Below are 57671 nucleotides of genomic sequence, written 5' to 3'. Positions count from 1 at the left end.
CCCGTAGCGTGAACCCCATACCGTAGCCACCGATCAGCAAGCGCGGGGCATCGCCGGCAAGTTTATCGAGCGTCATCTGCGCCAGTGCTTCTTCCGACCCGCTCATCCGGCTGTTCATCAGTTCGTTGCGCTCGAGCACGATCATGAAATCCGCACCGCGCCGGAACAGTCGCAGATCTTCTCCACCCGGCACCTGGGCCACGTCGATCAGCTCACGCGCTATCATTCGCAACTTCCTTTCGAGCCGCCATAAGCCCTTTGGCTCCGCGGTTGATCTATGCCGTCTGAACGAAGGGCCGCGTGTAGCATGACCCAGGCTCGAGGATTTAAAGAGTTTTGCCGACGCCGTTCAACCAAACGGTACCGAGGCCCCCGCATAGCGATCGTACCCGGCGGATGGCGTCGGAGTTGATGTCGGCACAAGGGCCGGTGCCAGCGTGGCGACCGGATGAACCCTATCGTCCGTATCCATGTCAGGCAGCGCTCCTCGCAGGCCTGCCACGATACCCGGCGCGCCAAATAGCACAAAGCATCCAAGGATCACGGTCACCCCGCGCCTGATGTCCAGACTGATCCTGCCGGGTCGGCGAGAGACGGGTAATTAGACTAGGCCGCGCCACCTCGTTTTATGCCGCACACCCAAATCAGGCGGTGGCCCTGCCTAGCGTTTCGGTGGAGCATTTCGGTGACATGTGCAACAACCCCTCAATTCTAGTCATCAGTGAATTCCGTGGCCCGGCCGAGAAAAGGGGTTGTTGCGCGTGTCACCGAAACCGCCCGGATCGCCACCATTCAGGATGCAAATCTACCCTTCGGACATCTAGCGGCGAACGCCATTCTTCGCCTATCGGGGAGCCAAGATGATCGCCCCCCTGCCTTGGACGCGCTATTGGATCATCGCGAGGCCCGGGGATCGGTCCGCTACGGCAGGTACGAATCCACCCGTCCGACGTACAACTGTCGAATTGAGCCAGACGCCCTGCGTTGTGATGCTGGGGCTGCCCGGCATGGGCAAAACAACCGAAATGATGGTTCTAGCCAGGCTGGCGCGGGAGCTCGGCGAATATTCGGACTTTATATCGCTGGGGCTCGTGCCGGCGCGAGCTGAACTGGAGCGGCGCCTTCAAGAAAGTCCCGGCCGAAAGGCTTGGGCCGGTGGCAGCGAATGGGCGATCCATCTCGACGGGCTGGACGAGGCGGTCATCGAGCAGGGCGATCTCATCGCGGCGCTGGACGAGTCGTTTCGCGTCGTCTTGGCCGATCTCACGCCGATGCCCGCGGTTGAAAAGCAGGACCGTCTCGACCGTCTGAAAGTCAGGATCAGTTGCCGCGCCGCCGAGTGGCCGGACAGCCGGTCCACGGTGCTGAGGTCGCTGTTCGGCGACGGGGTCGAGATCGTCCAGCTCGAAGAACTCGAGCCCGAGGACGCCGAACAGGCTGCCGAGCAGGCCGGGATTTCATCGCCGGACTGGCAGGATATTCTGGAAAAGCTCGACAATGCAGATGCGCTGACGCGGCGGCCGATCACGCTCCGCCTCCTGCTCAGCATCTACGAGCAGTCGGGCGACGTGCCGACCGGGCAGGTCCCGCTCTATCATCGCGGTATATTGGCGCTGCTCGAGGAAGCAAACGAGCTGCGGCGGCGCAACGGGCTGGTCGGGCGCCTCGACACCGGTTCCCGGCTGCTCGTAGCGGCCAGGATCGCCGCGGCGACAACCTTCTCCGGTTCGGTCTCGGTCGGCATCAGTGCGGGTTCCAGCGACCCCGACTCGGTTCTCGTCGCCGAGATCGCGGGGGGTGTCGAGGCGATCGCGGGCGAAGGCTTCAGGGTCGGCGAACCCGAGATCGTCGAGCTGCTCAGGACAGCGCTGTTCGTGCCGGTGAGCGATACGAAGTTCACCTGGGTGCATCGCACATTCTCGGAATTCCTCGCTGCTTACTACCTTGTGGAGCGTGGCCTCTCGTCCGATCAACTGCTCGAATTCCTCGGCAGCGCGCAGGATCCCGACCAACGTATCCCACCGCAGCTCCACGAAGTCGCGGCGTGGGTCGCGAGCATGCGGGGGGATTTCTTCAAGGCGCTGCTATCCCGGCAGCCCATCATCCTCTTGGGCAGCGACATCGCGGCCGCGAGCGACGGGGACCGCTCGAACCTCGTCAGGCAGCTTCTTGACGACTTCGATCACGGCCGGCTTTTCGATAACGACTGGAATCTGCGCCGCAAATATTCGAAGCTGCGCCACCCCGGGCTTCGCGACGACCTGCTCCCCTATCTGGTGGATAAAGACCATTCGCCGATAGCGCGCCGGGTTGCCATCCGGATCGCCGACGAGTGCGACGAGAAGTCGCTGGCCGACGACCTGGTGTCGATGGCGCTCGATCCCGACGAACAGGTTCATCTGCGCGCCCAGGCCGTGATCGCGCTGGGGGACTTGGGCACGGCCGAGACGAGAGCGAAGCTGAAGCCGCTCGCGTTTCCCGGCGATCCCGCCGATGAGGACGACGAACTCAGGGGCTGGTCGCTTGCCGCCCTCTGGCCGGGCCTGATCAGCTTCGGGGAATTGCTTCAGGCCCTGACGCCGCGGAAACGATCGAACCTGATCGGCGGTTATTGGCGGTTCCAGCACTATCTCGAGCTGACCTTGTCACCCGAGGAATCGGTGAAGGCGGTCCAATGGGTCAGGGACCGGGTGTCCCGGGAAGATGACGACGACGATCTTCTCAGCCGTAAGCTGCTTGCCACCATGCTTTCGGCGGCTTGGCGGAACGCGGCGGACAGTCGGGTGATCGAGGTGTTCGCGGCATTTAGCGTTGCCGCCAATGGCTATGAAGCCCCCCGGCTCGTCCATTCGAGCGAGTTCGGTGCGTTCGTCGATACCTTCCGGTCCGGAAACGCCGCGTACCGACGACGGCTGGCGGAAATCGTCCTCGGGCGACAGGGAGAGGAAGGCAGGGCCGCCCAGCTGTCGATCTATGGTCGCTGGCCGTTGCTCGTACCGGGCGACATGCCCTGGCTGCTGCAGCAATTGCATGCCGACGACCGGACCCTGCCGGTCGGAAGACTTATCGAGGCGATCGTCGCGCTCGTTCATGTCGACGGGATCGCGGGTCACGACGATGTCTGGCTGGCGGCGGAGACGAACAAGGAGCTCGCCGACGCCCTGACGCTCCGGTTCACCACGGATCTTGAAAGCTCGCTCGCGCGGTTTAGCCGGCGCGAGCGGCAGGAACCCGCTGCCCAGGACCAGCCCGCCTTCGACCTCAAGGACGAAGCGGCAAAGCGCCTGGCGCGGGCGCATGTCGACGAATGGTGGGAATTCAACCTGCTCTTCTTCGCGAACGACCATGGCCGTTTCCGGGGAGACGAGTTCTCGACCGACTTGGCCGACCAAGAGCTATGGCGGTTGCTGACCCCGGCCCAGCACCTGGCCGTGATCGACTGGGCCGAAGCCTATCTGACCCAGGACAAGCCGCCCCAGCGTGACTGGCTGGGCACCAATACGCTGCATCGACCCGCCATGGCGGCGTATCGCGCCTTCCGCCTATTGCTGCTCCAAGCGCCCGATCGCTTCGAGGCGCTCGATCCGGTGGTCTGGGGGCGTTGGGCGCACGCCATCCTGGCTACCCCGGCCAATGACGACCAGCTGGGCAGCAGGATCCGGGCCGAACTGGTCGTCCGGGCCTATCAAATGGCCCAGCGCCCGTTCCTCGCCATGCTGGCACGCCTGCTGATCCGGTCAGCAGCGGAGAAGTCCCTTAGCGAGACGCTGGACCGGCTGGAGCGCGCTTATGATGAGCGTATCGCGACCCTGCTCTGGAAGGTTACGATACGCCCGAAGACGCCACCAGCCCCGCGCCTCGAGCTGCTCCGGTTCCTCGTCCGGCGAAATTATGCGATGGTCCGCAGCGCCGTCGTCGCGGCGATGTCCGGCGACGACACCGACGAGCTCCCCGTCCTCGACGAGGCCGGGGTCAACAGCCTGGCCGGCGAATTCTTGTTCAGGTTTCCGAGCGACGCCTGGCCCCATCTGGTCAGGCTCGATGCCAGCGAACCGCAGCGCGCGCGCGCGATCTTCTTGGAAGCACACACGCTGCACGCGATGGGATCGTTCCCGATCGCGGATTTCACTGCGGCGGAGCTTCGCGACCTCTATCTATGGATCGAGGCGAATTTTCCCCCGCCGCCCGAGGACCGGGATGGTGGCGCGCGCTGGCTCGGTCCGGCCGACCGGATACAGGGGACGCACCGTGCCGTCCTCGATCGCCTGGTCCAGCTGGGGACCTCGGCCGCAGTGGATGTGGTTCGCGACTTGGCCACGCAGCTCCCCGGGCAGCTCTGGCTCAAATCGCGCCTGGTGGACGCCGAGGCGGCGTTCCAACTCCAGGCGTGGCGGTCGCCGTCGCCGGGCAATGTGCTTCGCACGATCGCCTCCTATGGCGTGACGCTGCCGGTTCGAAGCGTGAAAAGTGAACTTGAGGCGGCTGCCTTGGATCTCCTCGCCAGTGGTGCCTCCTTACAGCCCGAAATAGAGCTGACGGCGCCGTCCGTCGATATTTCCCTGGCCCCGGCCGACCCCCTCCAGTCGCTAAATATCCTCAGCGTCGCGACGGAATGGAACTCGGCGCATGGCGGCCTGTCGACCCTGAACCGGGACCTGTGCATCGCGCTTGCCAAGAATGGTCACACGGTCTCGTGCCTGGTCCTCGATGCCAGCGACGCAGAGCGGGCCGAGGCGGATTCTCGTGGTGTCCGGCTATTGACGTGTCCCATCGAACCCGGCGTCGAGGGAACGGGTCGACTTTTCCTGGTCCCGGCTGATGCGCTGGCGGCGACCGGCGCCGAGTTTGTGATCGGGCATGACCATATCACGGGACCGGCCGCGCACCACATTGCCAAGCGCATCCTGAGCGTGCCGAACGTCCATTTCGTCCACACGATCCCTGACGAGATCGAGGTCCACAAGTCGTCAAACCTCTACCGGAGCGCCGCCAAGGGCGCCGACAAGGCCGACATCCAGCTCAAGCAATGCAAGCAGGCGGATCTGGTGATCGGGGTCGGACCGCGCATCTATCGGGAGATCGCCGACAAGCTCGGCGCATCCCCGCCCACCGCGCAATTGCGGCCGGGCCTGGGGCCGCCACCGGCCAGTGCGAAGACGCCGCCATTGTCGGTCATGTTCCTGTTCCAAGGCCGGTTTGAGCATGCCCCGCTTAAGGGCGCGCAACTGGCGTTCGACGCAACGGCGCTCGTGCGGAGTGATCCCGCGCTGTATCCTTGGCAAAAGCCGGACCTCGTCATGCGCGGGTTCGACAAGGACAAGTTCGAGCAGCAATGTAGCGGGATTGTCGACGAAGAGAGCCTCCGGACCTTCGTGAAGCCTCGTTTCTTTACCACCGAGGACTGGTCGCTGGCGGCCGATCTCAACGGCGCATCATTGCTGTTGATGCCGTCCAAAAAGGAAGGTTTCGGGCTGGTCGCGCTCGAGGCGATCGCCGCGGGTGTCCCGGTGCTGATGACGGCTGAGAGTGGGCTTGCCGAGATGTTGTACCGCGATCCCAAGATCGTCGCGGTGATCGATCCCGAGAGCGCCCGGCGCGCGGTCTGCGAGGTGGAAGGAAGGTCCGAGGCGGCTGTCGCTGCTGAATGGGCAAAGCAGATGAAAATCGTCCTGGAGGATCGTGACGCCGCGTTCGCGCGGGCCGAGCAGCTCAGGAAAGATCTCTCGTCGGTCCTGACCTGGGATGCGGCGGCGCGCGCCCTAGTCGATGAATTTGGAACACTATAGTCGGGAGCGTTTCGGTAACATGTGCAACAACCCCTCAATTCTGGCCATCAGTGAATTCCGTGGCCCGGCCGAGAAAAGGGGTTGTTGCACGTGTCACCGAAATCCGCGATCTGATTGAGGGAATGATGGCGGATATTCGTCATGGGCGCTCGCTATGGTGCGGCACCTCCGGCTCGTTCCCTATTCGCGCAGGTATAGCCAAATGAGAAAATGGTTGATCGCGGCCACTTTCGCTTTGGCGTCAATCGGAGCCGCATTGGGGTATATCCACCTTTCGGAGGCTCGATCCCAGGAAGCGAGAGAGCTTCTGGCGATGATGCCCGGCGCACGTGAAATTGACATCAGGCGAATGACAGCCGAGCCTTCCCTTCTAGCTCTTGAATCTCCTCGGGTATGGATATTTTCGACGAACGAGAAGCAGGCGGACGCCCTGCAGGACCTTTGCAAAAAAACTCGCAGCACTTTCCCAAGCAATAATATCAGAGCCATCGACGGCTGTATCGCATCATATTATTTTGATGCTATGAAGTATAGATATGTCACTCTCGCTTTAAAGAGCGGCACCGCAATACTCACATCGGCGAATATGTCTCGGTCTGACTTTAATGAGTTGCTAAACGGCTACAATGACACGCTCCCCGCATTTCGATAGCCGCACTCGGAGAGCCACGCCGGCTCCAAAAAGCGCGCACCCAAGAAATTGTCAGGGACGAAATCAGGCAGTCGGTGCGAGACGTCCAAGGAGCTCCCGCCTCGGATCCACATTTACGCCAAGGCCTCTATTTAAATGAACTGGTATAAATGAGCAGGTGAATATGTCGAGAAATCGTCTAAGGATACTATTATTTGTTACAATAGTTATGGCATTAATTTCTATTAACGTTGAGACGCTAGTATCTACCAATATTATCCCGTGGATGAAAATATTAACATCGTCGCTGTTGATAATGTGCTTCGTCAGTGGAGCGTTTTCTATCAAAGTTCTGCGACCAGTAGGCTGGTTTGGCGTATTCATGTTTTGCCTCTGCATCAGTGCGATATCCTTGCCTGATGAGGACTACACGTTTGGAGGGGCGGGTGGCCCGCCGACATCTGCACCGCATTTCGTAAATTGGGTATATCTGCTGTTGCGATTTGGAGTATTAGTAGGGATATTGATATCTTTGACGTGGACGTTCTCCAGGGTTGGGAATATTCGCTCGAATAATAATTAGCTCTCGCCTGATCCGCAAAAGGCATTGCCTCTTGATAGATGTTCGGCCGCCTCTAAATTGCAGGCTGTGGAGCGTTTCGGTGGCATGTGCAACAACCCCTCAATTCTAGTCATCAGTGAATTCCGTGACCCGGTCGAGAAAAGGGGTTGTTGCACGTGTCGCTGAAACATAATGATACTGTAGATCATGTACGGGAATGGCGCGGTGCAAAATGAAAGACACAAAATATTGTATTACATTTTAGCCTTTTTGTGCGTTGCCATAGTCGTATCGTTTAATTCCGAGGTGCTAAACATAGGGCCGCTAGCATTATGGGTCAGGGTAGCGGTGCCGATGTTGTTAATAGGCGGGATAGCTGGCAATTTATTCAAAATTAAATTAGCTTCTCACCTCGGTTGGTTTGGGATAGGGCTTTTTTGTTTGGCTGGGGTGATAAGTTCTTTCCCGACCGAAGACGATGTCCTTGGCTGGACGAACGGCTCACGACAGGTGCCGCCAAAGGAAATCGCCGAAGCTTTTATATGGGGCCGGGTTTTGCTTGTAATTGCTATCTCGATAGCGTGGTGCTGGTGCTACAGGAGGCTAAGAACCGTCCCTGCAAAATGAAGGCAACGCCTCTCCTCGGACGTTTGTTATTGTCTGCATATCGTTTTGAGGAAGGCCGGGTCGCTATGAGGGGTGGCGTTATCTTTAGTCATTCTAGCGGTAACGCGATTTACGGTCGGCGAAGCCGGTCCTTCCCCTCCTTTTGACGTGCTCATAGAGGTCATGCCACTGGTAAGTTAGCTCGTGAGACGGGGCCGAACGATTCGACGAAGCCGGTTACTGAGCATCAGGTCATTGGAGTGTTGCGTTAGCGCGAAGTCGGCGCGTCAACGCGTAGCTGACCGCTGACGGTCTCATCAGGGCCGATTCTTCTATTCGATGATTGGCGGCGCAGTCCTGTGCGACCGAGCGCACGCGCCCTGTCGAGCCTGTGAAACCGTCGACGCTCGATGCTGATCAGCGGGAGCTCGTGATCCCACTGTGATCCTAAAACGCGGCCTTGCGGCCTATCCTCAACTCCGACGGTATAGGAAACCGTTATATCACAGTCACGTGACGTTAGTGGAGCCACAGGGGATCGAACCCCTGACCTCTGCAATGCCATTGCGATGGTCAGCGTCCACACCCTCCGCACTGCCGGGCTGCGGCACTAAAATATAAACGAATGGGCAAAATGCTGGCTTATGGCCCCAAAGCAGCCGTTCTGCTCTCCACCCCAACCCGGTCTCTGCCCATGGTCACGATGGGAGCCAAGCGTCAGGTCTTGACCACCAGGGTTTGATCTACCCGGACTCACACAAGTCCGGGGTGACGATTCCGAACAGGCGCTACAGCCTCCACCACGTCGGCAGAGACAGCCTCAGCGGCTATACCGGTTTCCGAGCCAGCCTCAGATCGTGTCGATCACCTCGGCCAGCACTTCGAGGCAGCTATGCCCGAGCTGCTTGCTGCGTTCCGGCGACCAGCCGAATTCGGGGTCGGCGTTCGGATCGTGATCCTTGAACGGCATTTCCAGCGTCATCGCCACCGCGCCGAAACGCTCGGCGACCTGGTTGGTCGACATGCTGAGGTTCGCCTTGCCCGGGCTCGATTTCTCATAGCCCTTCTCGACCTGGAAATCGGGCGTATGAGCGGCGAGGCGGCGGGCATAGTCGTAGAATTTCTCGCCCATCGCATCGGTCCAGCCCGGAATGCCCTCGAAGCCGGCGAGGAAATTGGCGGGGATCGCCTCGTCGCCATGCACGTCCATCGCGAAGGCGACGCCGGTTTCGTCCATCGCATTGCGCACGCACAGCACTTCGGGGCTCTTCTCGGGCGTCGGCGCATGCCATTCGCGGTTGAGGTTCACGCCCGCGGCATTGGTGCGCAGATGGCCGCGGAACGACCCGTCCGGGTTCATGTTCGGCACGACATGGAAGGTCGCCTTGGCGAGCAAGGCGGCCGTCACGTCGTCGTCGGGATCGGTCAGCCGCTCCAGCGCGCCTTCCATCCACCATTCGGCCATGGATTCGCCGGGATGCTGGCGGCCATAGAGCCACACCTGCTTCGGCCCCTCGCCGATGCGAAAATAATCGATCGCGCGGCCGTCCAGCGACTGGCCGAGCTGGCGGTGGGTGACGCCGGGTTGGAGCGCGGTCGCGGCGACCAGCGAATCGTGGCGCTCCATGGTGTAGGGTGCGAAATAGGCGAACCAGACCAGTTCGCTGTCACCCTCCCAGTCGAACTCCAGCACGCCATCGGCATAGCGCGTCTCGATCATGCGCCAGTCGATCCGGTCGGTCGAGACGCGTGCCTTGTAGCCGGGCCAGCCGAACGGATAGGCGGAGGACCCCGCATTGAGGATGCGACAGGTCAGCTTGCGCCCCTTCGCCCCGGCGACGCGGAAATAGAACCACTGGAAAAAGTCCGACTGGTGATCCTGCGCGATCTCCAGGTCGATTCGGTCGCCGGCAATGGCGACCAGGCGGATGTTGCCGCCATCGAAGGCGGCGTTGATCTGAATGCTCATTTGACGGTGATAGAACGGCCGGATTCGCCGGGGAACCCCAGGAACAAGGCGTGCGCCAATTTGCCCGCCGCGACGTTTGCCTGAGCCTCGGGCGCCTTGTCGTCGGCATGGGTCTGGGCGCGGCCCTCCCAGATGACGGTGCCGTCGCTGCGCCGGCGGATCTGCACCGACATCTCGGTCGCGACGACATAGCGCGACTTGGCCTTGCCGACCGGGAAGGAGACGCCACCGCCGATCCCGACGCCGCCGCCACGACCACCGCTATAGGATCCGCCGCCAAGGCCGATGCTGAAGGGCGGGGGCTTGGGTGGCCCCTCGATCGTGGTGCGCGTGAAGCCGACCACCGCGAGATACTGGCCGCGCGTATCGGCGGAGGCCGCCGTATATCCCGACCTGACCAGCTCCGCCTCGACCGCCGAGGCATAGGTCGCGAATTCGAGGCTCGCCGGCCCGCCGCCCGGCATCGGCTCGACCGTGACGGTACCGCGCTCCAGCGGGGCGCCGAGATGGAAGCGCGTGACCTGCACGGGGCCGCTGACGGTGGAGGCGGCACATCCCCCAAGACCCCCTGCCAGACCGGTTGCCGCGAGTGCGATGAGCAATGTCCGTGCCGCCGTCATCCTGTCGTATCCTTCGAACAGATCGTTGCGTCACTGTAACGCACAAGCCGATAACGCTCGATAGGCGCTTCCGGGTTCCGTGTCGCGCGGGTTGACTTGGGACACTCTCGTCCATATGCGGGCGCCTCTTTTCCAATCCCGAGAATCAAAGAAGCGAATCGATCATGAAGATCCGCAATTCACTGAAGTCGCTCAAGGGCCGTCACCGCGACAACCGCGTGATCCGCCGCCGTGGGCGCACCTACGTCATCAACAAGACGAACCGCCGCTTCAAGGCCCGCCAGGGCTAAAGTGCGCCGGCCGATTGCCGTCGTCTTCGACGTCGGCAACGTCCTGTATGACTGGAACCCCAGGTTCCTATACGAGCGCCTGATCGAAGACGATCGGGCGCTCGATGCATTCCTGCGCGATGTCGCGACCAAGGAATGGCATTTCCAGCATGATCTGGGCCGCCCCTTCGCCGAGACATCGGCGGAGCTGAGTGCGCTGTACCCGGACTATGCGGAGATGATCGCCCTGTGGGGGCCGCGCTTCAGCGACACGATCCCCGGCTTGCTGCCCGGCATGGGCGACCTCGTCGAGGAAATCGACGCGGCCGGCATACCCCTGTTCGCCATCACCAATTTTTCCGGCGAGTTCTGGCGGCCCTTCCGCGCGCGCGAAGCCGCGATCTTCGACCGGTTCCGCGATATCGTCGTCTCGGGCGACGAGCGGCTGGTGAAGCCGGACCACGCCATCTACCACCTCGCGCTCGACCGTTTCGGGCTGAAGCCGGACGAGGCGGTGTTCATCGACGACCGCGAGGACAATGTCGCGGCCGCGAACGAGGTCGGCATTCATGGGCTTGTCTTTGCGGATGCGCCGACGCTGCGTCGCGATCTGGTAAAGCTCGGCCTTCTTGCCTGAATCCTGCAGTTTGTGTACACAAGGTACACAGGTTGGAGGCCGCCATGGAAATGTCCGTTCGAGAAGCGCGTGCGCAGTTCGCGCGGGCACTCGCCGCCGTTGAACGTGGTGAACGCGTGACGATTACCAAGCACGGCGTCGCGGTGGCGGAGCTTGGCCCGGCACCGGCCAGGAAAGCGCTGGACTGGACATCGCTCGAACGCTTTCGAAAGGATCGAGGCTGGGGCAGGCTCACGGCGGAGGAGATGTGGCCCGAGGATCTCAACGATCCGGAACATAGCCGTAAGATACTGATGCTTGACGAGAATCCCGACGTCGAACCGCAATGACATTGTTGCTCGATACGCATATCGCGCTTTGGCTCGTGCGGGATCCAAGCGTTTTGAGGCCAGCGGAATTGGCGGCGATCGAAGCAAATGATCCCCTCGTATCGGCGATTTCGCTCTGGGAGCTGCGTCTGAAATGGGACCGGGTGACGCCTTCTGGCGGGAGAAAGGGGCCGGCTGACCCCGTCGAGATTCGAACCGGACTCGATATTCTGGGAATCGACATTGTGGCACTGACGCCAGATCAGGCGAGTGCGTCGCTAAGGCACCCGACACAGCACCGGGATCCGTTTGACGAAATCCTGCTGATCCAGGCGCAGGAGCTTGGCGCCAGCCTCCTTACCCGTGACCGGCTGCTGATCGATCACCCCTTGGCGCTGACGCTCTAGATATCTGTTTACGGCGATTTCCGAGCCGGCAGGTGATTCCACCTGTTTCGAAATCGCTTTGGCCTGACGCCTAGTGCGAATAGCCCTTCAGCTCGTCGCCGATCACCCGGACCACATGAAGCACATTGGTCGATCCCGGCGTGCGGAAGGGCACGCCGGCGATGATGATCAGCCGGTCGCCGGCCTTGGCGATATTGTGGCGCAGCGCCATGCGCTTGGCCTTGGCGACCATGTCCTCGAAGGATTCGACGTCGCGGGTGTGCACCGCATGCGTGCCCCAGAGCAGGCCGAGCCGCCGCGCGGTCTCCAGCTTGGGGGTCAGCACCATCAGCGGGACCGATGGCCGCTCGCGCGCGACGCGGCGCGCGGTCGAGCCCGAGCTGGTGAAGCAGATGATCGCGGCGGCATCGACCGTGGCGGCGATGTTCTTGGCAGCCTCGGCGATCGCGTCGGCCGTGGTCGGGTCGGGCCGCGTCACCGTGAAGTGGATTCGGTCGCCGTGCATCGGGTCGCGCTCGACCGCATTGCCGATGGCGTTCATCATCGCGACCGATTCGATCGGCCACGCCCCCGCCGCGCTTTCGGCCGAGAGCATGATCGCATCGGCACCGTCATAGATGGCGGTCGCGACGTCCGACACTTCGGCGCGGGTCGGCGTCGGCGCGGTGATCATCGATTCGAGCATCTGCGTCGCGACGACGACCGGGCGGCCGAGCCGGCGGGCCGTCTCGACGATACGCTTTTGCAGCGGCGGCACCGATTCGGGCGGCAGCTCGACGCCGAGATCGCCGCGCGCGACCATCACGCCGTCGCATTGCTCGACGATCTCCTCGAGTCGCTCGATCGCCGAAGGCTTCTCGATCTTCGCCATCAGGGCCGCCTTGCCCTGGATGAGCTTGCGCGCCTCGGCCAGATCCTCGGGCCGCTGGACGAAACTGAGCGCGATCCAGTCGACGCCCTGGTCGATCGCAAAGGCCAGGTCGCTGCGGTCCTTCACGGTCAGCGCCGCCATCGGCACGACCACGTCCGGCACGTTCAGCCCCTTGTTGTTGGACAGCGCGCCGCCGACCACCACCAAAGTGGTGATGCGGTCGGCGTCATGTTCGAGCACGCGCAGCACCAGCTTGCCGTCGTCGAGCAGCAGGCGGGCGCCCGGCTCGATCGCCTCGAAAATCTCACGGTGGGGCAGCTCGACGCGGGTCGAATCGCCCGGCGTCTTGTCGCGGTCGAGGATGAAGGTGGCGCCGGTTTCCAGCACCGTCCTGCCGCCCTCGAACTTGCCGACGCGCAGCTTGGGGCCCTGGAGGTCGGCCAGGATCGTGGTCGGCCGGCCATATTTCTTCTCGAGGCTGCGGATCGCCTCGATCACCGCGACCTTCGACGCCTGGTCGCCATGGCTCATATTGACGCGGAAGGCGTCCGCGCCGGCTTCGAACAATTTGCCGATCATCTCGGCGGTGCTGCTGGCGGGCCCGAGCGTCGCGAGCACACGCACCTTTCGCGATCGGGGGCTGATGGCCTTGCTCATGACGCGCGTTCCTCGGCTTGTGCGCGGTCGGCTCTAACCCCTATCTCCCGCGGATCAACCTGGGAGCGCGTAAAATGGCCGATTTGGAGACGATCGATGATTCCGTGGCGGCGGACGCCTTCCGCCGGCTCGTCCGGCATCTGCGCCACCGCAGCGACGCGCAGAATGTCGATCTGATGGGGCTTGCCGGATTCTGCCGCAATTGCCTGTCCGACTGGATTCAGGAAGCATCGGGCGGCGCGCTCGACAAGGAGGCGGCGCGCGAGGCGATCTATGGCATGCCCTATGCGCAGTGGAAGGCGGCGCATCAGGGCGAGGCGACACAAGAGCAGCTCGCGCGTATGGCGGAGAGCGTCGCGAAGAATGCGTGAAGATGCGTGACGAGGCCGCCCGGCTGTCCTAAAGCCGCGCCCTTTCCAACGAATCACATCCGGGGACTATTTCATGAGCGACGTGATCGCCGCCGACCAGCTTCGCCTCTTCATCGAGCGCATTGAGCGGCTCGAGGAAGAGAAAAAGGGCATCGCGGACGACATCAAGGATGTCTATGCCGAGTGCAAGTCGAACGGCTTCGACACCAAGACGATCCGCGCGATCGTACGGCTGCGCAAGATGGAGAAGCATCACCGCGACGAGGCCGAGATGCTGCTCGAAACCTACAAGCAGGCGCTCGGTATCGACTGAGCCACCCCTTTCCCGTTTTGTCCCGAGTCCCTCGACATCGTTCGGGAGAGCCTTGTCGAAGGACCGTTCTTTCTTCTACCTCGGGTACAGCAAAGGGCAGGCTTCGACAGGCCGGGCCCAAACGGTCAGATTTCAGGACGTCCCATGGCAGGCCATTCCAAATATAAGAACATCATGTACCGCAAGGGTGCGCAGGACAAGAAACGGTCCGCCGCCTTTTCCAAACTGAGCCGCGAAATCACCGTGGCGGCGAAGATGGGCACGCCCGATCCGGACATGAACCCGCGGCTGCGCGCGGCGATCAACGCCGCCAAGGCGCAGTCGATGCCCAAGGACAATATCCAGCGCGCGGTGGATAAGGCCGCGCGGGGCGACGGGGAGAATTACGAAGAGGTCCGCTATGAGGGTTTCGGCCCCGGCGGCGTTTCGCTGATCATCGAGGCGCTGACCGACAACCGCAACCGCACCGCCACCAACGTGCGCACCGCGGTGTCGAAGAATGGCGGTAATCTCGGTGCCAGCGGCTCCGTCAGCCATGGCTTCGACCGGATGGGCCTGATCTCCTACCCGGCCAGCGCCGGCGATGCCGAAAAGGTGTTCGAGGCAGCGCTGGAAGCGGGCGCCGAGGACGTCGAATCGAGCGACGAGGGCCATGAGATCTGGACCTCCAACGAGGCGCTGCACGAGGTGGTCAAGGCGATCACCCCGGTGCTCGGCGAACCGGAGGGCGCCAAGCTCGCCTGGAAGCCGCAGACCATGGTCGATGTCGGCGAGGACGATGCCGGCCTGCTGTTCAAGCTGATCGACACGCTCGACGATGACGACGATGTGCAGACCGTGTGGGGCAATTACGAAGTCTCCGACGCGGTGATGGAGAAGCTGGGTTGATCTTCTTCAAGCCCCTCCCGCTTGCGGGAGGGGTCGGGGTGGGCTCGCGCTCTCCTCAAACGGGCCGCTTGAGGTGGCCGGGCGCCCACCCCTCGGTCCCCTCCCGTAAACGGGAGGGGAGGCAGAAGTGATCATTCTCGGCCTCGATCCGGGTCTCGGTACGACCGGTTGGGGCCTGATCCGCGCCGAGGGCAATCGCCTGTCGCATCTCGGCAACGGCCGGCTGAAGACCGACAGCGCCGCCACCCTGCCGCGCCGGCTCGCCCATCTCGACATGATGCTCGGCGCGCTGATCGTCGATCATGCGCCCGACAGCGCCGCGGTCGAGGAAGTGTTCGTCAACGCCAACCCGCAATCCACCCTGAAGCTCGGCCAGGCGCGCGGCGTCGTATTGTGCGCGGTGGCGCGGACCGGGATCGATGTCGGCGAATATGCCGCACGGCTGGTCAAGAAGGCGGTGGTCGGCACTGGCGCGGCGGAAAAGGCGCAGGTCCATGCGATGATCGCCCGGCTGCTGCCGGGGGTGAAGATCGACGGCCCCGACGCGGCCGATGCGCTGGCGGTGGCGATCTGCCATGCGCATCATGTGGCGAGCGCGCGGCGCATTCCGAACTAACGGAGCCGGTAGAACTTACCGGATAGGGTAACGGAACGTACGCGTTGCCGTTTTCGCGGGGATGACGGGCGCGGGAAATTTCCCCTATTGGGTATTTATGATCGCTCATCTCAAAGGCCGCCTCGACTCCCTCGGTATCGACCATGCCGTGATCGACGTCGGCGGTGTCGGTTATCTGGTCGGCGCATCCTCGAAAACCCTGGCGGCGATCGGACCGGTCGGCGAGGCGGCGATGCTCCACACCGAGATGCTGGTGGCGGAGGATTTCATTCGCCTGGTCGGCTTCGCCACCGCCAGCGAGCGCGACTGGTTCCGCCTGCTCACCGGCGTGCAGGGTGTCGGCGCGCGCGTGGCGCTGGCGATCCTGTCGGCGTTAGACCCGGCCGATCTCAGCCGCGCCATTGCCGCGCAGGACAAGGCGATGGTCGCCCGCGCCAACGGCGTCGGCCCGAAACTCGCCGAACGGATCGTGCGCGAGCTCAAGGACAAGATCGGTGGCGTCGCGATCGGCGGTGCGACCCCGGTCGCGGTGGGCAGCGCGAGCGCCGATGCGATCTCGGCGATGCTCAACCTCGGCTTCCGCCCGGCCGAGGCGAGCGCGGCGGTCGCCGCGGCGGAGGAAGAGCTCGGCGCCGGCGTGGGCCTCGATGCGCTGGTACGTCTCGCGCTGCGCAAGGCGGCAAAGTAGGACGCCGGCGAACACCATGAGGTCGCCAAATATGACGACTTCGACGGGACTTCCTGACCGAGTTTGAGCCGGGCGTCACGCATTGCGAGGTAAGCGGACCTTGCTTGCTTCCCCGGCGGAGGCAGATAATCTGGCGTACCGCTTCAATCACGCGAGCCTTCCTAACTGGACCCCAGCCTCCGCCGGGGAAGCAGCAAGGTTCTCAGGCGATCGGCGTGAGCAGCGGCTTGCCGGCGAAATGCGCGTCGAGATTGGCCAGCACCAGCGCGGCCATCTCGCTGCGGCTTTCCACCGTGGCGCTGCCCTGGTGCGGGATCAGCACGACCTGATCCATCTCCCTGAGCGCTTCGGGTACATGCGGTTCGTCGGCGAACACGTCGAGGCCGGCGCCGGCGATGGTGCCGTCGGCCAGCGCCGCGATCAGCGCCGGCTCGTCGACCAGACTGCCGCGCGCGACGTTGATCAGGACGCCATTGCTGCCGAGCTTCGCCAGCACGTCGGCATCGACGATGTTGCGCGTCGCGTCGCCGCCGGGCGCGATCAGGATCAGCGTGTCGCACGCCTCGGCCAGCGCGCCGATATCGGGCACGAAGCGATAGCCCGACTCCGGCCGCTCGTGCCGGGCGGTGTAGAGCACCTCGCTGGCGAACACGGCCGCGCGCCTGGCGATCGCCTGGCCGATCGTGCCGAAGCCGAAGATGCCGATGCGCCGCCCGCTCGATCGCCGCGCGAGCGGCACGTTCCAGCCGCCGGCGCGCACCACCCGGTCGTTGACGGCAAGGCGCCGGTCGACCGCGAGCATCAGCCCGATGGCGAGATCGGCCACATCGTCGGTCAGGATGTCGAGCGTCGTCGTCACCCGCACGCCGCGCGCGCGCACCGCGTCGAGATCGATCCGCTCATAGCCGACGCCGTTGACCGACACGATCTCCAGCGCCGGCAGCCGGTCGAGCAGCGCCCGGTCGACCACCACCGATCCCCCGCCGACGATCGCGCGCGTCGTAGGCGGTGGGTTCTCGCGGTGCACGACGAAGCGTTTGGACAGCTCGTCCATCAGGGGGCCGGCCATCAGGGCGGGAAGATACAGGTCGGGAAGATCGCTCATTGGGTTTCCATACGGCGTGCGCCTTGCCCCCGCCAGTATCGGCGCGCTATCGCCGCTCGGTGACCGACAGCGACCGCCCCATCATGTCCGCCCGCATCGATGGGTGGGCCGCTTTCGTCGGTACGGCATGAGCTGGCTGAAACTCGCCCCGATGCCGTCCCTCGTCTCGAAAGTGGGCGTGGCCCGCATCTACCAGTATCGCGACCGATACTTCATCTGTTCCGTCGCGGGCATCTCCGAGACGGAATCGATCACCATATTCCCCAAGGATGTGTCGGAGTCGGATCTCGGCGAAGCAACGATCCGGCATCTGATGGAGTTCAGCCACGAAGATGCGCGCGATCTTACCAAGTCACGCAGCACCGATTGGCGCGCCTTTCGGGAATCGGGTGCCAAATCGATCAAGACGTTCGAGCCCGAGCTGTGGCATGTGGATGTCAGCCTGCGAAACGGGGGCGTCGAAATCCATGCCCGGCCGCGGCTAAGTCTGAAGGATCATTTATCGGTGTATGCCTATGTTCAGGCGACCCTGCCCGAATCGGTCGGTACCGCCGTTCGCGAAGCGATCGGGGGAGCGCAGGCGTTGCGCGAGCAGGGCCTGATCTGAGGCCATGACCGATTCAGACCGCCTTCTCACGCCCGGACGCAAGCCCGAGGATATCGACGCGGCGCTGCGCCCGAAGTCGCTCGACGACTTTGTCGGGCAGAAGGCGGCGCGCGAGAATCTGCGCGTCTTCATCGCAGCGGCGAAATCGCGCGGCGATGCGCTCGACCATGTGCTGTTCTTCGGTCCGCCGGGGCTCGGCAAGACGACGCTGGCGCAGATCGTCGCGCGCGAGATGGGCGTGGGTTTTCGCGCCACGTCCGGGCCGGTCATCGCCAAGTCGGGCGATCTCGCCGCGCTGCTGACCAATCTCGAGGATGGCGACGTGCTGTTCATCGACGAGATCCATCGCCTGGCCCCTGCGGTCGAGGAAGTGCTCTATCCGGCGATGGAGGATCGTGCGCTCGACCTGATGATCGGCGAGGGGCCGTCGGCGCGCTCGGTCAGGATCGATCTGCCGCGCTTCACCCTTGTCGGCGCGACGACTCGGCAGGGGCTGCTGACGACGCCGCTGCGCGACCGGTTCGGCATTCCGGTGCGCCTTCATTTCTATACCGTCGACGAGCTGGAAAAGGTCGTCACGCGGGCGGCGGCTCTGCTCGGCCTGCATGTCGCCCCCGATGGCGCGCACGAGATCGCCCGCCGGTCGCGGGGCACGCCGCGCATTGCCGGGCGCCTGCTGCGGCGGGTGCGCGATTTCGCCAATGTCGCGGGGCGCGAGACGGTCGATGCGGTGGCGGCGGACGCGGCGCTCAACCGGCTGGAGGTCGACAAGCTCGGCCTCGACGCGATGGACCGGCGTTATCTGATGATGATCGCGGATGTCTATCGCGGCGGGCCGGTCGGGGTGGAAACGCTCGCGGCGGGGCTCAGCGAGCCACGCGACACGGTCGAGGAAGTGATCGAGCCCTATCTCATCCAGCTCGGCCTGATCGCCCGCACGGCGCGGGGGCGCATGCTCAATGCGGGCGGCTGGAAGCATCTCGGTCTCAACCCGCCGGCGAGCAGCCAGGACGGCCTGTTCGACTGAGGGATTGCCTCATTGTGACGAACCGCAACCATGTTGCGCAGCATTATGGCCCAGCCCCTCACAATCTGATAGCGCGATGGCATGCCCACCGCCGCCGCCTCAGCTCGTGAAATCCTCGTCCGCCTCCACGATGTGATGGCGTCGCGCACCGCGGCGCAGGCGAAGCTCAATTCGGTGGTGCAGATCGTCGGCGAGGCGATGTCGAGCGAGGTCTGCTCGATCTACCTGCTGCGCGACGGTGTGCTCGAACTCTACGCCACGCGCGGCCTGGCGCAGGAGGCGGTCCATGTCACCAAGCTGGCGATGGGCGAGGGGCTGGTCGGTACGATCGCCAAAGAGGTCGAGACGCTGAACCTGGACGAGGCCGCCTCGCATCCCGACTTCGCCTACAAGCCCGAAACCGGCGAGGATAAATTCCACAGCTTTGCCGGCGTTCCGATCATCCGACGCGAACGTGCGGTGGGCGTGCTGTGCGTTCAGCATGCCGATCCCCATAAATATGACGATGTCGAGATCGAAGCCCTGCAGACCGTCGCCATGGTGCTGAGCGAGCTGATCGCCAATGCCGACCTGGCCGATGCGGGCGGCGGCGCGTCCGATCGTCCGCAATCGACCGCGGCGATGCGGGTGCCGGGCCTGAAGCTCGTCGATGGCATGGCATCGGGCTATGCGGTCTATCACCAGCCGCGCATCACCATCGAGCATACCGTCGCCGAGGATACCGAGGCGGAGCGCCACCGCGTCTATGCCGCGTTCGACAAGATGCGCGAGCAGATCGAGCGCATGGCGGCGCAGGCCGAATTCGGCGTCGGCGGCGAGCATGACGAGGTGCTCGAGACCTACAAGATGTTCGCCTATGACGAGGGCTGGAGCCGCCGGATCAACGAGGCGATCGATTCAGGCCTGACCGCCGAGGCGGCGATCGAGCGGGTGCAGCAGCGCACCCGCATGCGCATGCGCCAGATCGACGATCCGCTGCTCGCCGACCGGATGCACGACCTGGAGGACCTGTCCAACCGGCTGTTGCGCATCGTCTCGGGCCAGATGGGCACGGCGGCGCAGATGGGCCTGCGGCAGGACACGATCCTGATCGCGCGCAATCTCGGCCCGGCGGAGCTGCTTGAATATGACCGCCGGCGCCTGAAGGGGGTGGTGCTGGAAGAGGGGTCGCTCACCGCGCATGTCACCATCGTCGCGCGCGCCATGGGCGTGCCGGTGCTCGGCCGGGTGAAGAGCGTGCGCCGGCTGATCGGCGAGGGCGACCTGCTGCTGCTCGACGTGACCGAAGGCACCGTCTTCGCGCGGCCTTCCTCCGCGATGGAGGAGGTGTTCGAGACCAAGCTGCAGATGCGCCAGAAGCGCCGCGCCGCCTTCGCCGCGCTCAAGACCGAAGCGCCGATCACCCGGGACGATCACCGGGTGACGGTGATGGTCAATGCCGGCCTGCGCGACGATGTCGCCGCGCTCGACGTGACGGGCGCCGACGGCATCGGGCTGTTCCGCACCGAATTCCAGTTCCTCATCTCGGCGACCTTGCCGGCGCGCGAGCGGCAGCAGCGGCTGTACCGCGATGTGCTGGATGCGGCGGGCGACCGGCCGGTGATCTTCCGCACCGTGGATATCGGCGGCGACAAGGCGCTGCCCTATCTCAACAAGGAAGATGCCGACGAGGAGAATCCGGCGATGGGCTGGCGCGCGCTCCGGCTCGCGCTCGATCGCGGGGGCCTGATGAAGGTGCAGGCGCGCGCCTTGCTCGAGGCGGCGTCGGGGCGGACGCTCAACGTGATGTTCCCGATGGTCTCCGAACCGTGGGAGTTCGACGAGGCGCGTGCCCTGTTCGAGGCGCAGCGGGACTGGATGGCGGCGCGCGGGCGCAAGCTGCCGGCCGAGATTCGCTATGGCGCGATGCTCGAGGTGCCGGCGCTGGCCGAGCAGCTCGACCTGTTGCTGCCGAATATCGATTTCCTGTCGGTCGGCACCAACGACCTGACCCAGTTCCTGTTCGCCGCCGACCGCGCCAATCCGCGCCTGGCCGAGCGGTATGACTGGCTCAGCCCGGCGATCCTGCGCTTCCTGAAGCGCCTGGTTGCGCCGACGCGCGGGGCGAATGTTCAGCTCGCGGTATGCGGCGAAATGGGCGGGCGGCCGCTGGAAGCGATGGCGCTGATCGGGCTCGGCATCGACCGGTTGTCGATCACCCCGGCGGCGGTCGGGCCGATCAAGGCGATGGTCCGCTCGCTCGACCGGGCTGCGCTGGTCGCCTATATGGACGAACTGCTTGCCCGGCCGCCGCGCGACATGCGCGGTGCATTGACTGCCTGGGCGGCAAAAAGCGGCGTCGAACTGGCATGATAGTGTGATGGGCGGACGCGGAGGCCGTTGACTTGGCGCGGTCCCTTTGTGAGACACATCGCGGCGCAGGCAAATCATATAGGGCGCACCCTGCTCGCCGGAGACAAGCATGACCGATACCGATTCCGGCGAAGAAGCGACTCTGTTTCCCAAGACCGCCGGCGAACGCCTGCGCGAGGCGCGGGAGGCGCAGGGCCTGTCCCTTGCCGAGATCGCGGCGCGCACCCGGATTCCGATCCGCCAGCTCGAAGCGGTCGAAACGTCGAATTTCGCGGCGCTGCCGTCGATCACCTATTCGGTGGGTTTCGCCAAGGCCTATGCCCGGGCGGTCGGCCTCGACGAAGTGTCGATCGCGCGCGACGTTCGTGGCCAGAACGACCAGGTGGCGGTGCGGCGCACCGATTACGAAGCATATGAGATCACCGAATCGACCCGCGTGCCGACCAGCGGCCTCGCCGTGCTGGGCGGTGTGGTGGCGGTGCTGCTGCTGATTGCGGTCGGCCTGTGGTACGGCACCAGCCTGTTCCGCGGCGAGGACGCGCCCACCCCGGCCCCGACCGAGAACAGCGCCGAGGCGCAGGCCAACCCCGCAACCGCGCCGACCCCGGCGACGGGCGGGCATGTGACGCTGACCGCGACCGACGATGTCTGGATGCGGGTCTATGACGCGACCGGCACGACCCTCTACGAAAACACGCTGAAGCCGGGTGACCGCTACGACGTGCCGGTCGATGCGAACAATCCGATGATCAATATCGGCCGGCCCGACAAGCTGCAGGTGACGCTGAACGGCTCGCTGGTCGCCCCGCTCGGCGACGGCAAGGTGGCGATCAAGGACGTGCCGATCGGCGCCGCCGCGCTTCAGGCGCGTGCCAGCGGCACGCCGCTGCCGACCGCATCGTCCACGCCCGCCGCGAGCGCGACGGGCGCAGCGACGGAGCCGACCGGAACCCGGACACCGTCGCCACGGGCAACGCCGCGCGCGCGCAGCACGTCGGCCGCGACGGCGCCGGGTGCGACGCCGACCGCAGCGGCGCCACCACCGGCCTTCGCGCCGGCGGCCGACCCAACTCCGGCACCTTAAGGATAGCGACAGGATGACGGTGTCAGCTATACCCGGACGTTCACCACACCGGGGGGTGTCTATGCGCAAGTTTGTAATGATGACGAGAACGATGGTGACGGCGGCGATGCTGGTCGCCGGCTCCGGCCTGCTGCCTGGCGCCGCCTATGCCCAGACGGCGATCGAAGGCCGTGTCGGCCGGCTCGAAAGCGAGATGCGCGCCGTGCAGCGCAAGGTGTTCCCCGGCGGGCGCGACCAATATGTCCAGCCGGACATTACCGCGCCGACCCAGAGCCAGGAAATCCCCGGCAGCCCGGCGGGCAGCCCGGTCGCCGATCTCGATGCGCGGGTGAACGCGCTCGAATCGCAGATGACCGGCATGACCGGCCAGATCGAGACCAACCAGCATCGGCTCCAGCAGGTCGAGGATGCGTTCAACGCCTATAAGCGCACGGTCGATGCGCGCCTGCGGGTGCTCGAGGACAATGCCTCCTCGACCGGCACAGGCCCGGTCGCCGGCACCGGCCCGATGACGGCGCCGCCCGCCGGCACCCTCACGCCGCCTCAGCCGGGATCGAGGCCGCCGGCCACGACGACGCCCAGGCCAGGCGCGACACCCGCAACCGCGCCTGCGCCTTCGGCGGCGACGCCAAGGGATTCGGCGCGGGCACAGAAACTGGCGGCGATCGAGAAGCCGGTCAGCGACGATCCGGCCGAGGACGCCTATCTCTACGGCTATCGCCTCTGGCAGGGGCAGTTCTACCCCGAAGCCGAGGCGCAGCTGAAGAAGGTCGTCGCGACCTATCCCAAGCACAAGCGCGCCAGCTACGCACAGAACCTGATCGGCCGCTCCTATCTCGACGAGGGCAAGCCCTCGCTCGCGTCGATCGCCTTCTACGACAATTACAAGAAGATGCCCGATGGCGAGCGGGCGCCGGACAGCCTCTATTACCTCGCCCAGGCGCTGATGAAGCTCGGCAAGCCGGCCGATGCCTGCAAGGTCTATGGCGAGCTGAGCGACGTCTATGAGGCGAAGATCAGCGCGACGATGAAGGCCGATATCGCCCGTGGCCGGACCGAGGCGAAGTGCAAGTGACCCGCGCCCGCGGGTCATCCCGGCGCAGGCCGGGATCCAGCTAAGCATGTGCGCTTGAGCGCACCGGACCCTGCATCGATCGAGCGGTTTCGAAGGGATTCCGAGGCGGTGCTGGGGCGCATGCCCGAGGCGACCGAGCGAATCGCGCTGGCGGTATCCGGCGGGCCGGACAGCATGGCGATGCTGGCGCTGGCCGCCGCAGCTTTCCCCGGCCAGGTGATCGCGGCGACGGTCGATCACGGCTTGCGGCCCGAATCCGCCGGGGAGGCGGCCATGGTCGCGCGCTGGTGCGGCGGGGCCGGCATCCCGCACGAGACGCTGCGTATCGCCGCACCGCCCAAGACAGGCGACAATATCCAGGCCTGGGCGCGTCAGGAACGCTATGCGCTGCTCCGCCGCTGGGCGGTCGATTCGCGCGCTGTCGCACTGGCGACGGCGCATCATGCCGATGATCAGGCCGAAACTTTCCTGATGCGCGCGGCGCGCGGTGCGGGTCTGTCGGGGCTGGCGGCGGTCCGGGCGCGGCAGGAAATCGATGTGAGGACATCGGTCGCGAACGGGGAAGCGCACTTCCTCTTCTGGCACGCATCGCTGGTGCTGGTCAGGCCGCTGCTCGGCTGGCGGCATGGCGAACTGGTTGCGCTGGCCGAGGCGATCGGGCTGCCGTTCGTCGACGATCCGAGCAATGACGACGATCGTTTCGACCGGACCCGGTTCCGCCGGCTGCTCGCCGGGGCGCCGTGGATCGACCCGGCGCAGATCGGCCGCTCGGCGGCCTATCTCGCTGAAATAGATGCGGATATGGTCGCGATCAGCGAATGGCTCTGGAAAGCGCGGACGCTCCCCGCGAGCGTCTATGAGGCAAGGATCGACGTCGCCGGCCTGCCCCGTGCGGTACGCCGCTATCTCGCCCGGATGGCGATCGAGCAGGTGCTGGAGGCCAGGGGCGGCGCAAAGGGCTGGTCGCGCGCCACCAATATCGAATCCCTGCTCGATGCGCTGGAGTCGGGCAAGGCGGCGACCCAGGCGGAGGTGATGGCCTCGGCGCAGGGCGATGTGTGGCATTTCCGTGAGGCCCCGCCGCGTCGATCACACTGATCAACGAAAGCATGGCGTTGTTCCATTGCCATTAACTTCGCACCGCTTATCTTGGGCGCTGAAAGGTATCCGACACTCATGAACGAGAATGACAAGCAGCCGGAGGGCGGCAACCCCTGGATGAAGAGCCTGTTGATCTGGGTCGGCATCCTCGTCGCACTTGCGCTGTTCGTGACGCTGATCGACGGCCGCACCCAGCCGGCGGCGAGCAGCACGATCCCTTATTCGACCTTCCTCGACAAGGTTTCGGGCGGCACGGTGCAGGAGGTCAACATCGCGGGCGAGGTCATCACCGGCACGCTGAAGGACACCACCAAGTTCCGCACCTATGCGCCGCAGGATCCGCGCCTGACCGATCGCCTTCGCGAGAAGAGCGTCGTGATCACCGCGCGTCCTGAGGAAGGCCCGCCGATCTGGCAGTATCTGCTGGTCCAGTCGCTGCCGTTCCTGCTGTTCCTCGGCATTGCGTTCTTCGTTCTGCGCCAGATGCAGAAGAGTTCGGGCTCCGGCGCGATGGGCTTCGGCAAGAGCCGCGCAAAGATGCTGACCCAGAAGGAAGGTCGCGTGACCTTCGACGACGTCGCCGGCATCGACGAGGCACGCGAGGAACTGCAGGAGATCGTCGAGTTCCTGAAGGACCCGACCAAGTTTGCGCGCCTCGGCGGCAAGATCCCCAAGGGCGCGCTGCTGGTCGGCTCGCCCGGCACCGGCAAGACCCTGCTCGCCCGCGCCATTGCGGGTGAGGCAGGCGTGCCCTTCTTCACCATCTCGGGCTCCGACTTTGTCGAGATGTTCGTCGGCGTCGGCGCGAGCCGCGTGCGCGACATGTTCGAACAGGCCAAGAAGTCGGCGCCGTGCATCGTCTTCATCGACGAGATCGACGCGGTCGGTCGCCATCGCGGCGCCGGCCTGGGCAATGGAAACGACGAGCGCGAGCAGACGCTGAACCAGCTCCTGGTGGAGATGGACGGCTTCGAGGCGAGCGAGGGCATCATCATCGTCGCGGCGACCAACCGCCCCGACGTGCTCGATCCCGCGCTGCTGCGTCCGGGCCGCTTCGACCGCCGCGTGACGGTGCCGCTGCCCGATATCGAGGGCCGCGTGAAGATCCTCGAAGTCCATATGAAGAAGGTGCCGCTGGCCCCCGACGTCGACGCCCGCACGCTTGCGCGCGGCACGCCGGGCATGTCGGGTGCCGATCTCGCCAACCTCGTCAACGAGGCGGCGCTGATGGCCGCGCGGCTCGGCAAGCGTCTCGTCGCCATGGCGCAGTTCGAGATCGCCAAGGACCGCGTGATCATGGGTACCGAATGGAAGTCGCTGGTCATGACCGACGACGAGAAGCGCATGACGGCCTATCATGAAGCCGGCCATGCCCTGGTTCGTGTGCACGAGCCGGCGTCCGATCCGATCCACAAGGCGACGATCATCCCGCGCGGCGGTGCCCTGGGCATGGTCGTGTCGATGCCGGAGCGCGATAACTACTCCTATCACCGCGACAAGATGTTCGCCGATCTGGCGTCCGTCATGGGCGGCCGCGTCGCCGAGGAAGTCATCTTCGGTCACGACAAGGTATCGTCGGGCGCGTCGAGCGACATCAAGCAGGCGACCAAGCTCGCCCGTGCGATGGTGACTCAGTGGGGCATGTCCGACACGATCGGGCCGCTCCAATATGAGGAGCAGCAGGGCGAGACGTTCCTCGGCTATTCGCAGACCCAGCGGCACAACATGTCGAACGAGACGGCGCTGGCGATCGACGGCGAAATCCGCCGCCTGGTCGAAGGTGGCCACAAGCGGGCGACCGAGATCATTACCAAGCATGTCGATCAGCTTCATGCGGTCGCCGGTGCGCTGCTCGAGCTCGAGACGCTGACCGGCGAGGAGATCAAGGCGCTGATCGCCGGCAACTCGATCGACCGCGACAATGGCCCCAAGGCACCGATTTTGCCCGCGGCCGGCACCTCGATCCCGCGCACGCGGCGCCCCAAGGGCCCGTTCGGCAATCCGGCGCCGCAGGGCGCCTGATACCGGGCTTTGAGATTGAAAGGTTCAGGCCGGTGATCGCATCACGCGATCGCCGGCCTTTTCTTTTGACGCGTCGGCGTTGAAGATCGGCGTTCACCTGAGCCTGCATGGGACGGATGGAGGAGGCATGACGAAGCACCGCATCTATTCCGTCAGCGTTGCGAGCGTTTATCCCCATTATGTCGCCAAGGCCGAGAAGAAGGGCCGCACCAAAGCCGAGGTCGATGAAATCCTCTGCTGGCTGACCGGGCACAGCCAGGAGACGCTGGACGGGCAACTGGCCGATAAGGTCAGTTTCGAGGATTTTTTCGCGCAGGCGCCCCGGATGAATCCCGTGCGGACGCTGATCACGGGAACAGTCTGCGGCGTCCGCGTCGAGGCGATCGAAGAACCCGTGATGCGGGAAATCCGGTACCTGGACAAACTCGTCGACGAACTCGCCAAGGGCAGGGCGATGGAGAAGATCCTGCGGGGATAGTGGGGCATGCGGCAAATCGAACCTGCGGCGAGCCAAGGCTCTTCCTCCCTCGCTTCCCCGGCGAAGGCCGGGGCCCAGTTGGGGGACGGCAACGACCGTCGTCGCGCTCCGTTACTTCTGCTTTCCCAACTGGGCCCCGGCCTTCGCCGGGGAGCGAAAAGAAGAATCGATGCGCCGAGGCGCCCGCTCAGCTACGCGTGAGAGCCGGCTGCGCCTTCCCGCGCGAAGGTGCCGGCTTCGCATCCCGCGTCCGCCCCAACTCCTGGCGCAGCGTCGCCGCGATATCGTCGCCCCGGTCGCTGTCGAGCATCGCCTGGGTGAAGGCGATCCGCGCGTCGCAGGCGGCCATGTCGCCGCGCTTGCCGTCAAGCCGGTCGAACAGCGTCTTCGGATCGACGCCAAGCGCGGCTGACGCGCGGCGGGCAAGCATGGCGCCAGTGATGGGCCGCCCCGCCCTGAGTTCTTCCGGCGATGCCGGTGGGCTGGCGGCGATTTCATAAATCTGCGCCCTTGCCCGCTGCCTGATCGGTTCCGGCACCGAATCATCGTCCAACGGGGCCTCGGCCGACGCGCACAGGGCGGGTGCGGTCTTGCGCAGTGCCTTGAGCCGATCCAGCCGGGTGCCCAGCCACTCGACCAGCAGCCGGGTCTGTGCGTCGGGCAATCTTTCGCGGAATGCCGCGTTGACCAGGCCGGCGATGTCGCCATTGGCCCGATCGCGGGTAATGCCGCCGCTGCGATAGCGCACCATCACCGCACCGATGGCGTCGAACAGCGCCGGATTGCCGCGCCTGACCTGGGAAAAGCCCGGGATTTCAGTCTCCATCCGCGCCATGTCGGCCTCGGCGGCGCTGCCGGCGGCACCACCGGGGGCGTTCGACGGCAACGAGGCGCCCAGGGCCGAGAAGAACGCGAGCAACAGCAAGGTGGAGGCGATCACGCGCGACGGCCCGGGGCCGCGATGCGGTGCCCCGACCAGCGGCGCCAGCATGATGGCCGCCAGCGCGACCGGGTAGAAGATCGGCGTCGGCTGCCACAGGCTGCGCAGCCACCAGATACCGCCGGCGGCGGCAAGGCCCGCCACGACACCCGCCAGGATGATCCATTCGCGGTGCTGCCAGAGCAGGTTCTCGATCGCGACCCGGGTCGCCGGCCATGCCGCCAGACGCAGATAGACCAGCAGCGCCGCCATGGTCCCGATCGCGAATGTTTCGGCGGGGGTCAGCTGGTCGAGCGCCGCGAAACTGAAAAAAACCGCCACGGCGACCATGGTCACGCTCCGGCCCAATGCCAGAGGCCCCGGCTCGGTGCGGGGCGCGGCGACATAGGCCCAGGCGGCGACCAGGATGGCGGGCAGCGCGATCAGCGCCGGCCATGACGGGCGCGGCAGCAGCATCGCGATCAGGGCAAGGGCTGCATAGGCGGCGAGCCAGCCTTCGCGCTGCCAGCGCGGAGGGGCCGGCCGCGCCTGCCATCGCAATCGCCACCGCGACAGGGTGAAGAGGATGATCAATGGCGTCGCGAAGCCGATCGCCGCCGTTCCGCCGATCACCCAGGCCTGGCCGACCACGCCCGATCCGGCAACGGCATAGCCGAGCCACAGGGTGGCCAGGAAGACGATCGGGATCATCGCCAGCATGCCGAGCGTCAGGCGCGGCTTGGCGAGAAACCTCTTCCAGCGTTCGACCGATTCGGCCTTGAACGAATGGTGCAGGCCCGGGGCGACGTCGCCATGCTCGCCCAGCAGTGTCTCGACCCCGCCGATCACGTTCGGCCTGAAGGCGGCGATTCGCCATGACCACCAGGCGCCGGGCGGCCGGGTCAGCGAGCGCCAGGCGGCATGATAGGCATGGCTGTGATGGTTGAGCCCCTCGATGATCCGCCATTCGTCGAGCCGGCCGAGCACCACGGAGACCGACCAGCTCACGCCGCGCCCATATTGGCCGTCGCGGCCCCAGCCGAATGCTTCGATCGATTGCAGCAGCACCGCGTCGCTATGCGGAATGGTCGAGGCGAGCAGGTCGGCGAGCCATGGCTCGACATCGTCGCGAACCCGGATCTCACCCATGGCGGGCGATCGGAGGATATCCTTCAACCGTTCTTCGAGCACCGCGTCGGCGGGCCGCCAGGGCCCGCGCAGCGCGGTGTCGAGCCCGTCCATCGCCGCCCGCAGCGCCGCGAGCTCTTCCTCGCGCGCGGCGAGCATCGCATCGATCTCCGGCTCGACACCGGCGTCGGTCGGTTCGGCCATGGTGACGGGCTTTGGGGCAGCGCCCCAGTCGAGCGCGGCCGGTTCCGCTGCCACTTCGCCGGGCCAGCTCTCCTCATGGTCGTCGAACTCGGCCCAGCGCACGGCATAATCATGCTGGTCGAGCGCAGCCTCATAGGCTTCGCGCAGCCGTTTGAAGCCTTCCGGATCGTCCTCGGGCTGGGTGACGCGCAGCTTCTTCGCATAAGCGCGGCGGATGGTGTCGCGGTCGCTGCCCGGGGGAATCTCCAGCAGATCCCACACGCTCTTCACAGGAAGCGCTCGCCCTCGATCCGGTCGAGCGCGTCATGGAATTCCTGCCGCGCATGCTCGACGGCGCGCGGATCCTGCCCGTCCAGCACCCGCTGGAATTGCGAGATCAGGAAATCGATCGCCGCGCGCTCGTCGCCGAGGAAATTCTCATAGCATTTCTCGCCGCGGGCGAGCGCGGCGCGGTTGAGCTCGTCCTCGCGCGGATGGGTCTTGAGCGCGGCCAGGGCGGCACGGCGTTCGGCGACCGCCTGATCGCCGCCGCCTGGATCGTCGTTGATCAGCAACTGGGTCCGCAGCCCGGATTTCTCGACCAGGATATCGACTTCGAGCAGCCCGCTGACGTCATAGGAGAAACGCACGTCGATCCGCTCGCCGGCGGGGCCGCGCGGCACCTTCACCCTCGTCTCGCCGATCTTGACGTTATCGCGCACCAGCCGGCCTTCGCCCTGGTAGATGCCGAACACCACCTCGGTCTGGTTGGCGTGAAGGGTCGAGAAAGTGTGGACCCGGCTGGCCGGGATGACGGTGTTGCGTTCCAGGATCGGCGCGAACAGGCCGTGCTCGAACGCGCCACCGGGGAGCTGGCGGCTTACCTCGACCCCGAGCGAATAGGGGCAGACATCGGTGACAACGACTTCCTTCAGCGCCGAATCGCGCGCCTTCAATCCGGCCTGCACCGCCGCGCCGAGCGCGACCGCCTCATCCGGGTTGACCGTCGCATTGGGGAAGCGGCCGAACATGCGCGCGACCGCGCGGCGCACCACCGGCATGCGGGTCGCGCCACCGATCAGGATGATGTCGGACAGGCCTTCGGGCCGCAGATTGCTGTCGCGCAGCGCCCGCAGCACGGGCTCGCGCAGCCGTTCGATCAGCGCGGCCGCCTGGGTCTCGAACTCGGCCGTCTGGATCTCGACTTCATAGGGCGCATCCCGCCACACGACCCGCATCGTCGCCGACGGGGCAGAGGACATGTCGCGGCGCGCGCGTTCGGTCGCCTCGCGCAGTTTCTGATAGAGCGCGTCGTCGCGCTCGAACGCTTTCCAGTCCTCGGCGAAGCGGGCGCGCATCAGCCCGATCAGCACTTCGTTGAAATCCTCGCCGCCCAGCTGGTTGTCGCCGGTCGAGGCGCGGACCTCGATGATGCCCTCGAAGATCTCCACGATCGACACGTCGAAGGTGCCGCCGCCCAGGTCGAACACGAAGAAGCGCGCCTCCTGGTCGAGATTGTGGATGCCGTAGGCGAGCGCGGCGGCGGTCGGCTCGTTGATCAGCCGCTCGACGCGCAGCCCGGCGATCTCGCCCGCGCGGTGGGTGGCCTTGCGCTGCTGGTCGTTGAAATAGGCAGGCACGGTGATCACCGCCTCGGTGACCGGCTCGCCCAGATACGCCTCGGCGTCTTCCTTCAGGCTGCGCAGCACCAATGCCGACAATTCCTCGGCGCTATAGTCGCGCTCGCCAAGCCGGGTGGTACGCCTGGTGCCCATATAGCGTTTGAAGGCGGTGGCGGTCGCTCTCGGATGGCTCGCCTGGCGGTCGCGCGCGGCGAGCCCGACCAGCAATGTGCCATTGTCGTCGATGCTGACGGCGGACGGCGTGAGCGTCTGGCCGAGACGGTTGGGAATCAGCGTCGCCGCGCCGTCCTTCCACACCGCGGCGGCACTGTTGGTGGTGCCGAGATCGATTCCGATGATCATCGTATCCGTCAGTCCCTGCATCATCCCGCCTGTCGTGATCGCATAACGGCACGGCTCGCGGCGGTGAAGCACCGGATTGCCTGAGGCGGGTCTTTCAGTTCATTTTCGGTTCACGCGATCGGCCCCCATCAACGGGGTACGCGGATGGAGGGGATGGGGATGCGTCGATCGATGATATGGGGCGCGCTGGCGCTGCTGGTCCTGCCGGTGGCCGCCCAGGCTATGACGGTGGACGAATTCCTCACCAAGGCGGCGGCGCTCAAGGCAAAGGGCATGGCGGCGATGCTGTCGTCCGATCTCGGCCTGTTGCGCGGGGAGATAAAGGCGGCCGGCGATTCCTATCGCACGGAGATCGATTCGGCGAAGGCGTCCGGCGCGAAGCCGCGCAGCTGCCCGCCGCCCAAGGGCCAGGCCAAGATCGATTCGGACACCCTGATCGCGTCCTTCCAGACCATCCCGGCCCGGAAACGCATGATGAGCGTGAAGACCGCCTTCTACAGCTTCATGGACAAGCGGTACCCCTGTCCCTGAAGACCCGCGGTCATTTCATCAGGCCGAGCACCAGCAGCAGCATGACGAACGCGACGAGTGCGAAGGCCGAGAAGATCAGCAGCGCCACCGTGCGCCACAGGGCGGATCGCTTGCGCAGCGAATAGGCACCGCGCAGCTGCGCGAACATATGGATTGGCGGCGCGAGCAGCGCGACCCAGACGATCAGGGACCCCGACACGCCGATCGTCGCCGCCAGGCTGAGCACCACCACCAGCAAGGTCATGAAGGACAGCGAATAGGTGACGAAGATCGCGTGGTCGTACAACTGGTAGCGCCGCCGCCACAGGAACAGCAGCGCCACGAACGGCACCGATATGGGGATCAGCGCCCAGGAATATTTATAGGCGCTCGACTGGAGCTTGTAGAGCGCGAGGCCCGGATTGGCCTTGGCCTTCTTGATCCCATGTTCGAGCAGGGGGGCAAGGCCGAGTTTCGACCGGAACTTGACATCGGGTACGGCATCCGTGCCGAGCACCAGTCCCTGTTTGGTGGTGGCGAGCGAGCTGACCACCGCGCGGGCTGCGATCAGGTCGCCGTCCGGGATGCCGTCGTTCCGGTGCGCGGCCTCGGCCTTTTTCAGCTCGATCCTGGCCTTGTCCAGCTGCGCGTCGATCTCAGCGATCTGCGCCTGCCGCTTTTCCGGGCTTACGGCGCCGGGAGGCGCGATATCGCCATCGAAGGTGTGGATCGAGGCGAACATCAGGAAGACGGAGAACAGGAACAGCGCCAGCGGCGATACGAACCGCGCCCGCTCGCCGGCGATATAGCGGCGGGTCAGCGCGCCGGGGTGCGCCACCAGCATCGGCAGGGTGCGCCAGATCTTGCCCTCGAAATGGAACACGCCGTGCAGCAGGTCGTGCCCGATCGAGGCGAGTGAGCGATGGACATGGCCGGCCTGGCCGCAGGCATGGCAGAATTCACCGATCAGTGCGTTGCCGCAATTGAGGCATATGCCATGCGCGGCGCCACCCCCATGGCCCTCCCCGGCATGCGGTTCGACCGCGCGCCCGATCAAGGCTCCTGTGGCGATGTCGCCGGCTGCTTCGATTCCCCCGTTCATGCAGCGCGAATATCATCTTGGCGGGGCAAAAGGCGATAGCGCTTTCGTGCTGCTTGCCGGACGTGGTAGCCACGCCGTCATGCCCGATGCTGAAACCGATTCCACGGCGCTGATCGCCGATATGGGCCGCCGCGCCCGCGCTGCCGCCCGCGTGCTGGGCGGCCTGTCCAGCGTCGTCAAGGCGCGGGCGCTCGATTCGGCTGCCGAGGCGATCCGCGAGGCTGCGCCGGCGATCGCCGCCGCCAATGCCGAGGACATGGCGCGCGCCGAGGCCGCCGGCCTTTCGAATGCGATGCTCGACCGGCTCATGCTCGATGCCGGGCGAATCGAATCGACCGCCGCCGGTGTCGCGGCGGTCGCCGGCCTGCGCGATCCGGTCGGCCAGCTGATCGACGAGAATCGCCGGCCCAATGGCATGGTGCTGCGCCGCGTGCGGGTGCCGATCGGCGTGATCGGCATCATCTATGAAAGCCGCCCAAACGTGACGGCCGATGCGGCGGCCCTGTGCATCAAGTCGGGCAATGCGGTGATCCTGCGCGGCGGATCGGAAGCGATCGGCAGCAATCGGGCGATCCACGCGGCGCTGGTCGCCGGGCTGGAGCGCGAGGGCGTGCCGGGCGATGCCGCGCAGCTGGTGCCGACCACCGATCGAGCTGCGGTCGGCGCGATGCTCCGGGCGGAGGGCGCGATCGACCTGGTCGTGCCGCGCGGCGGCAAGAGCCTGGTGGCGCGGGTCCAGGCCGAGGCGCGGGTGCCGGTGCTCGCGCATCTCGACGGCATCAACCATGTCTATATCGATGCCTCGGCCGATCGGGCGATGGCCGAGGCGATCACCGTCAACGCCAAGATGCGCCGCACGGGCGTGTGCGGCGCGATGGAGACGTTGCTGATCGATCGCGCCTGGCCGCACGCGGCCGCGCTGGTGACGGCGCTGGCCGATTCCGGCTGCGAGGTGCGCGGCGACGCCGCGATCCGCGCGCTGGTGCCGACGGCGGGTGTCGCCGAGAATGCCGACTGGGATACCGAATATCTGGAGGCGATCGCTTCGGTCGCGATGGTCGATGGCGTCGACGGCGCGATGGCGCATATCGCCGCCCACGGATCGCACCACACCGACGCGGTGGTCGCCGAGGACGAGGCGGTGGCCGACCGCTTCCTTGCCGGCGTCGACAGCGCGATTGTGCTGTGGAACGCCTCGACCCAGTTCGCCGATGGTGGCGAATTCGGGCTTGGCGCGGAGATCGGCATCGCCACCGGCCGCCTCCACGCCCGCGGCCCGGTCGCGCTCGAGGGGCTGACGACGTATAAGTGGATCGTGCGCGGCACCGGCCAGACCAGGCCGTAGAGCGGGCGGCCTTCGCCGGGGAAGCGGCTATACATCGCCACGATCTTCGCCGGCTTATTTCAATAGACCCATTGCCGCTCCTAAGGGCGATACGCATATCCCCGGCGCCGATGGGAGTGGCACCGACGAAGGGATTCCAGCATGCGTTATAATCCGCTCGGCCGCACCGGCCTGTTCGTCTCCGAGCTGTGCCTGGGCACCATGACCTTCGGCGGCGAGGGCTTCTTCGCCTATATGGGCCAGGTGCAGCAGGACGAGGCCGATGCGCTGCTCAAGGCCGCGGTCGATGCCGGCGTGAACTTCATCGATACCGCGAACGTCTATTCGCAGGGCCTGTCGGAGCAGATCACCGGCCAGGCAATCAGGAATCTCGGCCTGACGCGGGAGGATGTCATCCTCGCCACCAAGGTGATGGGGCCGATGGGCGACGGGCTCAACAACCGCGGCAATTCGCGCGGGCACATCATGGACCAGGTCAAGGCGAGCCTGACCCGGCTCGGCACCGATCATATCGATCTCTACCAGATCCATGGCTTCGACGCGGCGACGCCGATGGAGGAGACGGTGCGTGCGCTCGACGATCTCGTCCGCCAGGGCCATGTCCGCTATGTCGGCGTATCCAACTGGGCTGCATGGCAGATCGCCAAGGCGCTCGGCATCGCGGAGCGGCTGAACGCGGCGAAATTCCAGAGCGTGCAATCCTATTACACCATCGCCGGCCGCGACCTGGAGCGCGAGCTGGTGCCGATGATGACGTCGGAAGGGCTCGGCCTGATGGTGTGGAGCCCGCTCGCCGGCGGCTATCTCTCGGGCAAATATCGCGGAGGCGACACCGAAGGGCGCCGCGCCACGCGTGCCTTCCCACCGGTCGACGAGGCGCGCGGCGAAAGGGTGCTCGACACGCTCGAGCCGATTGCGAAGGCGCACGGCGTCTCGGTCGCGCAGGTCGCCCTCGCCTGGCTGCTCCACCAGCCGCACGTCACCAGCGTGATCGTGGGGGCGAAGCGGCAGGACCAGCTCGACGACAATCTCGGCGCGACGAAGGTCGTGCTGAGCGCCGAGGAGCTGGCGACGCTCGATGCGGTGTCGAAACTGCCAGCCGAATATCCCGGCTGGATGCTCGATCTGCAGAGCGCCTATCGCGACGGTGCGCTGAAGCAGCCGCCGCGCGGGTGAGCTTGTCTCCCCTGTATTCGATGTATACATAGAATACATGAGCAAGACCGCCGTCATCACCGCCCGTCTCGACGAAGAGACGCTGAAGTCCCTCGATGCGCTGGCCGAAAGCCAGGAGCGCACGCGTGCCTGGCTCGTCGCCAAGGCGGTCGAGCGCTATGTGCGGGAGGAGGTCGAGTTCCTCGCCTTCATCAAGGAAGGCGAGGAGGCGATCGATCGTGGCGACTACCTTACGCATGAGGAAATGATCGCCGATATCAAGAGCTGGAAGCTTGGCAGGAAGCGCGCCGCTTGATGCGCATTCTCTGGTCGCGGTCAGCCCGCGACGATGTCTTTGCGATCGCCGACTATTATGACGCCATCGACCCCGACCTTGCCGAGACGATCGTCGACCGGATCGACGGCGCTGCGTCGATTCTGCTCGGTAGCCCGAATATCGGCCGGCCCGTGATGGGCTCTGGCATTCGCAAATGGAGCGTCCGGCATACGCCGTTCGTGCTGCTCTACGCCGTGCGCGGCACCGATATCGAGATTCGCCGGGTCAGGCATGGCGCCACCGACTGGCTTGCCCAATGACCCGCATCGGCATCCTCGGCGGCTCGTTCAACCCGGCGCATGGCGGGCACCGCGCGATCAGCCTCGCCGCGATCCGCGCGCTCGGGCTCGATGAAGTGTGGTGGCTCGTCTCGCCCGGCAATCCGCTGAAGGACGAGGCAAGCGACATGGCGCCCTTCGCGATCCGCTTCGCCTCGGCGCGGCGCATGGCGCGGCATGCGCCGATCCGGCCGAGCGCGATCGAGCTCGATCTGCACACCCGCTACACCATCGATACGATCCGCGGGCTCAAGCGGCGCTATCCGAAAAAGCGCTTCATCTGGCTGATGGGATCGGACAATCTCGCCCAGTTCGACCGGTGGAAAGACTGGCGCGGCATAGCGCGCGAGGTTCCGATTGCGGTCGTCGCCCGTCCGGGCTATGACGGCCCTGCCCACGCGGCCCCCGCGATGGGTTGGTTGCGGCGCTTCATCCGGCCCGTGGACCAGGCAAAGAGCTGGACGAAGTGGAGAATGCCGGCACTCGTGCTGTTGCGATTCCGCCCCGACCCGACTTCTGCGACCCGGCTTCGTTTGGCCGATCCCGCCTGGCAGCGCCGTTTTGCGCCGTCAGAGCCATCCCCACCCTCGATATAGGAACCGTCTTGGCTTCATCTTCTCCCGTTGTGCGTGCGACCGACCCCGATGAGGTGGAGGCGCTGCACAAGCTCGTCCTGGCGTCGCTCGATGACGATCAGGCAGTCGATACCATCTCGATCCCGCTGGCGGGCAAGAGCAGCATCGCCGATTACATGGTGATCGCAAGCGGCCGCTCGACGCGCCAGGTCGCCTCGATGGCGTCGAAGCTGTCCGAGAAGATCAAGGGCGAGCTTGGCCGCATCACCCGGATCGAGGGCCTGCCGACCGCCGACTGGGTGCTGATCGATGCGGGCGATGTGATCGTCCACCTGTTCCGCCCGGAAGTGCGCAGCTTCTACAATCTCGAACGCATGTGGGCGTTCGGCGACGCGCCGCCTTTGACCCCGGACACCGCGCCGCCGATGCCCGACGCGTAATCATCTTCCGTTCGTGCTGAGCTTGTCGAAGTACTGTTCTTTTCTTTCGATCGTTGAAAGAAAGTGCAGCCCTTCGACAAGCTCAGGGCGAACGGGGTAGGGGGCTGAGATGCTGCTCCATATCGTCGCGCGCGGTCGGATCGGGCGCGGGCCCGAGGCCGAGCTGGTCGATCGTTACGTGAAGCGGCTCGCCTGGTCGGTGAAGCTGACGGAGCTGCCCGATACCGGCGGCAAAATGCCCGCGGTCGACCCTGGCACCCGCATCGTCATGCTCGACGAGACCGGCGAGGTGCTGCCGTCGCGCGTCTTTGCCGACCGGCTGGAGAAATGGCGCGACGGGGGCGTGCGGGAGGCGCGCTTCCTGATCGGGGCGGCCGACGGCTTCGACGACGCCCAGCGCGCCAGTGCGGATCTGCTGCTGTCCTTCGGCCGGGCGACCTGGCCGCACCTCCTCGCCCGGGCGATGCTCGCCGAGCAATTGTGGCGCGCCACGAGCATCCTTGCCAATCATCCCTATCACCGCGAAGGGTGAGCCCATGCGCGGGGCGGGGTGGCAGATCGGATGGGCAGCGGCGGCCGCGCTCGCGGCAGGCGGCGTCGTCATGGCCTCATCCGCCCAGACGCCGGCAGCCGAGCAGAGCCAGCGCCTGGTCGAGGCGAAGCGGCAATCCGCCGCCGCCGCCGCGCGCTCGGCCAAGCTCGAACAGGCGGCGGCACGCGAGCAGAATGAGGCAGCCCAGGCGCGGGCGCAGGAAGCCGCGGTCGCCGCACGAATCCAGCAGGCCGAGGCGGATATCGCCGCCGGGCAGGCCCGCATTGCGATCATCGGCCGCCTGCTCGCCGATCAGCGCGGGCGCCTCGCCGAACGCCAGGGTCCCGTCACCCGGCTGATGGCGGCGCTTCAGTCGCTCGCCCGGCGGCCGGCGCTGATCAGCATCGTCCAGCCCGGCTCGGTCCGTGACATCGTCCATGTCCGCGCGGTGCTCGCCAGCACCCTGCCGGTGGTCCGCGCGCGCACCGCCGGTGTCCGTGCCGATCTAGCCCGCACCCGCCAGCTCCAGGCAAGCGCCTCGCTCGCCACCCGGGCACTGGCCGAGAGCCGTACCCGCCTTGAGGAGCAGCGCCTCGCCTTGACCCGGCTCGAGGCCGAGCACCGGCTGCGCTCGCGCGCGCTCGGGCGCGATGCCCTGTTCGAATCGGACCGCGCCATCGCGCTGGGCGAGCGCGCCCGCGACATCGTCGACCTGATGGACCAGCTCGGCAACCAGGCGACGACTCGGGAACAGCTCCAGTCGTTGCCCGGCCCGTTGCCGCGCCCGCCGCGCCCCGGGGAAGTAGCCTCGCCGGTCGAAACCCTGTCCTGGTCGGCCGGCACGCCGCCCTACAAGCTTCCCGTTGTGGGACGGGTGGTAACCGGGCTGGGCGAGTTGTCCGATGCCGGCGTGCGCTCGCGCGGGCTGACCATCGCCAGCGCGGCCCAGGCGGCGGTGATCGCCCCGGCGGCTGGGCGGATCGCCTATGCCGGCCCGTTTCGCGGCTATGGCACGATCGTGATCATCGACCATGGCGGCGGCTGGACCTCGCTGATCGCCGGGCTCGGCGCCGTCTCGGCTCGGGTGGGGGAGACGGTGGCGCAGGGCTCGCCGATCGGCCGGGCCGGCACCGGCGACGATCCGCGCGTCACCATCGAGCTGCGCCGCCGCGACCGGCCGGTCGACATGACGCCGCTGCTCGGATGAACCTGCGCCGCTCACCTCCGGTTCAGCCGCGCTACGCTTTCATCCGCGGCATTTGATCGCTACGATGCCCGCAAACCGGTTTGGGTAAAAGCTTATGTCACGTGCACTTCTTCAGGCCACCGCGATCGCCGCGGTCCTTGCGATCATCCCCATCGGTACCAGCGCGATGGCGGCGGTCGACAGCGGCACCTATCGCGAGATCGACCAGTTCATGGATGTCTTCAACCGGGTGAAGGTCGATTATGTCGACAAGGTCGACGACAAGACGCTGATCAAGGGCGCCATTTCCGGCATGCTCGCCGCGCTCGATCCGCACAGCGCCTATGAGACCGGGCTCGACTACGACAATCTGCGCATCCAGACGCTCGGCAGCTATGGCGGCCTCGGCCTGACGGTCACCATGGAGGACGGCGCGGTCAAGGTCATCTCCCCGCAGGAAGACACGCCGGGCTGGCGTGCCGGGGTGAAGTCGGGCGACTACATCACGCACATCAACGGCAAGCTGATCTATGGCGACACGCTGGACGAGGCGATCACCCAGATGCGCGGCCCCCCCGGCAGCAAGATCGCGCTGACCCTGATCCGCCCCGGCCGCGACAAGCCGATCGAGGTGTCGATGGTGCGCGAGAAGATCGTGCAGAGGCCGGTGAAGTGGGAGGTCAAGAACGGCATCGGCATCATCAACATCAACACCTTCTCGGAAAATACCGGCGAGGCGACCAAGGCGGCGATCCTCGGTATCGAGAAGTCGCTCGGCCATGCGCCGCTCGGCTATATCGTCGATCTGCGCGACAATGGCGGCGGGCTTCGCGACGAGGCGGTGAGCGTCGCCGACAATTTCCTCAACAGCGGGGAGATCGTGTCGGAGCGCGGCCGCGAGAAGAACGACATCCAGCGCTTCTATGCGCGCAACGGCGATTATGCCCGCGGCCTGCCGGTGATCGTGCTGACCAATGCCGGCACCGCATCGGCGTCGGAGATCGTCGCCGGCGCGCTGCAGGATCATCACCGCGCGCTGGTCATGGGCGAACGCTCGTTCGGCAAGGGATCGGTGCAGACCGTGCTCGATCTCGGCAACAATACCGCGCTGCGCCTCACCACCTCGCGCTATTATACCCCGTCGGGCCGGTCGGTGCAGGAAGGCGGGATCGAGCCCGACATCAAGGTGCCGCAGATCTCCGACGCCGATTACAAGGCGCGCCCGGTGTTCCGCGAGGCCGATCTGCGCCGCCACCTGATCAACGAGGTGAAGGCGGACAATTCGGTGCTCGAGGAAGACACCAAGACCGATCCGCGCTTCGCCGCCACGCCCGAGCAGCTCAAGGCCAAGGGTATCGAGGACTTCCAGCTCGATTATGCGCTGAAGACCCTCGCCCGGCTCGGCACCACGCCGCCGGCGCAGGTGGCGGCGGTCGCGAAGAAGTGAGCCCTTTCCCTGCCCGTCGCCCCGGAAAGCCAAAGCTCGAACGCATCGTGCCACGACCGATGACGGCGCTTGTTGAAAGATGGATGCCGGAACCTGTCCGGCATGACGAGGTAGAATGATGACCAGGGACCGTTTCCCCACCGCACGCCTGCTCGCGCTGCTGATCCCGGCGGCGCTGATGGCCGGCGCGCTCGGGTCGCAGTTCATCGGCGGGCTGTTCCCGTGCGAGATGTGCCATTGGCAGCGCTGGCCGCATTACACCGCGATCGCGCTGGCGGTGCTCGCCTTCGTGGTGCCCGGCGCGGCCCTCAAGCGCGGGCTCGTCGCGCTGGCGGCGATCGCGATCCTGGTCAGCGGCGCCATCGGCGTATTCCATGCCGGCGTCGAATATCATTGGTGGCAGGGTATCACCGCGTGCAGCACCACGATGCAGGGCAGCGGCGGCTCGGTCGAGGACATGCTGAAGCGCATCATGGATGCGCCGGTCGTGCGCTGCGACGTGGCGCAATGGACCCTGTTCGGCATCTCGCTCGCCGGCTTCAACGCGATCATCTCGCTCACCGGTGGCCTTGCCGTCCTGTGGCTGCTGCGCCGCCCGCGCACGCCATCGGCCTTTGCGCGATGAACGGCTGGCGGCCAGGCGACCCGAAGCGCGCGACCCGGTCGATGATCCGGGTCGATCAGGCGGGCGAATATGGCGCGACGCGCATCTATGCCGGCCAGCTCGCGGTGATGGGCGACCGCACGCCGGCCGCGCGCAAGATCGCCGGCATGGCCGGGCAGGAGGAACGCCACCGCGCCTTTTTCGACGCGATGATGGCGCGGCGCGGCGTTCGCCCGACCCTGCTCCAGCCCTTCTGGGATGTCGCCGGCTTCGCGCTCGGCGCGGTGACGGCGGCGCTCGGGCCGGAGGCGGCGATGGCCTGCACCGCCGCGGTCGAGACGGAGATCGACAAGCATTATTCGGAACAGCTCGCCCTGCTGGGCGACAGCGATCCGGAACTATCGGCGGCGATTGCGGATTTTCAGGCGGAGGAGGTCGAGCACCGCGAAACCGCGCTCGCCTCCGGTGCCGAGCGGGCGCCGGCCTATCCCCTGCTGAGCGGTCTCATCCGTCTCGGCTGCAAGGCGGCGATCGCAACCGCGAAACGCGTCTGACGGGGCGGATTGAGGACGGGAGAGAATGATGATTGTCAGGATCATGGTGTCAGCCCTGGCGCTGGCCGCGGCCGGCCTGGCCGCTGTCCCGGTCGCGGCCCAGGTCGTCGGGCCCTCGCTGCCCGGTCCGCGGGTGGTGGTGCCGAAGGGCCCGGCCGAGGTGTCGCGCAGCGCGCCGGTCAATGGCGTCGTCACCCTGTTCGGCAACGAACGCTGCCCGACCAATTCGGAAGGCGGCGAGGTCGTCGTCTGCGTGCGCGGCAACCCCAGCGAGCAGTTCCGCATTCCCAAGGACGTGCGCGAATTGCAGATCACGCCCGAGAATCAGAGCTGGGCCGTGAAGGCGCAGGGGCTGGTCAACGACACCACCGTTGGCGGCGGCATCGGAAGCTGCTCGACGGTCGGCGCGGGCGGGCAGAGCGGCTGCTTCCTCCAGCAGGCGCAGCAGGCCAAGCGCGAGAACCAGCAGAAAAAGGCCGCCCAGCAGCGGCTCGAGGATTCGTTGCCCTGATCTTTTGACCTCTTATGGCGGCTTCGGTTAGGGATCTCCCTTTCCGCTAAGGGGGCAGGCAATGGCGACGATGACGGCCGGAACGGCGCGGGCAAACCCGCTCGCCGTTGATGGCTATGAGAAATTCCTGGCGATCGCGGCGGCGGTGCTGTTGGCGACGGTGCTGGTGGCGCTGGCGCGGGGCTATCCGCATTGGGGCATGGTCCCGGTCCTGGTCTGGGCGCATCTCGCGACGATCCTCCCCGCGCTGGCGCTGACCTCGGTGATGCTGCTGCGCCCGCGCGGTGACGGCCTTCACCGCCTGCTCGGCAGGATCTGGGTCGCGGCGATGCTCCTGACCGCGATCATCTCCTTCGGCGTGCGCGAGAGCCACGGCAATCTCGGGGTCATCCACATCATCTCCGCCTATGTCGTGCTGGTCGCGCCGCTCATCTGGTGGACGGCGCGCAACCATCAGGTTACGCGGCACCGCAGGATGGTGCGCGGCATGGTGACGGGCGCGCTGCTCATCGCCGGCTTCTTCACCTTCCCTTTCGGACGCATGCTCGGCGCCTGGCTATTCGGCTGACATCGTGACCCAGACGATCTCCTCCACGCCCGTCCGCGCGCCGCACAAGCTCGCGCTCGGCCTGTTCATCCTGGTGTGGATCTCGATCAGCTGGTTCGGCTCGTCAGCGTACAACGCCAACAACGCGACCCGCATGTTCGCCGCGATCTCGCTGGTCGAACAGCATGATGCGACGATCGACGAGTTTCGCGACCTGACGATCGACAAGGCGGCGTTCGGCAAGCACACCTATCTCGACAAGGCACCGGGCATGACGATCATGACCATGCCTGCCGTGTGGATCGCCGATATGCTGACCGGCACGACCGCGACCCATATGTCCAAGGATATCGGCAGCCAGGACCTCTGGGATTATATGCGGCTGCGGCTGCGCATCGCGGTGGCGATGACGGTCGCGGTGCTGACCGCCTTTGCCGCCGTGCTGCTGCTCGATCTCGCGACCGGCATCACCGGCAGCCCGCGCGCCGGCTTCGTCACCGCGCTCGCTTATGCGATGGCGACCCCGGTGTGGGGCTGGTCGACCACCCTGTTCGGCCATGCCCCGGTTGGTGCGCTGCTGCTGATCGCGACCTGGGCGATCTGGCGCGGCACCTCGGGCGAGCGGGAGATCGGGCGGATTCGTTATCCGATCATGGCCGGCCTGGCGCTCGGCTGGGCGCTGGTCGTCGAATTCCCCGCGGTCATCCCCGCCTTGCCGATCGGCATCTGGGTGCTCTGGCGGACGCGGAACATCGCCTGGACGGCCCGGGCACGGCTGTTCGGCATCGCGGTGGCGGCGGGCATCGTCGCGCTGTTGCCGCTGCTCGCCTATAATACGATCGCCTTCGGCACGCCGTTCAAGGTCGGGTATCAGGGCGTGGTCGGCTTCAACGGCATGCAGCAGGGCTTTTTCGGCCTCACCTATCCCAAGGCGGAGGTGCTGTGGCAGATCGTCTTCGGCACCGAGCGTGGCATTGTCTGGCTGGCGCCCGTCCTGCTGCTCGCGCCCTTCGGGCTGGTCCGGCTGATCCGCGCGCCGCAGACGCGCGATCTCGGCTGGCTCTGCGCGACGATCACGATCGCCATGCTGCTGTACAATGCCGCCTATGTCTATTGGGACGGCGGCCATTCCACCGGCCCGCGCCATTCGCTGCCGATGGTCGGTTTCCTCTGCCTGGGGATCGCGCCCTTGTGGCAGGCGTGGAGCGCGACGGGCAGGGGCTGGCTCGCCGGGTTGATCGGCTCGGGCCTGTTCATCAATTTCGGCGTCGCCGCCTGCGAGATCGCGGCGCCGCACGGCTATCGCTTCCCGCTGATCGACCCGGTCATGACCCGCCTGTTTCGCGGTGAGGTCAACACCATCGCCGGCGAGTATTGGGGCTGGCAGGGCGCGATCGGCCTGGTCCCCTATCTGGTCGTGGCGGTGCCGCTGCTCGCCTGGCTGGTCCGGCTGGCGATCTTGTCGCCGGCGGCGCGGGGGGATATCAACGCGGCTCCCGCGTGACTGGCGAATCGTGGAGCACCACGGGGAAGCGCGGGAGGTACTGACGCCGCTCGCCTGGGCAGATCTCTTGACCAAGGAGAGTCACCATGCCCGACTTCACGCCTATCCGCGTCGCCTTCCTGCTCTTCCCGAACGTCACCCAGCTCGATCTGACCGGCCCGGCACAAGTCCTGTCGCGGCTCGGCAATGTCACGATCGACCTCGTCGCGCGCGACAGGGCGCCGGTGCCGACCGATGCCGGTTTCGCCCTGTTGCCGACCGCCAGCTTCGCCGATGCGGCCCAGCCCGACATCCTCTGCATCCCCGGCGGCTTCGGCGTGAACGATGCGATGGAGGATGCGGCCACGCTTGCCTGGGTCGAACGGGCGGCCGCCGGCGCTACCTGGGTGACGAGCGTCTGCACCGGTGCGCTGCTGCTCGGCGCGGCCGGGTTGCTCAAGGGCTACCGTGCGACGACCCATTGGGCATCGCACCACCACCTCGCCGCGTTCGGCGCGATCCCGGTGAAGGAACGCGTGGTGATCGACCGCAACCGCGCGACCGGCGGCGGGGTGACGGCCGGCATCGACTTCGGCCTCGCCCTGACCGCGGCGATCCGCGGCGAGGCGCATGCCCGGCTGGTCCAGCTCAGCCTGGAATATGACCCGTCACCGCCGTTCGATTCGGGATCGCCCGAGCGGGCCGATGCGGAAACGCTGGCGCAATATCGGGCGCTCGTCGCGAAATCCGCACCGGGCCGTGATGCGCAGACCGAGGCCGCGGCGGAGCGGATGATGCGCGGTACTTCCTGACCCATCCCCCCGTTGCGTTCCCCGGCGAAGGCCGGGGTCCAGTTCGGGAAGATCAGAGGATCAAGCGTTGCGCGCTGTTATCAAAGACATCCCGACTGGACCCCGGCCTCCGCCGGGGAAGCAGAAAGTGGCCGCCAGCCTCAGCGTGGATTCAGCAGAAACACCACATATCCCCGAAACTGCGGATGCGCCTCCAGCCCCGGCGGCGCCCGCCATTCCCCGCCCTGCAATAAGCCAATGCGGAACGGGATCTTCATCCGGTCGAGCCGCGCGAGATAGCCGGCATAGCCGGGGATCACCCGCCGTCCCTGATAGATCTGCAGCACCACCTCATCGACCGCCCCCGCCAGCGCGTCGAGGCCGCGGGGATCGCCATTGCTACTCCAGTCGAGCAGGCCGGTGATGCCCAGCCGGCAATCGGCGGGAAGGCGGCGGCGCAGATCCTTCAGGAACGCTGCATAGTTTTCGAGGTGCCGGGTGCGCGCATCGAAATCGATCTGCACGCCGACCACCTTGTTCCCCGCCGCGCGCCACCGCGCGAGCTGCGCCAGGACCTGGGCATAGACCGCGGGCGGCCACTTGATCGTCTCGACCCGCACCACCATCCAGACTTCGGGGCCACGCACCCGCGGCACCGCCGGGCGCTGCGCGGCCAACCGCACGGGTTGGCGGACCGACACCTGGCCCTGCAGCAGATACAGGGTCTTCGCCGTTGCGAGCGCGGGTTGCGGCTTGACCCCCGCCCACAACCAGAAGGCATCGTACCGGGCGGCATCGACCCGCTCGTGGGCCCGGGCGGCGCCCGGCAGGGAGAGCGCCAGCATCAGGGCAAGGAGGCGACCCGCCCTACCAATAATAACGCAGCTCCTGCGCCCAGCGCGATGCCGGATAGTCCTTTTTCAGCCGGGTAAACCACGCCTTGCGCTGCGCGATCAGCACCTCGGTACCGCCGCAGCTATTATTGCCGGATGTCGCATAGCAGTTGATCGCGCGAAACAGGGCATAGGCCTTGTCGGGGGCTGGTGCCTTCGGGTCGGCGATGATGCCCTTGTACAGCTCGAGCCGCGAGAAGGATCCGCCCGGGAACAGGGAAGGGGTGCCGCCCAGCTCGTCCGCCGGCTGCCTGGCATCGAGAATATAACCGTCGAACCCGGTCGCCCGCATGAAATCGGCGAGACACAGCAGCGCCGTCGCATTGCGCGGTTCGGCGGCAAGCTGTCGCGCAACCTCCTTCAGCGCCGGGCAGTCATAATCGCCCATGCTCTTGGTCTGGCCGAACATGCCGGTCGGCGCCTGGTCCCCGCCGCGCAGGTCGTAGAAATTGCCCTCGGCGGGCGCGTCGGCCGGCACCAGCGCCTGATCGGCCAGGAAGTCGCGATAGGCGCCCCGCGTCAGATCCTTGTAGAGCAGCGTGAACAGCGCGACGTCGCGCTCGTGTTTCGGCGCCTGCATGTCTTTCGCCTGGCGCCGCAGCAGCGCCGGGCCGGCGACATTGGTCAGCAGTATCTCGCGAATGTCGGGCGTGCGCACCGGCGATCCGGCGGCGAACAGCCCGTCGAGCGCCCCGGCCCGCTCGTCATGCAATGCCAGAGCGAGCTCGATCGCCGGGCGCTGGAACGGGCGCTTCGTGCCCGGCAGCATCTCGAGCCAGAAGCCGCGCGCATTGCGATCCTTCACCGCGTCGAGCGCGGCACCGCGCAGCATCTGGCGGCTGAACTCGAGATAGGAGAAATCGGCCTGCCGCGCCGCATCCGGGATCAGCGTCAGCACGGCATCGGGCTTGTCCTGGACGAAGAAGGCATGCGCCGCGAGCAGATAGGTGAACAGCGCCGGGTTGGCGGCGAAACGCGGGCGCTGCGCCTCAAGATCGGCCAGGCTGATCGGCGGTTCGTCCGACGGGGTGAGGAGGTTGCCCTTGTTGTCGCGCATCCGGCCAAGGTCGAGCACGGCAAGCAGGATCGGATCGGTCGTGTCGGCGATCTTCAGCCGGGGCAGCAGCTTGTTGTCGATCTCGTCGGCCAGCGCGCCGCCATCGACGCCGCCGCCGACACCACCCTGGGCGAACAGCGCGGCATATTCGGCACCCAGCTTGTCGTCTCGTCCGCCGAGCCAATAGACCCGGCGCAGCAGCCCGCGCGCCGACCCGGCATAGAGGCCCTTGGGATAATCGCGGAGATAGGCACGCAGTGCCGCTTCGGCCCCCGCGATCACCGCCGCATTGGCAACGGCTGCCCCTTTGGGATAGCCATACTCATCAAAGGCGTCGATCTGCGCCCGGTTCACCTCGACCCGGCCGATCATGTAATCCGCCGTCTCGCGCAGCCAGGGCTGGTCGGCGCCGTGCAGCGCGGCGAAGCGCGCGGCGGCGGTGTCGTAATCGCCGCCGTAAAAGGCATTGGCGCCTTGCAGGTAGCGGACAAACGCCTTGCCGGTCGATGATTTGATCCGGTCGGCGATGCCGGCGTCACCGCTCGCGCCGGTGCAATTGGGCTGGAGCGCCCGCCGCGCCGTGATCAGCGCCGTCCGTTCAGCCTCCGGTACCTGCCGCGCCGTGCCCAGCGCGGTCGCGAACGCCTCTGTGCCGCTGTCGTTGCTCCGGCAGCGCGATCCCTCGCCCTCGGCATAGCTGGTGTCGGCGGTCTGGTCGGCCTGCGGAAAATAATATTTCTGGAAAGCCAGCCAGTCGAACAAGGCGAGCGGCGGCGCAGGCGCGTCGCCGCCCGGCTTGCCGCTGCGCATGTCGAGCAGCAACAGGCTGAGATTGACACGCGTGTCGTTGGCGGGGCCGATGATCGCCATGTCGGCGCACCCGGTCATCGCCTTGTGCTTCAGCTTCCATTCCTGCGTGCAGCCGAAATCGCCGCTCGCCCGGGCGGGGGCCTGCCACGCCAGCGACAGCAGTACCGCCACGACCAGCGCGCCTATCCGAAACATCGCGTCACTCTCCTGCTCGACGCCCCCCCTTTGCACCGGGACAGGCCGGCGGGTCGAGCGCGAAGCGACGGCCGCGATGAATCCGGGCCTCAGGGCTTCGCCGTGCCGTCCCGTTCGCCGGCGAGGCGGGTCTCGAACACGGTCCGGTACTTCGCCACATAGGCACGGCAGGCGCCAGGATCGACGAACGGGTTGGGCGCCTTGCGGTTGAGGAAGCTGGCCATCTTCACATCGCCGCCCGATGCATCCGGGTGCGAGGTGACCAGGATGTCGCAGGGCAGGGCCGCGAAGGCGTCGAAGGTCTTGCGGAACGACGCGACGACCGCGGCATGCGCCGGATCGGTGAAGCGATAGCCGTCGGCCGAGATCGGGTTGAGGCTCGATCCGAACACGATATTGCGGCAGGCGCCGGCCGCGCAGGACCGCCAGGTCCAGCTCATGCTGCCTGCCGTATGGCCCGGCGTCGCGCGCGCGGTGACGGTGGTGTCGCCCAGCCGCAGCGTCTCGCCGTCCTTCATCGTCCGGATGTTCGTCGGCGCTGGAAAGGCTGCGAGCTCGCCGAATTGCGGATCGTCCGCCTCGCTATGGCCGAGCCCTAGGGTCCGGGCGCCCGCCTTGCTCGCCACCACCTGAGCGCCGCTGTCGCGGGCCAGCGCGGCCAGGCCGCCGGCATGGTCGAAATGCGGCTCGGTGCTCAGGATGAACTTCACATCCTTCACCCGGAAACCGAGCTGGCGGATATGCGCCTCGACCTGCGCCACCCCCTGCGGGACGCCGCCATCGATCAGGATCAGGCCGGCGCTGGTGCGGATCAGCCCGACATTCAGCGCACCGAACCCGACCAGATAGAAATTGCCATGGATGCGCACCGGCGCCTGCGGCGTCAGCCAGCGCGCGGCGGCCTCGGGCGCGATCGGCCGGGTCAGCGGATCGTCCGCCTGTGCGCCGGCCATCGCCGCCACCGACGCCATCACCGCCCCTACCACGCCGCCGACTATCATCCGCTTCATCGCTCGTTCTCCCAAATTGCTCGCGCGACGATGTCGCGGCGCCGCCCGCCCGACAAAGCATCTTATCTCGACGGAGACCCCAATTGGATTTGGGGCTCCGCCGCTTGTCGCGCTCAGGGGGTAATGAGCATTGGGTTGGAAGTCCGGGTGAGACGAAAGCGGCGCCGTCTACTGACCTACACCGATTGCCACCACTCGGCCGGTCTTCTTTTCGACGGTGATCCACGCGTCACCTCCGGTCCCCGCTTCCAGATCCCAGAAATATACCCGCCAATTTCGACCTTGGGAGTCGACTCTATGCTGGAGCCGGCGCCGCCGATCGGAAGGGAAATACATGCCATATTGGTCGACGAGAGCGGTTTTGGCGCGCTGAGCGGCCTGTTCGCGGTCAACCGGACCATCGACGGAACACGCCGCGAGCAACAACGCCAGGACAACCGTGGATCGGAGCATCTCCGTTCTAGGGTGCAGCTTGCTCATTGCCGATGAAGCCCATCTTGAACCCGGTGGCCCAGGCCACGTTCAACAGGCAGGCCATAGCCCCGTCCTCGGAGGGAGCGTCTGTTGCGTGCCGCATCACCCAGTCAGGGCTAAGCGCGTGCGGGCCATAGCGGGATTGAAGAGCCTGATCCGCGCCGCACAGTTGCTCGACTTCGCGGCCGAACACCGCGTCGTCGGTCACACCGGCCTCATACTTGGGTAGTCGGTCCAGAAGATGATGGGCCTTCAACCATTTAAGAGCCTCGGACGTCGTCAATGCTGCCGAACGCGCCTCCCTGATTGCATTGAAGCGGGGCTGAATAGACGGGGCCAGCTCCACGTCATAAAAGCTCGACGCTTTGTCCACACAGGTAAGCTGCCGATCGGAAACCGCCGCTGCCGGAACTACAAGTATGTCGGCGTCCAGGGTCTTATCAGACCTCACGGTCACCGCGCCCACCCCGCAAGCGGCCACGCGCTGGGCGGCAACTTGGGGCGAGATTTGCTCATACCCATCAAGGAACGATGCCGAAAGCTGGGCTGCGGCGATCAAGATGGCGGCTGCGAACATCTACCCAAACATCTCTTCTTTCAGGAGGTACGAAAAGCTAAGCCTAGGCTCATAAACCTTGAATGGCCGGGATGGGTGGAAAGCTGTCCTTTAGCGAGGCCTGAATCCGCGCTATGTCGGCCTTAAAGCGCATGGAATTGGGGTGGACGTGTTTCGGCTAGTTTACGACCTGGGGACGTCGCCTGACCAATGGTGGAGGGAGGTGGGCTGGATGTTCCTGCTTCCGCTCGCGGGGCTACTCTCGATATTTATACCAGAGAAGATACGCAATTCTCCGTTTTATCGCGGTCCCAAAGGGACTGCGGCGAAAGTATTTGGCTTAGCTTTCTGTCTGATCACAGGATCAATTGCGAGCTTCGCCACGATAAACCATTTTTGCCAAAAGGCTGACTTCGAAGCGTTGGAACGAAGAGGGCAGTTGTCGTTCGTGGAGGGGTGCTTGCAAGGTTTTCACCCTATGCCGCATTCGGGGCATGACTCCGAGCGCTTGTTTGTAGCGGGGCGGAGATTTAGCTACTCCGACTTTGACGAGAGTTCACCCGCCTTCAACAATACGGAAGCGTATGGCGGCCCGATACACTCGGACAGCGGCGTAAAAATCTGGCACTCTGGAAATAGCATCATCCGGTTGGCGGTACGAGATCATGCGTGCCCACCAGCGCCTGACGTCTCTTAAACATCGGCTATTGGGGCGAAAACGGTCGTCGTCGGCCAGCCGGTGCACATGCCGACGTCCCCACCTGGTCGATGCCCGATATCGATTCAGTTTGCCGATCGTTGGCCGCATCATCGCGCGAACGGGTAGCGGCATCTGTTTCGCCGGCCCGGATGCGCAGGAAAGACACCGCATGGTCTCGGCATATCATTCTCATAATTCGGCAAGTATGGCGCCGGTAAAGTGCATGCCGTCGCGGCGCCCTACCAGGAATACTTCCCGCCCCGTTCCGATGTCGTGTGTCGAAACATTAGAAAAACGACAGCCCATAGGCTCGCGCAGCTCGAAAAATCGGGGTCGACGTTGGGTGGCAAAAATCCCGCAATACTTGGCATGGACCGGATCGATTGATCTCCCGTTACTGGAAAATCCGCCTCCGATACTTGCCGAATCAACCCCGGATCTAGTCCTTCGGCTTGGCCTTCAGCCCCCGCACCCGGTGCCAGATGTAAAAGCCGGCGAGTGCGACCAGCACCACGCCGATCAGCGCGTCGGCGCTGTGGAACGCCGCCTTCATGCGCGGGTCGCTGTTCCATTTGTCGCCCAGCACCATGCCGACCCAGGCGAGGCCGAAGCACCAGGGCCAGGATCCGATGAAGGTGTAGATATGGAACGGCACCAGCTTCATCCGTGCGACACCCGCCGGGAAAGCGATGAACGACCGGATCACCGGCAGCAGCCGCCCGATCAGCACCGCCTGATTGCCCCAGCGGTCGAAGAAGCGGTCTGCCATGTCGAGCTCGCCCGGGCCGATCAGCACATATTTGCCCCAGCGCTCGGCCAGCGGCCGCCCGCCGCGCTTGCCGACTTCATAGGCGACGATCGAGCCCAGGTTGCAGCCGATCGCCCCGGCGGTCGCCGCGAGGTACAGGTTGAACTGGCCGACCGACACGAGATAGCCCGCGAACGGCATGATGATCTCGGACGGCAGCGGGATGCAGGCCGATTCGATCGCCATCAGCAGCGCGATGCCGAGATATCCCCCCCGGGAGATGACGGCGATGGTGAAGGTCGCGAGTATCGCGATGATTTTCTCGATCATGGGTTCCCCCTTTCTGCGAAGCGGGCGTTTGTCGCCAGTGGAAAATCTGTCGGGGCGGTTCGCGGGATGCTAGGAAGGGGCTTCATCCGACAGAGGCCCTGCATGACCGACGACGACAAACGCGCCGCAGCCCTTGCCGCGGTGGAGGAAGTGAAGTCGGGCATGCTGGTGGGGCTCGGCACCGGCTCGACCGCTGCCTTCGCGATCGGCCGGCTGGGCGAACTGGTGCGCGGCGGGCTCGATATCCGCGCGGTGGCGACCTCGCTCCGCACCGAATCGATGGCGCGCATGGCGGGTATCACGCTGGTCGATTTCGCGACCGTCGAGTCGGTCGATCTCACCATCGACGGCGCCGATGAGATCGACGGCCGGCTGTACGCGATCAAGGGGGCCGGGGGCGCCATGCTCCGCGAAAAGATCGTCGCCGCCGCCTCGCGCCGGATGATCGTGATCGCCGACGACTCGAAGCGGGTCGAACGGATCGGCAAGGCGAAGCTGCCGGTCGAGGTGCTGCCCTTCGCCCGCGCCTTTGTCGCGACTCGGCTCGCGGATCTCGGCGCGAAAGTGGTTCAGCGCGATGCGCGGTCGGATCAGGGCAATATCATCCTGGACTGTTTTTTCGCTGAAATGCCCGATCCTTGCGCCCTGGCCATGGGGCTTTCTGCGATCCCCGGCGTTCTCGGGCATGGCCTTTTCCTTGACGAGGTCGATTGCGCCTATATCGGCGGGGGCGGCCGCGTGATCCGGCTCGACAGATAGCAACCACCAGCCTCCGGGGGCGTTCGGCCACCGGAATACGAAAGCGAGTTTACTCCATGTCCGACGCCGCAACGGCCAGCGCCCCCGTCAAGGGTCTCCACGAAGACGGTTCGCCCGAACGCCTGGCGATCGACACCATCCGCACGCTCTCGATGGACGCTGTGCAGAAGGCGAATTCCGGCCACCCCGGCACGCCGATGGCGCTCGCGCCGGTCGGTCACACACTATGGTCGCAGTTCCTGCGCACCGATCCGGACAAGCCCGACTGGCCCAATCGCGACCGTTTCGTGCTCTCGGTCGGCCACGCCTCGATGCTGCTCTACGCGCTGCTGCACCTCGCCGGCGTCAAGGAGATCGATCGCGACGGCAAGCCGACCGGCAATCTCGCCGTCAGCCTCAATGACATCGAGCAGTTCCGCCAGCTCGGCTCGAAGACGCCGGGCCATCCCGAATATCGCCACACCACCGGCGTCGAGACGACGACCGGCCCGCTCGGCGCAGGCTGCGGCAACTCGGTCGGCATGGCGATCGCGGAGCGCTGGCTCGCCGCGCGCTACAACAAGCCGGGCTTCGACCTGTTCGACCATGACGTCTATACGCTGTGCGGCGACGGCGACATGATGGAGGGCGTCTCGGCCGAGGCCGCCTCGCTCGCCGGCCACCTCAAGCTGTCCAACCTGTGCTGGATCTACGACAGCAACCATATCAGCATCGAGGGCGACACGAATCTCGCGTTCGACGAGGATGTCGGTATGCGCTTCCAGGCCTATGGCTGGAATGTCATCCATGTCGATGACGCCAATGATTGCGGCGCGCTGGCCGATGCGTTCGCCAGCTTCAAGGCGACCAATGACCGCCCGACCTTCATCGTCGTGCATTCGATCATCGGCTGGGGCAGCCCCCGCGCCGGCAGCGAGAAGGCGCATGGCGAGCCGCTCGGCGCCGAGAATATCAAGGCGACCAAGCTGGCCTATGGCTGGCCCGAGGACGCCGACTTCCTGGTGCCGGACGGCGTCGCCGAAGCGTTCGAAAAGTCGATCGCCGATCGCGGCCGGCCGCTGCGCGAAGCCTGGGAGGCGATGTTCGCCGACTATCGCAAGGCCAATGGTGATCTCGCGGCGGAACTCGACCTGCTGCTCAAGGGCGAACTGCCCGAGGGTTGGGACGCCGATATCCCGGTGTTCGACGCCGACGAGAAGGGCATTGCCTCGCGCGATGCGGGCGGCAAGGTGCTCAACGCCATTGCCAACCGCGTGCCGTTCCTGATCGGCGGCTCGGCCGATCTCGCGCCCTCGACCAAGACCGACGTGAAGGGCAAGGCGTCGTTCGAGGCCGATAATTATGGCGGCTCCAACTTCCATTTCGGCGTGCGCGAGCATGGCATGGGCGCGGTCGTGAACGGCATGGCGCTGTCGCACCTGCGCTCCTACGGCTCCACCTTCATGGTCTTTGCCGATTATATGCGCCCGCCGATCCGCCTCGCCGCGATCATGGAGCTGCCCTCTATCTTCGTCTTCACGCATGATTCGATCGGCGTGGGCGAGGACGGCCCGACCCATCAGCCGATCGAGCATCTCGCCACGCTGCGCGCGATTCCCGGCCTCGATACGATCCGCCCCGGCGACGCGAACGAGACTGCCTGGGCGTGGCGCGCCGCGCTGGAGGACAAGTACCGGCCGACCAGCCTGGTCCTGTCGCGCCAGGCGCTGCCGACGCTCGATCGGACGAAATATGCTTCGGCCGAAGGCCTGATGAAGGGCGCTTACATCCTCGCCGGCGATGCCGACCCGGAGGTCATCCTGATCGCCACGGGCAGCGAAGTGTCGCTGGCGGTCAAGGCGCATGAGGAACTTACTGCTCAGGGCGTGCGCTCGCGCGTCGTGTCGATGCCGAGCTGGTATCGCTACGAGCTGCAGGATCAGGCCTATAAGGAATCGGTCCTGCCCAAGGGCGTCACCGCCCGTATCGCGATCGAGATGGGCGGCGAGATCGGTTGGGATCGGTATGTCGGGCTCGACGGCAAGACGGTCACCATGTCGACCTTCGGCGCCTCCGCCCCGATCGCGAAGCTGCAGGACAAGTTCGGGTTCACCGTCGACAATGTCGTGAAGGTCGCCCGCGAATTGCTCGGAAAGGATTGATCATGAGCCTCCTCAAGGATCTCGCCGCCAAGGGCCAGGCCGTCTGGCTCGATTTCGTCGACCGCAAGTTCCTCGCCGAAGGCGGGTTGCAGAAGCTGGTCGACGAGGATGGCCTGACCGGCGTCACCTCCAACCCGTCGATCTTCGAAAAGGCGATGGGGCATGGCGACGCCTATGACGCCGCACTTGCCGAATTCGACCGTGCGCATCCCGGCGCGCCCGCGATGGCGCGGTACGAGCACCTCGCCATCCAGGATATCCAGACCGCGGCCGACACGCTTCGCCCGGTCTATGACCGGCTGAATGCCAAGGACGGCTATGTCAGCCTGGAGGTTTCGCCCTATCTCGCCAACGACACCGACGGCACCATCGCCGAGGCGAAGAAGTTGTGGGCGGCGGTCGACAAGCCGAACCTGATGATCAAGATCCCCGGCACGCCCGCCGGCGTTCCGGCCATCGCCGCGACGATCGATGCAGGGATCAACGTCAACGTCACGCTGCTCTTCTCGATCGAGGCGTACAAGGCGGTGGCCCTCGCCTATGTCGACGGGCTCGAGGATCGCGCGTTGCGCGGCGAGCCGATCGACCGGATCGCCAGCGTCGCCAGCTTCTTCGTCAGCCGTATCGACAGCAAGATCGACGACAAGATCGATGCCCGCGTGAAGGACGGCGATGCCGAGGCGGAGGCGCTGAAGGCCGTGCGCGGCAAGGTCGCCATCGCCAACGCCAAGCTGGCCTATGCCTGGTATGAGGAATTCATCGACTCGGATCGCTGGCAGGCGCTGGCTGCCAAGGGTGCGATGCCGCAACGGCTGCTCTGGGCGTCGACCGGCACCAAGAACCCGGACTATCCCGACACGCTCTATCTCGACACGCTGATCGGCAAGGACACGGTCAACACCGTGCCGCCCAAGACCATGGATGCGTTTCGCGACCATGGCACTGCGGCGGAAACGCTGACCCAGGATGTCGATGCCGCCCGCCACACGCTCGCCGAGGCAGAACGGCTCGGCCTGGATTTGAACGGGGTCACGGATACCTTGGTCGAGGAAGGCGTTGCGTCTTTCACCGCTGCGTTCGACACCCTGCTCGGGGCGATCGCTGCGAAGCATCCAGAAACGGCCAACTGACGCCCCACCCACCCGGAGATTGCCAATGCGTATCGGACTGATCGGCCTTGGCCGCATGGGTGGAAACATTGCGCGGCGGCTGATGCGGGCGGGGCATGAAACCGTCGCGTTCGACCGCGATCCCAAGGCCGTCGCCGAACTGGTCGGGGACGGTGCGGTCGGCGCCGACTCGCTGGAGGACATGCACGCCAAGCTCGCCAGCCCGGCGATCTTCTGGGTGATGCTCCCCGCCGGCGCGCCGACCGAGGATACGATCGCGACCATCGCCGGCTTCGCGAAGCCCGGCGACATCGTCATCGATGGCGGCAACAGCTTCTACAAGGACGATATCCGCCGGGCGAAAGCCCTGGCGGAGAAGCAGATCCGTTATGTCGATGTCGGTACCTCGGGCGGCGTCTGGGGGCTGGAGCGCGGCTATTGCATGATGGTCGGCGGCGACAAGGAAGCGGTCGACCTGCTCGATCCGATCCTCGCGGCGCTAGCGCCCGGCCTCGGCACGATCCCGCGCACGCCCAATCGCGGCGACAAGAGCGAGGATCCGCGCGCCGAGCAGGGCTATATCCATGCCGGCCCTCCAGGCTCGGGCCATTTCGTGAAGATGGTCCATAACGGCATCGAATACGGCCTGATGCAGGCCTATGCCGAGGGCTTCGACATCCTGAAGGGCAAGTCTTCGGAGAAGCTGCCCGAGGACGAGCGTTTCGATCTCAACCTGACCGACATCGCCGAAGTATGGCGGCGCGGCAGCGTGATCTCGTCCTGGTTGCTCGACCTGTCGGCCTCGGCCCTGGCCGACGACCAGCAGCTCGACAAATTTTCCGGCAAGGTCGCCGATTCGGGCGAGGGCCATTGGACGATCGAGGCAGCGATGGAAGAGGCGGTGCCGGTCAACGTGCTCAGCGCCGCCCTGTTCGCGCGCTATCGCAGCCGGGTCGACCACACCTTCGGCGACAAATTGCTCTCGGCCATGCGCTTCGGTTTCGGCGGCCATGTAGAGATGCCTCAATGAGTGGGGCCGTCAGGCTCGTCGTCTCCGATCTCGATGGCACCCTGGTCGACAGGAAGAAGCAGCTGACGCCCGGCACGATCGCCGCGGTCGGCCGGCTGCGCGCCGCAGGCATCGGCTTCACCATCATCAGCGCGCGGCCGCGATCGGGCATGATGCCGATCGCCGATGCGCTGGCGATCGACGATGTGATGGGCGCCTTCAACGGCGGCACCATCTTCCGCCGTGATGGAACGGTGGTGGAACAGCATCGGATCGATCCGGACGTGGTGCGCGGCGTGTTCGACCTGATCGCCGGTGCGGCGGTCGATATCTGGGTGTTCGCCGACGACCTCTGGTATGCCAGCAACGAGCAGGGCCATCATGTCGATTCCGAGCGGGTGTCATCGAACCAGGCGCCCGTGATCGTGTCCGACTTCACGGCATTGTATGACCGCGCCGACAAGCTCACCTTCGTCAGCGACGATCCGGCTCTGCTCGGCGCGCTGACCGAGCGCGCGGCGGCGGCGTTCGGGGCACGGGCGACCGTGGTGCAGTCCCAGACCTATTATCTCGACGTCACCGCGCTCACGGCGAACAAGGGCGACGGCGTCACCCATCTGGCAGCGGCGCTCGGCGCCCCGCTGGCGCAGACCGCCGTGCTCGGCGACCAGGGCAATGACCTGGCGATGTTCGCCCGCGCCGGCCTGTCGATCGCCATGGGGCAGGGCCCGGCCGAGGTGCGCGCCAAGGCGGATTTCGTGACCGGTGCGAACGACGCGGACGGCGTCGCGCAGGCAATCGACGGCATCATCCTGCCGCGCGCATGACCGAAATCCCCCTCCCGCTTGCGGGAGGGGCTAGGGGAGGGCCTGTCCTCCCGAGCGCGGCACATGATGACAGGCCCTCCCCCGACCCCTCCCGCAAGCGGGAGGGGAGTATTGGGCGACCGATTCAACCAGGCTGACAATCGTGGGATCAGTGCCGACGGGGTGCTCCATCGACCCGATCCGCTCCTTCTTGTATCTGGACATCCTCGTCGCGGCTTGATTGTCTGCGATGAGCGTCGGGGAGGGTGGCCGCCCTCCCCGGCGCGGCGGCGATGTCGCCCGTTCTTTCTCTGGCTGAACAGCCGTCACTGAGCCAGGGACCATCGCCGTTGTCACGCACGACCGAACAGTCGGTTGATTTCCCAATCGCACAGACAAGACAGGTTACCGT

Annotated in this window: 52 protein-coding genes and 1 riboswitch (1 of these 53 running past the window's edge); of the genes, 39 read left to right on the top strand and 13 right to left on the bottom strand. The window is 65.8% G+C overall.

Annotated features, from left to right (window positions below; all coding sequences use genetic code 11):
- Positions 1-226, bottom strand: the start of a protein-coding gene (locus AC1DT7_RS00260) for a spermidine synthase (protein ID WP_478033425.1). Its footprint begins 443 nt before the window's first position; only the first 226 of its 669 coding nucleotides appear in the window; its start codon is at positions 224-226; its stop codon lies off the left edge, out of view.
- A 781-nt stretch (positions 227-1007) separates the two neighbouring features.
- On the opposite strand from AC1DT7_RS00260, the gene AC1DT7_RS00255 reads away from it, so the two are divergent.
- Positions 1008-5786 (top strand): glycosyltransferase, encoded by a 4779-nt coding sequence (locus AC1DT7_RS00255; RefSeq protein ID WP_478033424.1) that lies wholly within the window; start codon positions 1008-1010, stop codon positions 5784-5786.
- Positions 5787-8435: 2649 nt separating this feature from the next.
- Here the strand turns inward: AC1DT7_RS00255 and AC1DT7_RS00250 are convergent.
- Complete coding sequence (locus AC1DT7_RS00250; RefSeq protein WP_478033423.1) at positions 8436-9554, bottom strand: M14 family metallopeptidase; 1119 nt, start codon at positions 9552-9554, stop codon at positions 8436-8438.
- Entirely contained in the window at positions 9551-10174 is a 624-nt protein-coding gene (locus tag AC1DT7_RS00245; protein ID WP_478033422.1) for a DUF4136 domain-containing protein, read from the bottom strand. The genes AC1DT7_RS00250 and AC1DT7_RS00245 overlap by 4 nt, the downstream gene beginning before the upstream one ends.
- Positions 10175-10338: 164 nt before the next feature.
- On the opposite strand from AC1DT7_RS00245, the gene ykgO reads away from it, so the two are divergent.
- The 4 genes from ykgO to AC1DT7_RS00225 are packed head-to-tail and all read left to right on the top strand — an operon-like array spanning position 10339 to position 11795.
- Positions 10339-10464 carry a type B 50S ribosomal protein L36 gene (gene ykgO / locus AC1DT7_RS00240; RefSeq protein WP_004210176.1) on the top strand — a complete coding sequence of 42 codons (126 nt, stop codon included), beginning with the start codon at positions 10339-10341 and terminating at the stop codon, positions 10462-10464.
- A 1-nt stretch (position 10465) separates the two neighbouring features.
- On the top strand, positions 10466-11080 hold the full coding sequence (locus AC1DT7_RS00235) for an HAD family hydrolase (protein WP_478033420.1): 615 nt from the start codon (positions 10466-10468) through the stop codon (positions 11078-11080).
- Positions 11081-11112: 32 nt separating this feature from the next.
- Complete coding sequence (locus AC1DT7_RS00230) at positions 11113-11409, top strand: type II toxin-antitoxin system Phd/YefM family antitoxin (protein WP_478033419.1); 297 nt, start codon at positions 11113-11115, stop codon at positions 11407-11409.
- Entirely contained in the window at positions 11406-11795 is a 390-nt protein-coding gene (locus AC1DT7_RS00225) for a type II toxin-antitoxin system VapC family toxin (RefSeq protein ID WP_478033418.1), read from the top strand. Before AC1DT7_RS00230 ends, AC1DT7_RS00225 begins: the two co-directional genes overlap by 4 nt.
- A 70-nt stretch (positions 11796-11865) precedes the next feature.
- Here AC1DT7_RS00225 and pyk read toward each other — a convergent pair whose 3' ends face one another.
- On the bottom strand, positions 11866-13323 hold the full coding sequence (pyk, locus tag AC1DT7_RS00220) for a pyruvate kinase (protein ID WP_478033416.1): 1458 nt from the start codon (positions 13321-13323) through the stop codon (positions 11866-11868).
- A gap of 74 nt (positions 13324-13397) precedes the next feature.
- Here pyk and AC1DT7_RS00215 point away from each other — a divergent pair, with 74 nt between their 5' ends.
- The 5 genes from AC1DT7_RS00215 to ruvA all read left to right on the top strand — a co-directional run bounded on the left by AC1DT7_RS00215 (position 13398) and on the right by ruvA (position 16199).
- Positions 13398-13694 (top strand): DUF1244 domain-containing protein, encoded by a 297-nt coding sequence (locus tag AC1DT7_RS00215; protein ID WP_478033415.1) that lies wholly within the window; start codon positions 13398-13400, stop codon positions 13692-13694.
- Positions 13695-13767: 73 nt separating this feature from the next.
- Complete coding sequence (locus tag AC1DT7_RS00210) at positions 13768-14007, top strand: DUF2312 domain-containing protein (protein WP_478033414.1); 240 nt, start codon at positions 13768-13770, stop codon at positions 14005-14007.
- Positions 14008-14151: 144 nt separating this feature from the next.
- Positions 14152-14895 carry a YebC/PmpR family DNA-binding transcriptional regulator gene (locus AC1DT7_RS00205; protein WP_478033413.1) on the top strand — a complete coding sequence of 248 codons (744 nt, stop codon included), beginning with the start codon at positions 14152-14154 and terminating at the stop codon, positions 14893-14895.
- A 127-nt stretch (positions 14896-15022) separates the two neighbouring features.
- Positions 15023-15511 (top strand): crossover junction endodeoxyribonuclease RuvC, encoded by a 489-nt coding sequence (gene ruvC, locus AC1DT7_RS00200; protein ID WP_478033411.1) that lies wholly within the window; start codon positions 15023-15025, stop codon positions 15509-15511.
- A gap of 97 nt (positions 15512-15608) precedes the next feature.
- Positions 15609-16199, top strand: a complete 591-nt coding sequence (gene ruvA / locus AC1DT7_RS00195) for a Holliday junction branch migration protein RuvA (RefSeq protein ID WP_478033410.1) — start codon at positions 15609-15611, stop codon at positions 16197-16199.
- Between the two features lie 202 nt (positions 16200-16401).
- Here ruvA and AC1DT7_RS00190 read toward each other — a convergent pair whose 3' ends face one another.
- On the bottom strand, positions 16402-17304 hold the full coding sequence (locus AC1DT7_RS00190; protein ID WP_478033409.1) for a 2-hydroxyacid dehydrogenase: 903 nt from the start codon (positions 17302-17304) through the stop codon (positions 16402-16404).
- A gap of 127 nt (positions 17305-17431) precedes the next feature.
- On the opposite strand from AC1DT7_RS00190, the gene AC1DT7_RS00185 reads away from it, so the two are divergent.
- The 8 genes from AC1DT7_RS00185 to AC1DT7_RS00150 all read left to right on the top strand — a co-directional run bounded on the left by AC1DT7_RS00185 (position 17432) and on the right by AC1DT7_RS00150 (position 27050).
- Complete coding sequence (locus tag AC1DT7_RS00185) at positions 17432-17911, top strand: hypothetical protein (protein ID WP_478033408.1); 480 nt, start codon at positions 17432-17434, stop codon at positions 17909-17911.
- A gap of 4 nt (positions 17912-17915) precedes the next feature.
- The gene (ruvB, locus tag AC1DT7_RS00180) at positions 17916-18938 is read left to right on the top strand and encodes a Holliday junction branch migration DNA helicase RuvB (protein WP_478033407.1); all 1023 of its coding nucleotides are present in this window, start codon (positions 17916-17918) and stop codon (positions 18936-18938) included.
- 81 nt (positions 18939-19019) lie between these two features.
- A complete protein-coding gene (gene ptsP / locus AC1DT7_RS00175; RefSeq protein WP_478033406.1) occupies positions 19020-21290 on the top strand; it encodes a phosphoenolpyruvate--protein phosphotransferase in 2271 nt (756 codons plus the stop codon).
- A 109-nt stretch (positions 21291-21399) separates the two neighbouring features.
- Positions 21400-22374 (top strand): helix-turn-helix domain-containing protein, encoded by a 975-nt coding sequence (locus AC1DT7_RS00170; protein ID WP_478033405.1) that lies wholly within the window; start codon positions 21400-21402, stop codon positions 22372-22374.
- Positions 22375-22435: 61 nt separating this feature from the next.
- Positions 22436-23449: a hypothetical protein gene (locus AC1DT7_RS00165; RefSeq protein WP_478033404.1), complete on the top strand. Its 1014-nt coding sequence runs from the start codon at positions 22436-22438 to the stop codon at positions 23447-23449.
- Positions 23450-23503: 54 nt separating this feature from the next.
- The gene (gene tilS, locus AC1DT7_RS00160; protein WP_478033403.1) at positions 23504-24547 is read left to right on the top strand and encodes a tRNA lysidine(34) synthetase TilS; all 1044 of its coding nucleotides are present in this window, start codon (positions 23504-23506) and stop codon (positions 24545-24547) included.
- Positions 24548-24625: 78 nt separating this feature from the next.
- Positions 24626-26572, top strand: coding sequence for an ATP-dependent zinc metalloprotease FtsH (ftsH, locus tag AC1DT7_RS00155; protein WP_478033401.1), 1947 nt, complete (start codon positions 24626-24628; stop codon positions 26570-26572).
- Positions 26573-26651: 79 nt separating this feature from the next.
- On the top strand, positions 26652-27050 hold the full coding sequence (locus AC1DT7_RS00150) for a DUF2200 domain-containing protein (protein ID WP_478033399.1): 399 nt from the start codon (positions 26652-26654) through the stop codon (positions 27048-27050).
- 187 nt (positions 27051-27237) lie between these two features.
- Here the strand turns inward: AC1DT7_RS00150 and AC1DT7_RS00145 are convergent, their stop codons facing one another.
- Positions 27238-29571, bottom strand: a complete 2334-nt coding sequence (locus AC1DT7_RS00145; RefSeq protein ID WP_478033398.1) for a J domain-containing protein — start codon at positions 29569-29571, stop codon at positions 27238-27240.
- On the bottom strand, positions 29568-31286 hold the full coding sequence (locus tag AC1DT7_RS00140) for an Hsp70 family protein (protein WP_478033397.1): 1719 nt from the start codon (positions 31284-31286) through the stop codon (positions 29568-29570). Before AC1DT7_RS00140 ends, AC1DT7_RS00145 begins: the two co-directional genes overlap by 4 nt.
- A 138-nt stretch (positions 31287-31424) precedes the next feature.
- Here AC1DT7_RS00140 and AC1DT7_RS00135 point away from each other — a divergent pair, with 138 nt between their 5' ends.
- Complete coding sequence (locus AC1DT7_RS00135) at positions 31425-31796, top strand: hypothetical protein (protein WP_478033396.1); 372 nt, start codon at positions 31425-31427, stop codon at positions 31794-31796.
- Between the two features lie 10 nt (positions 31797-31806).
- Here the strand turns inward: AC1DT7_RS00135 and AC1DT7_RS00130 are convergent, their stop codons facing one another.
- Positions 31807-32877: a DUF3667 domain-containing protein gene (locus AC1DT7_RS00130; RefSeq protein WP_478033395.1), complete on the bottom strand. Its 1071-nt coding sequence runs from the start codon at positions 32875-32877 to the stop codon at positions 31807-31809.
- Between the two features lie 79 nt (positions 32878-32956).
- Here AC1DT7_RS00130 and AC1DT7_RS00125 point away from each other — a divergent pair, with 79 nt between their 5' ends.
- The 15 genes from AC1DT7_RS00125 to AC1DT7_RS00055 all read left to right on the top strand — a co-directional run bounded on the left by AC1DT7_RS00125 (position 32957) and on the right by AC1DT7_RS00055 (position 44683).
- A complete protein-coding gene (locus AC1DT7_RS00125; RefSeq protein WP_478034224.1) occupies positions 32957-34222 on the top strand; it encodes a glutamate-5-semialdehyde dehydrogenase in 1266 nt (421 codons plus the stop codon).
- Between the two features lie 141 nt (positions 34223-34363).
- Positions 34364-35398, top strand: coding sequence for an aldo/keto reductase (locus AC1DT7_RS00120; protein WP_478033394.1), 1035 nt, complete (start codon positions 34364-34366; stop codon positions 35396-35398).
- A 37-nt stretch (positions 35399-35435) separates the two neighbouring features.
- Positions 35436-35693 carry a CopG family ribbon-helix-helix protein gene (locus tag AC1DT7_RS00115; RefSeq protein WP_478033392.1) on the top strand — a complete coding sequence of 86 codons (258 nt, stop codon included), beginning with the start codon at positions 35436-35438 and terminating at the stop codon, positions 35691-35693.
- Entirely contained in the window at positions 35693-35974 is a 282-nt protein-coding gene (locus tag AC1DT7_RS00110; protein ID WP_478034223.1) for a type II toxin-antitoxin system RelE/ParE family toxin, read from the top strand. Before AC1DT7_RS00115 ends, AC1DT7_RS00110 begins: the two co-directional genes overlap by 1 nt.
- The gene (locus AC1DT7_RS00105; protein ID WP_478033391.1) at positions 35971-36588 is read left to right on the top strand and encodes a nicotinate-nucleotide adenylyltransferase; all 618 of its coding nucleotides are present in this window, start codon (positions 35971-35973) and stop codon (positions 36586-36588) included. The genes AC1DT7_RS00110 and AC1DT7_RS00105 overlap by 4 nt, the downstream gene beginning before the upstream one ends.
- Before the next feature lie 8 nt (positions 36589-36596).
- Positions 36597-37007: a ribosome silencing factor gene (rsfS, locus tag AC1DT7_RS00100; RefSeq protein WP_478033390.1), complete on the top strand. Its 411-nt coding sequence runs from the start codon at positions 36597-36599 to the stop codon at positions 37005-37007.
- 109 nt (positions 37008-37116) lie between these two features.
- Positions 37117-37539 carry a 23S rRNA (pseudouridine(1915)-N(3))-methyltransferase RlmH gene (locus AC1DT7_RS00095; protein WP_478033389.1) on the top strand — a complete coding sequence of 141 codons (423 nt, stop codon included), beginning with the start codon at positions 37117-37119 and terminating at the stop codon, positions 37537-37539.
- 4 nt (positions 37540-37543) lie between these two features.
- Entirely contained in the window at positions 37544-38746 is a 1203-nt protein-coding gene (locus AC1DT7_RS00090) for a murein hydrolase activator EnvC family protein (protein ID WP_478033388.1), read from the top strand.
- Positions 38747-38840: 94 nt separating this feature from the next.
- Positions 38841-40172: a S41 family peptidase gene (locus tag AC1DT7_RS00085; protein ID WP_478033387.1), complete on the top strand. Its 1332-nt coding sequence runs from the start codon at positions 38841-38843 to the stop codon at positions 40170-40172.
- A 118-nt stretch (positions 40173-40290) separates the two neighbouring features.
- Positions 40291-40797 (top strand): disulfide bond formation protein B, encoded by a 507-nt coding sequence (locus tag AC1DT7_RS00080; RefSeq protein WP_478034221.1) that lies wholly within the window; start codon positions 40291-40293, stop codon positions 40795-40797.
- Complete coding sequence (locus tag AC1DT7_RS00075; protein WP_478033385.1) at positions 40794-41330, top strand: demethoxyubiquinone hydroxylase family protein; 537 nt, start codon at positions 40794-40796, stop codon at positions 41328-41330. Before AC1DT7_RS00080 ends, AC1DT7_RS00075 begins: the two co-directional genes overlap by 4 nt.
- 25 nt (positions 41331-41355) lie before the next feature.
- Positions 41356-41841 carry a hypothetical protein gene (locus AC1DT7_RS00070; RefSeq protein ID WP_478033384.1) on the top strand — a complete coding sequence of 162 codons (486 nt, stop codon included), beginning with the start codon at positions 41356-41358 and terminating at the stop codon, positions 41839-41841.
- Between the two features lie 61 nt (positions 41842-41902).
- Positions 41903-42409 (top strand): DUF2306 domain-containing protein, encoded by a 507-nt coding sequence (locus tag AC1DT7_RS00065; RefSeq protein WP_478033383.1) that lies wholly within the window; start codon positions 41903-41905, stop codon positions 42407-42409.
- A 4-nt stretch (positions 42410-42413) separates the two neighbouring features.
- Positions 42414-43892: a hypothetical protein gene (locus AC1DT7_RS00060; protein WP_478033381.1), complete on the top strand. Its 1479-nt coding sequence runs from the start codon at positions 42414-42416 to the stop codon at positions 43890-43892.
- Positions 43879-43959, top strand: a riboswitch (ZMP/ZTP riboswitch). Its footprint overlaps the gene before it by 14 nt.
- Before the next feature lie 19 nt (positions 43960-43978).
- On the top strand, positions 43979-44683 hold the full coding sequence (locus AC1DT7_RS00055) for a DJ-1/PfpI family protein (protein ID WP_478033380.1): 705 nt from the start codon (positions 43979-43981) through the stop codon (positions 44681-44683).
- A 140-nt stretch (positions 44684-44823) separates the two neighbouring features.
- On the opposite strand, the gene AC1DT7_RS00050 is transcribed toward AC1DT7_RS00055, so the two are convergent.
- The 5 genes from AC1DT7_RS00050 to AC1DT7_RS00030 all read right to left on the bottom strand — a co-directional run bounded on the left by AC1DT7_RS00050 (position 44824) and on the right by AC1DT7_RS00030 (position 51435).
- Positions 44824-45507, bottom strand: a complete 684-nt coding sequence (locus AC1DT7_RS00050) for a DUF3142 domain-containing protein (RefSeq protein WP_478033379.1) — start codon at positions 45505-45507, stop codon at positions 44824-44826.
- Positions 45508-45529: 22 nt separating this feature from the next.
- The gene (locus tag AC1DT7_RS00045) at positions 45530-47617 is read right to left on the bottom strand and encodes a PA5441 family protein (protein ID WP_478033377.1); all 2088 of its coding nucleotides are present in this window, start codon (positions 47615-47617) and stop codon (positions 45530-45532) included.
- Positions 47618-47706: 89 nt separating this feature from the next.
- The gene (gene bla, locus AC1DT7_RS00040) at positions 47707-48627 is read right to left on the bottom strand and encodes a subclass B3 metallo-beta-lactamase (RefSeq protein ID WP_478033376.1); all 921 of its coding nucleotides are present in this window, start codon (positions 48625-48627) and stop codon (positions 47707-47709) included.
- Between the two features lie 460 nt (positions 48628-49087).
- On the bottom strand, positions 49088-49678 hold the full coding sequence (locus tag AC1DT7_RS00035; RefSeq protein WP_478033375.1) for a hypothetical protein: 591 nt from the start codon (positions 49676-49678) through the stop codon (positions 49088-49090).
- Positions 49679-50796: 1118 nt separating this feature from the next.
- Positions 50797-51435, bottom strand: a complete 639-nt coding sequence (locus tag AC1DT7_RS00030) for a DedA family protein (protein ID WP_478033374.1) — start codon at positions 51433-51435, stop codon at positions 50797-50799.
- Positions 51436-51537: 102 nt separating this feature from the next.
- On the opposite strand from AC1DT7_RS00030, the gene rpiA reads away from it, so the two are divergent.
- Genes rpiA through AC1DT7_RS00005 form a run of 5 tightly spaced genes read left to right on the top strand, consistent with a single transcriptional unit; the run spans position 51538 to position 57280 of the window.
- Positions 51538-52194, top strand: a complete 657-nt coding sequence (gene rpiA / locus AC1DT7_RS00025) for a ribose-5-phosphate isomerase RpiA (RefSeq protein ID WP_478033373.1) — start codon at positions 51538-51540, stop codon at positions 52192-52194.
- Positions 52195-52250: 56 nt separating this feature from the next.
- Positions 52251-54335, top strand: coding sequence for a transketolase (tkt, locus tag AC1DT7_RS00020; protein WP_478033372.1), 2085 nt, complete (start codon positions 52251-52253; stop codon positions 54333-54335).
- Positions 54336-54337: 2 nt separating this feature from the next.
- Entirely contained in the window at positions 54338-55465 is a 1128-nt protein-coding gene (gene tal / locus AC1DT7_RS00015; RefSeq protein WP_478033371.1) for a transaldolase, read from the top strand.
- A gap of 25 nt (positions 55466-55490) precedes the next feature.
- Complete coding sequence (gene gnd, locus AC1DT7_RS00010; protein ID WP_478033370.1) at positions 55491-56474, top strand: phosphogluconate dehydrogenase (NAD(+)-dependent, decarboxylating); 984 nt, start codon at positions 55491-55493, stop codon at positions 56472-56474.
- A complete protein-coding gene (locus tag AC1DT7_RS00005) occupies positions 56471-57280 on the top strand; it encodes a Cof-type HAD-IIB family hydrolase (protein WP_478033369.1) in 810 nt (269 codons plus the stop codon). Before gnd ends, AC1DT7_RS00005 begins: the two co-directional genes overlap by 4 nt.
- Positions 57281-57671 lie beyond the last annotated feature (391 nt).

The sequence above is a fragment of the Sphingomonas sp. P3_C6 genome (genome assembly GCF_056402595.1).
The sequence above is the reverse complement of the archived record's forward strand: the minus strand, read 5'-3'. Positions and strand labels throughout refer to the sequence as shown.

Bases quoted from the DNA above. Each gene is read 5' to 3' on its own strand.
- AC1DT7_RS00255 (WP_478033424.1), top strand. From the start codon at position 1,008: ATGGGCAAAACAACCGAAATGATGGTTCTAGCCAGGCTGGCGCGGGAG.
- AC1DT7_RS00250 (WP_478033423.1), bottom strand. From the start codon at position 9,554: ATGAGCATTCAGATCAACGCCGCCTTCGATGGCGGCAACATCCGCCTG.
- AC1DT7_RS00245 (WP_478033422.1), bottom strand. From the start codon at position 10,174: ATGACGGCGGCACGGACATTGCTCATCGCACTCGCGGCAACCGGTCTG.
- ykgO (WP_004210176.1), top strand. From the start codon at position 10,339: ATGAAGATCCGCAATTCACTGAAGTCGCTCAAGGGCCGTCACCGCGAC.
- AC1DT7_RS00225 (WP_478033418.1), top strand. From the start codon at position 11,406: ATGACATTGTTGCTCGATACGCATATCGCGCTTTGGCTCGTGCGGGAT.
- pyk (WP_478033416.1), bottom strand. From the start codon at position 13,323: ATGAGCAAGGCCATCAGCCCCCGATCGCGAAAGGTGCGTGTGCTCGCG.
- AC1DT7_RS00215 (WP_478033415.1), top strand. From the start codon at position 13,398: ATGGCCGATTTGGAGACGATCGATGATTCCGTGGCGGCGGACGCCTTC.
- AC1DT7_RS00210 (WP_478033414.1), top strand. From the start codon at position 13,768: ATGAGCGACGTGATCGCCGCCGACCAGCTTCGCCTCTTCATCGAGCGC.
- AC1DT7_RS00205 (WP_478033413.1), top strand. From the start codon at position 14,152: ATGGCAGGCCATTCCAAATATAAGAACATCATGTACCGCAAGGGTGCG.
- ruvA (WP_478033410.1), top strand. From the start codon at position 15,609: ATGATCGCTCATCTCAAAGGCCGCCTCGACTCCCTCGGTATCGACCAT.
- AC1DT7_RS00190 (WP_478033409.1), bottom strand. From the start codon at position 17,304: ATGAGCGATCTTCCCGACCTGTATCTTCCCGCCCTGATGGCCGGCCCC.
- AC1DT7_RS00185 (WP_478033408.1), top strand. From the start codon at position 17,432: ATGAGCTGGCTGAAACTCGCCCCGATGCCGTCCCTCGTCTCGAAAGTG.
- ruvB (WP_478033407.1), top strand. From the start codon at position 17,916: ATGACCGATTCAGACCGCCTTCTCACGCCCGGACGCAAGCCCGAGGAT.
- ptsP (WP_478033406.1), top strand. From the start codon at position 19,020: ATGCCCACCGCCGCCGCCTCAGCTCGTGAAATCCTCGTCCGCCTCCAC.
- AC1DT7_RS00170 (WP_478033405.1), top strand. From the start codon at position 21,400: ATGACCGATACCGATTCCGGCGAAGAAGCGACTCTGTTTCCCAAGACC.
- AC1DT7_RS00165 (WP_478033404.1), top strand. From the start codon at position 22,436: ATGCGCAAGTTTGTAATGATGACGAGAACGATGGTGACGGCGGCGATG.
- ftsH (WP_478033401.1), top strand. From the start codon at position 24,626: ATGAACGAGAATGACAAGCAGCCGGAGGGCGGCAACCCCTGGATGAAG.
- AC1DT7_RS00140 (WP_478033397.1), bottom strand. From the start codon at position 31,286: ATGCAGGGACTGACGGATACGATGATCATCGGAATCGATCTCGGCACC.
- AC1DT7_RS00135 (WP_478033396.1), top strand. From the start codon at position 31,425: ATGCGTCGATCGATGATATGGGGCGCGCTGGCGCTGCTGGTCCTGCCG.
- AC1DT7_RS00130 (WP_478033395.1), bottom strand. From the start codon at position 32,877: ATGAACGGGGGAATCGAAGCAGCCGGCGACATCGCCACAGGAGCCTTG.
- AC1DT7_RS00125 (WP_478034224.1), top strand. From the start codon at position 32,957: ATGCCCGATGCTGAAACCGATTCCACGGCGCTGATCGCCGATATGGGC.
- AC1DT7_RS00120 (WP_478033394.1), top strand. From the start codon at position 34,364: ATGCGTTATAATCCGCTCGGCCGCACCGGCCTGTTCGTCTCCGAGCTG.
- AC1DT7_RS00115 (WP_478033392.1), top strand. From the start codon at position 35,436: ATGAGCAAGACCGCCGTCATCACCGCCCGTCTCGACGAAGAGACGCTG.
- AC1DT7_RS00110 (WP_478034223.1), top strand. From the start codon at position 35,693: ATGCGCATTCTCTGGTCGCGGTCAGCCCGCGACGATGTCTTTGCGATC.
- AC1DT7_RS00105 (WP_478033391.1), top strand. From the start codon at position 35,971: ATGACCCGCATCGGCATCCTCGGCGGCTCGTTCAACCCGGCGCATGGC.
- AC1DT7_RS00095 (WP_478033389.1), top strand. From the start codon at position 37,117: ATGCTGCTCCATATCGTCGCGCGCGGTCGGATCGGGCGCGGGCCCGAG.
- AC1DT7_RS00090 (WP_478033388.1), top strand. From the start codon at position 37,544: ATGCGCGGGGCGGGGTGGCAGATCGGATGGGCAGCGGCGGCCGCGCTC.
- AC1DT7_RS00085 (WP_478033387.1), top strand. From the start codon at position 38,841: ATGTCACGTGCACTTCTTCAGGCCACCGCGATCGCCGCGGTCCTTGCG.
- AC1DT7_RS00080 (WP_478034221.1), top strand. From the start codon at position 40,291: ATGACCAGGGACCGTTTCCCCACCGCACGCCTGCTCGCGCTGCTGATC.
- AC1DT7_RS00075 (WP_478033385.1), top strand. From the start codon at position 40,794: ATGAACGGCTGGCGGCCAGGCGACCCGAAGCGCGCGACCCGGTCGATG.
- AC1DT7_RS00070 (WP_478033384.1), top strand. From the start codon at position 41,356: ATGATGATTGTCAGGATCATGGTGTCAGCCCTGGCGCTGGCCGCGGCC.
- AC1DT7_RS00065 (WP_478033383.1), top strand. From the start codon at position 41,903: ATGGCGACGATGACGGCCGGAACGGCGCGGGCAAACCCGCTCGCCGTT.
- AC1DT7_RS00055 (WP_478033380.1), top strand. From the start codon at position 43,979: ATGCCCGACTTCACGCCTATCCGCGTCGCCTTCCTGCTCTTCCCGAAC.
- AC1DT7_RS00050 (WP_478033379.1), bottom strand. From the start codon at position 45,507: ATGCTGGCGCTCTCCCTGCCGGGCGCCGCCCGGGCCCACGAGCGGGTC.
- AC1DT7_RS00045 (WP_478033377.1), bottom strand. From the start codon at position 47,617: ATGTTTCGGATAGGCGCGCTGGTCGTGGCGGTACTGCTGTCGCTGGCG.
- bla (WP_478033376.1), bottom strand. From the start codon at position 48,627: ATGAAGCGGATGATAGTCGGCGGCGTGGTAGGGGCGGTGATGGCGTCG.
- AC1DT7_RS00035 (WP_478033375.1), bottom strand. From the start codon at position 49,678: ATGTTCGCAGCCGCCATCTTGATCGCCGCAGCCCAGCTTTCGGCATCG.
- AC1DT7_RS00030 (WP_478033374.1), bottom strand. From the start codon at position 51,435: ATGATCGAGAAAATCATCGCGATACTCGCGACCTTCACCATCGCCGTC.
- rpiA (WP_478033373.1), top strand. From the start codon at position 51,538: ATGACCGACGACGACAAACGCGCCGCAGCCCTTGCCGCGGTGGAGGAA.
- tkt (WP_478033372.1), top strand. From the start codon at position 52,251: ATGTCCGACGCCGCAACGGCCAGCGCCCCCGTCAAGGGTCTCCACGAA.
- tal (WP_478033371.1), top strand. From the start codon at position 54,338: ATGAGCCTCCTCAAGGATCTCGCCGCCAAGGGCCAGGCCGTCTGGCTC.
- gnd (WP_478033370.1), top strand. From the start codon at position 55,491: ATGCGTATCGGACTGATCGGCCTTGGCCGCATGGGTGGAAACATTGCG.
- AC1DT7_RS00005 (WP_478033369.1), top strand. From the start codon at position 56,471: ATGAGTGGGGCCGTCAGGCTCGTCGTCTCCGATCTCGATGGCACCCTG.